General features: G+C 72.0%; 47 protein-coding genes. 26 read left to right on the plus strand and 21 right to left on the minus strand.

Annotation, left to right across the window (positions count from 1 at the left end; translation table 11 throughout):
• On the plus strand, positions 1 to 302 hold a 302-nt coding region (locus tag AB0H87_RS03815), incomplete at its 5' end, for a sigma-70 family RNA polymerase sigma factor (RefSeq protein ID WP_360139091.1).
• Here the strand turns inward: AB0H87_RS03815 and AB0H87_RS03820 are convergent.
• Positions 295 to 933, minus strand: a complete 639-nt coding sequence (locus AB0H87_RS03820; protein ID WP_360139094.1) for an alpha-ketoglutarate-dependent dioxygenase AlkB — start codon at positions 931 to 933, stop codon at positions 295 to 297. The genes AB0H87_RS03815 and AB0H87_RS03820 overlap by 8 nt on opposite strands.
• A 67-nt stretch (positions 934 to 1,000) precedes the next feature.
• Between AB0H87_RS03820 and AB0H87_RS03825 the strand changes: the two genes are divergently transcribed.
• On the plus strand, positions 1,001 to 1,978 hold the full coding sequence (locus AB0H87_RS03825; protein ID WP_360139097.1) for a hypothetical protein: 978 nt from the start codon (positions 1,001 to 1,003) through the stop codon (positions 1,976 to 1,978).
• On the opposite strand, the gene AB0H87_RS03830 is transcribed toward AB0H87_RS03825, so the two are convergent.
• Positions 1,961 to 2,653 carry a hypothetical protein gene (locus AB0H87_RS03830; RefSeq protein ID WP_360139100.1) on the minus strand — a complete coding sequence of 231 codons (693 nt, stop codon included), beginning with the start codon at positions 2,651 to 2,653 and terminating at the stop codon, positions 1,961 to 1,963. The two genes, AB0H87_RS03825 and AB0H87_RS03830, sit on opposite strands and share 18 nt — an antisense overlap.
• Positions 2,654 to 2,726: 73 nt before the next feature.
• Here AB0H87_RS03830 and AB0H87_RS03835 point away from each other — a divergent pair, with 73 nt between their 5' ends.
• Both AB0H87_RS03835 and AB0H87_RS03840 read left to right on the plus strand, forming a co-directional pair.
• Positions 2,727 to 2,903 (plus strand): hypothetical protein, encoded by a 177-nt coding sequence (locus AB0H87_RS03835; protein ID WP_360139103.1) that lies wholly within the window; start codon positions 2,727 to 2,729, stop codon positions 2,901 to 2,903.
• Between the two features lie 3 nt (positions 2,904 to 2,906).
• Complete coding sequence (locus AB0H87_RS03840) at positions 2,907 to 4,427, plus strand: hypothetical protein (protein WP_360139106.1); 1,521 nt, start codon at positions 2,907 to 2,909, stop codon at positions 4,425 to 4,427.
• Positions 4,428 to 4,439: 12 nt separating this feature from the next.
• Here AB0H87_RS03840 and AB0H87_RS03845 read toward each other — a convergent pair whose 3' ends face one another.
• Together AB0H87_RS03845 and AB0H87_RS03850 are read right to left on the minus strand one after the other, a co-directional pair.
• On the minus strand, positions 4,440 to 5,846 hold the full coding sequence (locus AB0H87_RS03845) for a DEAD/DEAH box helicase (protein ID WP_360139109.1): 1,407 nt from the start codon (positions 5,844 to 5,846) through the stop codon (positions 4,440 to 4,442).
• A gap of 158 nt (positions 5,847 to 6,004) precedes the next feature.
• A complete protein-coding gene (locus AB0H87_RS03850) occupies positions 6,005 to 6,748 on the minus strand; it encodes an SDR family oxidoreductase (RefSeq protein ID WP_360139112.1) in 744 nt (247 codons plus the stop codon).
• Positions 6,749 to 6,928: 180 nt separating this feature from the next.
• Between AB0H87_RS03850 and AB0H87_RS03855 the strand changes: the two genes are divergently transcribed.
• A complete protein-coding gene (locus AB0H87_RS03855; RefSeq protein WP_360139115.1) occupies positions 6,929 to 9,085 on the plus strand; it encodes an acyltransferase family protein in 2,157 nt (718 codons plus the stop codon).
• On the opposite strand, the gene AB0H87_RS03860 is transcribed toward AB0H87_RS03855, so the two are convergent.
• Genes AB0H87_RS03860 through AB0H87_RS03870 form a run of 3 tightly spaced genes read right to left on the minus strand, consistent with a single transcriptional unit; the run spans position 9,076 to position 12,587 of the window.
• Positions 9,076 to 10,398: a DJ-1/PfpI family protein gene (locus tag AB0H87_RS03860; protein ID WP_360139118.1), complete on the minus strand. Its 1,323-nt coding sequence runs from the start codon at positions 10,396 to 10,398 to the stop codon at positions 9,076 to 9,078. The genes AB0H87_RS03855 and AB0H87_RS03860 overlap by 10 nt on opposite strands.
• Before the next feature lie 5 nt (positions 10,399 to 10,403).
• Entirely contained in the window at positions 10,404 to 11,120 is a 717-nt protein-coding gene (locus tag AB0H87_RS03865) for a DJ-1/PfpI family protein (RefSeq protein ID WP_360139121.1), read from the minus strand.
• Positions 11,121 to 11,141: 21 nt separating this feature from the next.
• Positions 11,142 to 12,587 carry a multicopper oxidase family protein gene (locus AB0H87_RS03870; RefSeq protein WP_360139124.1) on the minus strand — a complete coding sequence of 482 codons (1,446 nt, stop codon included), beginning with the start codon at positions 12,585 to 12,587 and terminating at the stop codon, positions 11,142 to 11,144.
• A gap of 321 nt (positions 12,588 to 12,908) precedes the next feature.
• On the opposite strand from AB0H87_RS03870, the gene AB0H87_RS03875 reads away from it, so the two are divergent.
• The gene (locus tag AB0H87_RS03875; RefSeq protein ID WP_360139127.1) at positions 12,909 to 15,692 is read left to right on the plus strand and encodes a BTAD domain-containing putative transcriptional regulator; all 2,784 of its coding nucleotides are present in this window, start codon (positions 12,909 to 12,911) and stop codon (positions 15,690 to 15,692) included.
• On the opposite strand, the gene AB0H87_RS03880 is transcribed toward AB0H87_RS03875, so the two are convergent.
• The 3 genes from AB0H87_RS03880 to AB0H87_RS03890 form a co-directional block, all read right to left on the minus strand.
• On the minus strand, positions 15,676 to 17,091 hold the full coding sequence (locus tag AB0H87_RS03880) for an aminotransferase class V-fold PLP-dependent enzyme (RefSeq protein ID WP_360139130.1): 1,416 nt from the start codon (positions 17,089 to 17,091) through the stop codon (positions 15,676 to 15,678). The two genes, AB0H87_RS03875 and AB0H87_RS03880, sit on opposite strands and share 17 nt — an antisense overlap.
• Before the next feature lie 109 nt (positions 17,092 to 17,200).
• A complete protein-coding gene (locus tag AB0H87_RS03885; RefSeq protein ID WP_360139133.1) occupies positions 17,201 to 18,112 on the minus strand; it encodes a ketopantoate reductase family protein in 912 nt (303 codons plus the stop codon).
• A 417-nt stretch (positions 18,113 to 18,529) separates the two neighbouring features.
• On the minus strand, positions 18,530 to 18,898 hold the full coding sequence (locus AB0H87_RS03890) for a hypothetical protein (RefSeq protein WP_360139136.1): 369 nt from the start codon (positions 18,896 to 18,898) through the stop codon (positions 18,530 to 18,532).
• 411 nt (positions 18,899 to 19,309) lie between these two features.
• Between AB0H87_RS03890 and AB0H87_RS03895 the strand changes: the two genes are divergently transcribed.
• Genes AB0H87_RS03895 through AB0H87_RS03905 form a run of 3 tightly spaced genes read left to right on the plus strand, consistent with a single transcriptional unit; the run spans position 19,310 to position 20,789 of the window.
• Entirely contained in the window at positions 19,310 to 19,543 is a 234-nt protein-coding gene (locus AB0H87_RS03895; protein ID WP_089252336.1) for a winged helix-turn-helix domain-containing protein, read from the plus strand.
• Positions 19,540 to 20,490: a threonine/serine dehydratase gene (locus AB0H87_RS03900; RefSeq protein WP_360139140.1), complete on the plus strand. Its 951-nt coding sequence runs from the start codon at positions 19,540 to 19,542 to the stop codon at positions 20,488 to 20,490. Before AB0H87_RS03895 ends, AB0H87_RS03900 begins: the two co-directional genes overlap by 4 nt.
• Positions 20,491 to 20,549: 59 nt before the next feature.
• A complete protein-coding gene (locus AB0H87_RS03905; protein ID WP_360139143.1) occupies positions 20,550 to 20,789 on the plus strand; it encodes a hypothetical protein in 240 nt (79 codons plus the stop codon).
• Positions 20,790 to 20,836: 47 nt separating this feature from the next.
• Here the strand turns inward: AB0H87_RS03905 and AB0H87_RS03910 are convergent, their stop codons facing one another.
• On the minus strand, positions 20,837 to 22,939 hold the full coding sequence (locus AB0H87_RS03910; protein ID WP_360139146.1) for a S9 family peptidase: 2,103 nt from the start codon (positions 22,937 to 22,939) through the stop codon (positions 20,837 to 20,839).
• Between the two features lie 69 nt (positions 22,940 to 23,008).
• Here AB0H87_RS03910 and AB0H87_RS03915 point away from each other — a divergent pair, with 69 nt between their 5' ends.
• Entirely contained in the window at positions 23,009 to 24,298 is a 1,290-nt protein-coding gene (locus tag AB0H87_RS03915) for an FAD-binding oxidoreductase (protein ID WP_360139149.1), read from the plus strand.
• Between the two features lie 26 nt (positions 24,299 to 24,324).
• On the opposite strand, the gene AB0H87_RS03920 is transcribed toward AB0H87_RS03915, so the two are convergent.
• The 4 genes from AB0H87_RS03920 to AB0H87_RS03935 all read right to left on the minus strand — a co-directional run bounded on the left by AB0H87_RS03920 (position 24,325) and on the right by AB0H87_RS03935 (position 29,619).
• Positions 24,325 to 24,963 (minus strand): ATP-dependent Clp protease proteolytic subunit, encoded by a 639-nt coding sequence (locus AB0H87_RS03920; RefSeq protein ID WP_360139152.1) that lies wholly within the window; start codon positions 24,961 to 24,963, stop codon positions 24,325 to 24,327.
• 416 nt (positions 24,964 to 25,379) lie between these two features.
• Positions 25,380 to 27,011: an MFS transporter gene (locus AB0H87_RS03925; protein ID WP_360139155.1), complete on the minus strand. Its 1,632-nt coding sequence runs from the start codon at positions 27,009 to 27,011 to the stop codon at positions 25,380 to 25,382.
• A gap of 9 nt (positions 27,012 to 27,020) precedes the next feature.
• The gene (locus AB0H87_RS03930) at positions 27,021 to 27,521 is read right to left on the minus strand and encodes a class I SAM-dependent methyltransferase (protein ID WP_360139158.1); all 501 of its coding nucleotides are present in this window, start codon (positions 27,519 to 27,521) and stop codon (positions 27,021 to 27,023) included.
• Positions 27,522 to 27,528: 7 nt separating this feature from the next.
• Positions 27,529 to 29,619: a SpoIIE family protein phosphatase gene (locus AB0H87_RS03935; RefSeq protein ID WP_360139161.1), complete on the minus strand. Its 2,091-nt coding sequence runs from the start codon at positions 29,617 to 29,619 to the stop codon at positions 27,529 to 27,531.
• 643 nt (positions 29,620 to 30,262) lie between these two features.
• Here AB0H87_RS03935 and AB0H87_RS03940 point away from each other — a divergent pair.
• Both AB0H87_RS03940 and AB0H87_RS03945 read left to right on the plus strand, forming a co-directional pair.
• Positions 30,263 to 34,669 (plus strand): HAMP domain-containing protein, encoded by a 4,407-nt coding sequence (locus tag AB0H87_RS03940; RefSeq protein ID WP_360139164.1) that lies wholly within the window; start codon positions 30,263 to 30,265, stop codon positions 34,667 to 34,669.
• Between the two features lie 9 nt (positions 34,670 to 34,678).
• Positions 34,679 to 35,224, plus strand: coding sequence for a response regulator (locus AB0H87_RS03945; protein WP_360139167.1), 546 nt, complete (start codon positions 34,679 to 34,681; stop codon positions 35,222 to 35,224).
• A gap of 9 nt (positions 35,225 to 35,233) precedes the next feature.
• Here AB0H87_RS03945 and AB0H87_RS03950 read toward each other — a convergent pair whose 3' ends face one another.
• Positions 35,234 to 35,569, minus strand: a complete 336-nt coding sequence (locus AB0H87_RS03950) for an STAS domain-containing protein (RefSeq protein WP_360139170.1) — start codon at positions 35,567 to 35,569, stop codon at positions 35,234 to 35,236.
• 99 nt (positions 35,570 to 35,668) lie between these two features.
• Here AB0H87_RS03950 and hemL point away from each other — a divergent pair, with 99 nt between their 5' ends.
• The 11 genes from hemL (at position 35,669) to mqnP (ending at position 46,047) form a co-directional block, all read left to right on the plus strand.
• Positions 35,669 to 37,006 carry a glutamate-1-semialdehyde 2,1-aminomutase gene (gene hemL, locus AB0H87_RS03955; RefSeq protein WP_360139173.1) on the plus strand — a complete coding sequence of 446 codons (1,338 nt, stop codon included), beginning with the start codon at positions 35,669 to 35,671 and terminating at the stop codon, positions 37,004 to 37,006.
• A complete protein-coding gene (locus AB0H87_RS03960; RefSeq protein WP_360139176.1) occupies positions 37,003 to 37,650 on the plus strand; it encodes a histidine phosphatase family protein in 648 nt (215 codons plus the stop codon). Before hemL ends, AB0H87_RS03960 begins: the two co-directional genes overlap by 4 nt.
• A 61-nt stretch (positions 37,651 to 37,711) precedes the next feature.
• Entirely contained in the window at positions 37,712 to 38,224 is a 513-nt protein-coding gene (locus tag AB0H87_RS03965; protein ID WP_360139224.1) for a TlpA disulfide reductase family protein, read from the plus strand.
• Complete coding sequence (locus tag AB0H87_RS03970) at positions 38,224 to 38,976, plus strand: cytochrome c biogenesis protein CcdA (protein WP_360139179.1); 753 nt, start codon at positions 38,224 to 38,226, stop codon at positions 38,974 to 38,976. The genes AB0H87_RS03965 and AB0H87_RS03970 overlap by 1 nt, the downstream gene beginning before the upstream one ends.
• The gene (locus AB0H87_RS03975; RefSeq protein WP_360139182.1) at positions 38,976 to 40,550 is read left to right on the plus strand and encodes a cytochrome c biogenesis protein ResB; all 1,575 of its coding nucleotides are present in this window, start codon (positions 38,976 to 38,978) and stop codon (positions 40,548 to 40,550) included. Before AB0H87_RS03970 ends, AB0H87_RS03975 begins: the two co-directional genes overlap by 1 nt.
• On the plus strand, positions 40,550 to 41,506 hold the full coding sequence (gene ccsB, locus AB0H87_RS03980; RefSeq protein ID WP_360139185.1) for a c-type cytochrome biogenesis protein CcsB: 957 nt from the start codon (positions 40,550 to 40,552) through the stop codon (positions 41,504 to 41,506). The genes AB0H87_RS03975 and ccsB overlap by 1 nt, the downstream gene beginning before the upstream one ends.
• Before the next feature lie 22 nt (positions 41,507 to 41,528).
• Positions 41,529 to 41,954, plus strand: coding sequence for a PH domain-containing protein (locus AB0H87_RS03985; protein WP_360139188.1), 426 nt, complete (start codon positions 41,529 to 41,531; stop codon positions 41,952 to 41,954).
• Positions 41,955 to 42,003: 49 nt separating this feature from the next.
• Positions 42,004 to 42,528, plus strand: coding sequence for a SigE family RNA polymerase sigma factor (locus tag AB0H87_RS03990; protein WP_360139191.1), 525 nt, complete (start codon positions 42,004 to 42,006; stop codon positions 42,526 to 42,528).
• A complete protein-coding gene (locus AB0H87_RS03995; protein ID WP_360139194.1) occupies positions 42,525 to 43,643 on the plus strand; it encodes a hypothetical protein in 1,119 nt (372 codons plus the stop codon). Before AB0H87_RS03990 ends, AB0H87_RS03995 begins: the two co-directional genes overlap by 4 nt.
• A gap of 50 nt (positions 43,644 to 43,693) precedes the next feature.
• Positions 43,694 to 45,148 (plus strand): menaquinone biosynthesis decarboxylase, encoded by a 1,455-nt coding sequence (locus AB0H87_RS04000; RefSeq protein WP_360139197.1) that lies wholly within the window; start codon positions 43,694 to 43,696, stop codon positions 45,146 to 45,148.
• Positions 45,148 to 46,047: a menaquinone biosynthesis prenyltransferase MqnP gene (gene mqnP, locus AB0H87_RS04005; RefSeq protein ID WP_360139200.1), complete on the plus strand. Its 900-nt coding sequence runs from the start codon at positions 45,148 to 45,150 to the stop codon at positions 46,045 to 46,047. The genes AB0H87_RS04000 and mqnP overlap by 1 nt, the downstream gene beginning before the upstream one ends.
• Here the strand turns inward: mqnP and AB0H87_RS04010 are convergent.
• Positions 46,022 to 47,005 carry a terpene synthase gene (locus tag AB0H87_RS04010; protein WP_360139203.1) on the minus strand — a complete coding sequence of 328 codons (984 nt, stop codon included), beginning with the start codon at positions 47,003 to 47,005 and terminating at the stop codon, positions 46,022 to 46,024. The two genes, mqnP and AB0H87_RS04010, sit on opposite strands and share 26 nt — an antisense overlap.
• A 61-nt stretch (positions 47,006 to 47,066) precedes the next feature.
• Here AB0H87_RS04010 and AB0H87_RS04015 point away from each other — a divergent pair, with 61 nt between their 5' ends.
• The gene (locus tag AB0H87_RS04015; RefSeq protein WP_360139206.1) at positions 47,067 to 47,711 is read left to right on the plus strand and encodes a UbiX family flavin prenyltransferase; all 645 of its coding nucleotides are present in this window, start codon (positions 47,067 to 47,069) and stop codon (positions 47,709 to 47,711) included.
• Here the strand turns inward: AB0H87_RS04015 and AB0H87_RS04020 are convergent.
• On the minus strand, positions 47,708 to 47,980 hold the full coding sequence (locus AB0H87_RS04020; RefSeq protein WP_360139209.1) for a BldC family transcriptional regulator: 273 nt from the start codon (positions 47,978 to 47,980) through the stop codon (positions 47,708 to 47,710). The two genes, AB0H87_RS04015 and AB0H87_RS04020, sit on opposite strands and share 4 nt — an antisense overlap.
• A 245-nt stretch (positions 47,981 to 48,225) precedes the next feature.
• Here AB0H87_RS04020 and AB0H87_RS04025 point away from each other — a divergent pair, with 245 nt between their 5' ends.
• Positions 48,226 to 48,684 carry an Lrp/AsnC family transcriptional regulator gene (locus AB0H87_RS04025; protein WP_360139212.1) on the plus strand — a complete coding sequence of 153 codons (459 nt, stop codon included), beginning with the start codon at positions 48,226 to 48,228 and terminating at the stop codon, positions 48,682 to 48,684.
• A gap of 9 nt (positions 48,685 to 48,693) precedes the next feature.
• A complete protein-coding gene (locus tag AB0H87_RS04030; protein ID WP_360139215.1) occupies positions 48,694 to 49,785 on the plus strand; it encodes a PLP-dependent cysteine synthase family protein in 1,092 nt (363 codons plus the stop codon).
• Here the strand turns inward: AB0H87_RS04030 and AB0H87_RS04035 are convergent.
• The 3 genes from AB0H87_RS04035 to AB0H87_RS04045 all read right to left on the minus strand — a co-directional run bounded on the left by AB0H87_RS04035 (position 49,782) and on the right by AB0H87_RS04045 (position 53,543).
• Entirely contained in the window at positions 49,782 to 50,402 is a 621-nt protein-coding gene (locus AB0H87_RS04035) for a putative glycolipid-binding domain-containing protein (RefSeq protein WP_360139218.1), read from the minus strand. The genes AB0H87_RS04030 and AB0H87_RS04035 overlap by 4 nt on opposite strands.
• 28 nt (positions 50,403 to 50,430) lie before the next feature.
• Entirely contained in the window at positions 50,431 to 51,714 is a 1,284-nt protein-coding gene (locus AB0H87_RS04040; RefSeq protein ID WP_360139227.1) for a DEAD/DEAH box helicase, read from the minus strand.
• 311 nt (positions 51,715 to 52,025) lie between these two features.
• Complete coding sequence (locus tag AB0H87_RS04045; RefSeq protein WP_360139221.1) at positions 52,026 to 53,543, minus strand: hypothetical protein; 1,518 nt, start codon at positions 53,541 to 53,543, stop codon at positions 52,026 to 52,028.
• Positions 53,544 to 53,676: the final 133 nt, after the last annotated feature.

Genomic DNA, 53,676 nt, shown 5'->3' on the forward strand with positions numbered 1-53,676 from the left:
CGTACAACGCCGTGTCGCTGTCCACCCCGACCGGTGACGGTGAGCGCGGCACCGAGCTCGGTGACCTGCTCGGCTCCGAGGACACCTCGTTCGAGTTGGCCGAGCTGCGGGTCGCGCTGGGCCCCGCACTGGCCACGCTGGACGAGCGCGAGCAGAAGATCCTCACCCTGCGCTTCTACGGCAACCTGACCCAGTCGCAGATCGCCGACCAGGTCGGCGTCTCGCAGATGCACGTCTCGCGGCTGCTGGCCCGGGCGCTGACCAAGCTGCGTGGTCAGCTGACGGAGAGCAGCTTCAGCTGACGCCGACCGGCCTGAACTGCACGCTGACCCGGGGGCCGACCTTCTTGGCGGTCTTCGGGATCGCGTGTTCCCAGGTGCGCTGGCACGAGCCGCCCATCACGACCAGGTCGCCGTGGCCGAGCGGGAACCTGAGGCTGTCGCCACCGCCGCCCCGGGGTCGCAGCATCAGCGGCCGCGGCGAGCCGAACGAGACGATCGCGACCAACGTGTCCTGGCTCGACGAGCGGCCGGTGGTGTCGCCGTGCCAGGCGACGCTGTCGCGCCCGTCCCGGTAGAGGCACATGCCGGTCGTGACGAACGGCTCGCCCAGCTCGTCGGCGTAGTAGGCGGTGAGTCGCTCCCGGGCCGCGGTGAGCAGCGGGTGCGGCAGCTCCTCGTCGGCGTCGTACCACCGGAGCAGGCGGGGGACGTCGACCTCGCGCTCGTACATCTCGCGCCGCTCGGCCCGCCAGCCGATGCCATCTTCGAGGAGCCGCTCGAGGATCACCTCGGAGCCGTCGATCCAGCCGGGCAGGTGGTCCACCCAGGCGCCCCGGGTGAGCTGGGTGCGCTGGACGTGGCCTTCGAGGGTGCCGAGGGTCGGCTCCTCGACCAGGTCGAACATCGAGGGCTGGTGTGCGATGCCGTGCATAACCGCAGCGTAGCCCGGGTTAGCACAAGAGTGCTAACGCCCGGCTTGATCCACTATCTTGAACGTCGTGAGCACAGAGACGCGGGTCGACGCGGAGACCGGGGAGTGGCGGCTGAGCGCGCCGCGGCGGGCCCAGCGACCGGGGCCGGCGTCGCCCGGCTGTCCGTTCTGCCCGGGTCACGAGTCGCAGACTCCACCGGAGCGGTTGCGGGTGCCGGCCGACGGTGGGCCCTGGCGGGTCCGGGCGTTCGCCAACAAGTACCCGATCGTGAGCCCGGGCGGCGCCGGCGGCAGCACCGCGACGGGGCTGTTCCCGCGGTTTCCGGCGACCGGCGAACACGAGGTGCTGGTGGAGTCGGCGGCGCACGACTGGGACCTGCGGCAGGCGTCGGCGGAGCAGGCGCTGGAGATCTTGACGGCGTTGCGGGCGCGGTGTCAGGCGTTGGGCGCGCGGCGGCCCGCCGGCGTGGTGGTGTTCCGCAACTACGGCGTCGCGGCGGGTGCGTCGTTGCGGCATCCGCACAGCCAGCTCGTGGCGCTCGACCAGGCGCCGCCCGGGCTGATGGCGCGCTGGCGGCTCGCCCGGGGTCACTACACCGACACCGGACGGCGGCTCATCGACGATCTCGCCGCCGCCGAGCGGGCCGCCGGGGAGCGGGTCGTCTTCGACGACGGGGTGCTGGTCTATCAGCCGTACGCGGCCGCCGTGCCGCAGCAGACCGTGCTCGTGCCGTTCGACGGGCGCGGGACGCTCGCCTCGGCGACCGACGAGGGTCTGGCGTCCGTGGCGCGGGCCCTGCCGCCGTTGCTGCGGGGGCTGGCGGAGGCGTTGGAGGATCCGGCCTACAACCTGATCGTGCACGCCGGACCGACCGATGTGGAGGATCGCGAGGTGGCGCGGTGGTGGCAGTGGCACGTCGAGATCCACCCGCGCACGACGACGTTCGCCGGCCTGGAGTTGGCGACGGGGCTGCTGGTCAACCCGAGCCGGCCCGAGGAGACCGCGCCCGCGTTGGCGAAGGCGATGTCAGCCGCCGGTCGGTAGGCGTTGGGCGCGGTAGCCGGTGCGGAAGAAGCCGCGCACTGGTCGGCCCCCGATGCCGAGGTTGTGTGTGAACGTGGCGTTGGCGCCGGCGTTGGTGAACGTGATCCCGATGTCGTCGCGGCGGCCGCGGTTGGGGTCGTAGACGCGTACCGTGACGGCGTTGCCGTTGGTCGTGTAGCCGTAGGCGAGCACCTGGTGGTTGACCGCGAGATCCTTGGGTTGCCGCGACGACACGGTGATCACGCCGATGGGCACCGGTGAGCCGCGGTCGAGTTCGGCGCGGATGCCGGGCCACTCGCCGTTGACGGTGCGGTAGGCGATGCCGCGCCGGGTCAGCAGCGGCCGGCCGAAGAGCTGGAAGCCCGGCGCGTCGGCGTCGGGCAGGCCCATCCACTCGTAGTACTTGGCGACGCCGCCGGGCAGCCGCCACGACTCGAGCAGGCGGCGGACGATGAACGCGTAGAGGGGCGTCCCGAGCGGCGGCCGACTGCCCGGTGGTTGCCGACCGGCGTGCCAGTAGTCGAGGGCCGCGAACACCATGCCGCCGCAGAGGCCGCCGTTCGCCTTGCCGAACGGCACGTCGCCGAACGGCGTGGGCACCACGACGGCGGGCTGCGCGGGCCACTGGTTGTCGAAGGTGAACCCGTGGCGCGACGGAAGGAAGCTTTCCGACACGATCCCTCCTGTCCACAGGGGTCGCCCGACGGCGGCGCTTTCTCTAGATTGAGCCGGGACGATTGGAGATGCAATGGCGCGGGCGCGACTCGATCAGGAGTGGACAGACGGCGACGGCATCACCCATCCGGCCGGCACGGTCATCGAGGTCGACGACGAGACTCTCGTCCGGTTGGTCCGCGCCGGCGTTGCTCTCGAAGAGCCCGGCTCCGGCGAGCAGCCTGGCGACCGCTGGGTCGGCCCGACCTAGGCCATGACCATCTTCGGGTTCAGCATCGACGACATCGGCGCGCTGGCCGACACGATCAGCAAGGCGACGCTGGCGGCGGCCGCGGTCGTCGCCGTCGTGGTGATCCTCGTCGGCCTGTCCCGCGCGATCCGTGACCGGTTGCGGCAACAGCTGGTCATCAACGACACGGCACCGTTGCCGGCCGCGATCGCCGGCAGCGAGGGCGAGGCGCTGACCTTGTCACCGTGGTTGCGGCAACGCGTCCAGGCGGCCCTGGCCGACGAGGCGGCCGCGGCCCGCGGCATCGTCGACGACGTGTTCCAGCGCGACGTCCGCCTGCACCGGCTGCCGACCGCGATCGCGATCACCGACGACACGGAGCCGATCACCTCGGCGGCCAAGGACTCGATGGCCACGGTCGCCAACGGCTTGCGCGCGGTGGCCCCAGGGCAGGCCGACGGCATCCTGGGCGCGCTGAGCTCGGCACTGCCCAGCCCGCGAGGTTGCCTGGTCCAGACGGCGCCCCTGCTGCGCGGTGAGGCGGGCAACCAGCGCCTGGGGCTGGCGATCGAGCTGCACGAGCTGGACGGCTCACCGATCGCGGCGACGACCCTGTGGGAGCCGCCGGGCACCGACCCTTCTGGACAGTCGTGGCAGGAGCGACTGGTCACGCTGATCGAGCCGGCGGCGCACTGGGTCGCGCTGCGCCTGGTGGCCCGGCGCCTGCGGGCGCGCACGGCGGGTGGGTTGCGGGTGCCGTGGCTGAGCCGGCGGCGCTCGACCGCCACGCGGCTCGAGCTGCAGCGGATGCTGGCCGCGGCCCTGACGCTCGACTCGATGAAGGCCTATGCCGAGCACTCGTTGGCGTTCGGTGCGGAGGCGTTGGACGACCTGGACCAGGTGGGCGCGGCGCTGAGCGCCTACCACCGCCCCTCCGCGATCCGCGGGGCCGTCCAGGAACGCCTCGGCTTCGCCTACCGCGCTGAGGCGGTGGAGCCCAAGGCCCGCCGCGCGTTCCTCGACGCCAGCGAGAGCTGGGGCGAAGCGGAGCAGCGCCTGGTCACGAACCCGGGCGAGAACGCCGGCTCGCTGACGGAAACGGCGCTGGCCGACGAACGCGAGCGGCACCGCGTCCGCCGCCTGAAATGCGCCCTCCTGTCCGGCGACATGGTCGCTGGGGCGATGGCGGCGGAGGAGCTCCGCGACCAGCCGCCGTCCGCCGCGGCCGACGCCCGCACGCTGTATGCGATCGCCTGCCTCTACTCCTGTGCGGCGGAGCGCGTGGAGGCCGCCAAGTACCTGCCGCTGGCCTGGAACTACCTCGGCCGCTCCCTGCTGGCGGCGACCGAGGACCTGATCTGGGACCAGGCCCGCGCCGACCCGGAGCTGGCCTACCTGGTGGACCGCCAGCGCTTCGTCGACGACCTGAACCACACGTGGGCCGTCCGCCGCCGCAAGAAGTCGCCGCCCCTGCTCGCCACGGAGGCGGAGGCCTTGGTCCTGGCGGCGGTCAACCGCCTAACCGCGGCGCGCCCGCCGGCCTGACGGGCAGGGATCTCAGCGGCGGCCGACGCGGGCGCGACTGGAGAAACTCGCCGCGCTCGACGGGGCGGCGGTCGCGGCCTGGGAGCTCCGCTGGCGGGCGCCGACGGCCGCGCTCGACGGCGCCGCAGCCGCTGCCCGGGTGCTCCGCTGGCGGGCGGATGCGCGGCGCTGGCGGGGCACGGCCCGCGGTCCGGGTTCGGGCTCCGGCGGCGGGGTGACGAACGTCCGCTCGCCCGGCGCCAACTCGGCCAGCAGCGGATCCCCGGGGCTCAGCCGCGTCGTGGTCGGCCTGATGCCGGCCTCGCGCGTGAGGTTGCGGACGTCGTTGACCTGGTTGTCACACATCAGCGTGACCACCGTGCCCGCGGCGCCGGCGCGGGCCGTGCGGCCGGACCGGTGCAGGTAGGCCTTGTGCTCCACCGGCGGGTCGGCGTGGATGACGAGCGTGACGTCGTCGACGTGGATGCCGCGGGCCGCGATGTCGGTGGCCACCAGCGTCCGCGCGCTGCCCTCCGCGAACGCCGCGAGGTTGCGGGTCCGCGCGTTCTGCCCGAGATCGCCGTGGAGCTCGACGGCCGGCACGCCACCCGCCACGAGCCGGCGGGTCAACGTCTTGGCACCACGCTTCGTGCGGGTGAAGACCAGCGTCCGGCCGGGCGCGGCGGTGAGGTCGGTGAGCACGGCCAGCCGGTCCTGCGACCGGACGTGGAGCACGTGGTGGGTCATCTTGCGCACCGGCGAGAGCGGCGAGTCGACGCTGTGCGTCACCGGGTCGGTCAGGTAGCGACGGACCAGCGCGTCGACGGCGGCGTCGAGGGTGGCCGAGAACAACAGGCGCTGCCCGGCCCGCGGCGTCTGGTCCAGCAGCCGCTTCACCACCGGGAGGAACCCGAGGTCGGCCATGTGGTCGGCCTCGTCCAGCACGGTGATCTCGACCGCGTCGAGCCGGGCGTGCCCGCCGCGGACGTGGTCGTCGAGCCGGCCGGGGCAGGCCACCACGATGTCGACGCCCTTGCGCAGGGCGGCGATCTGCGGGCCGGCCCCGACGCCACCGAAGACGGTCATCACGCGCAGCGAGAGCGCGCTGGCCAGCGGCGCGATGCTCGCCTCGATCTGGGTGACCAGCTCACGGGTCGGCGCCAGGATCAAGGCGCGGGGACGGCCCGGCTGGCGCCGCCTGGGCGCGTCGGCCAGGCGGTGCAGCAGCGGCAGGACGAACGCGTAGGTCTTGCCGGAACCGGTGCGGCCGCGGCCGAGCACGTCACGGCCGGCGAGGGCGTCGGGCATCGTCGCGACCTGGATGGGAAACGGTGCCACGACGCCGGCACCGGCCAGCGGCGTGATGAGCGCGGGCGAAAGCCCCAGCTCGGCGAAGGTGGCCACGGAAGTGGACGGGTGGTGCGGGCGGCGTGCCGCCATGAAGATCTCCGAACGTCAAGGGGGCGTGCGGTCGGGCGCGGGTCGAAGCCAGCACGCCGCTTACCGACGCAGGTCATGGGCCCGCAGCGCGTGAGCGGCCGGCGGGTCGTAACCAAACTACCTGATCATTCGTGATCCGGCTCGTGGTCAGGTCGCGCTCACCACGGCACCGCGGCGTCCGCGCTGAAGAAACCCGCGGTCGGGCCGTCCGGGCCGAGCGTCGCCAGGCGGACCACGGCCGCTGCGCCCTGGGCCGTGGTCAGGAAGCCCGTGTGGTTGTTGATGTCCGTCGCGACGAAGCCCGGGTCCGCCGCGTTGACCAGGATGCCGTCTTTGCGCAGTTCATGGGCGTACTGCACCGTCAGCGCGTTCACGGCCGTCTTCGACGGCGAGTAGGCGGCCGAGGCCAGCAGCGCGGACAGCGGGCCCTGCGGGTCGCTGCCCATGGTCAACGAGCCGGCGGCGCTGCTGACGTTGACGATGCGTGGGGCCGGCGAGCGGCGCAGCAGGGGCAGCATCGCGTTGGTCACCGCGATCACGCCGAAGACGTTCGTCTCGAAAACCGATCGCACCATGTCCAGGTCCACGGAGCTCGGCACCTGATCATGCGCGTCGGCCGGCGAGATCTGGCCCGAGCCCGTGATGCCGGCGTTGTTGACCAGGACGTCGAGGTGGCCGAATCGAGACTCGATCCACCCCGCCGCCGCCGCGATCGACGCGCCGTCCGTGACGTCCAGAGTTACGGCGTGCGCGTCGCCGCCACCGGCCCGGATCGCCGCGACGGCTGCCGAGCCCCGGCCTGCGTCGCGGGCGCCGAGGAGGACCGTCATGCCGAGGCCGGCCAACTGCTCGGCGACCGCGCGGCCGATTCCCTTGTTGGCACCGGTGATCAGGGCGTTCATAGCAAGCTCCCGTCGAAGAGGAAATGTCGTCCCCGAGACGAGAGAGGGCCGGCCCACTGTGACATGGGCGCCGCCGAATTGCGGTAAAGATTCGCTAAAACCGGATTGATGGCGATTCCCTCGCTCCGGGGTTGACCAGATAAGGTTCCTGGCCGGGAACCCCTACGACCGAGGATCTGGATGAGCCAACAGACGACGAGCGTCGCGGTCCCGTCTGCTGGTCGGGCCGCGGTGCCGACGCAGCCCACGCCCGCGGGTGCCAACGGCGGACGGCCCGGTGGCGAGCATGGCAGCCGCTTCCGTGCCGACGTGGCGGGCCTGCGTGCCGTCGCGGTCGGGCTGGTGCTCATCTACCACGCGGGCGTCGGATTTCTGCCGGGCGGCTTCGTCGGCGTCGACGTCTTCTTCGTCATCTCCGGCTTCCTGATCACCCGCCAGCTCGTCGACGAGATCGGGCGCACCGGGCGGGTCTCGCTCGCCGGCTTCTACGCGCGCCGGGCCAAGCGCATCCTGCCCGCCGCGACCGTCGTGCTCATCGCGACCGCCGTGGCCACCTGGCTGTTCGTCGCCCGTGAGCGCTGGCACGACATCGGCGGCGACCTGCTCGCGTCCGCGCTCTACGTCGTCAACTGGCGGTTCGCCGACCGGGCGGTCGACTACCTGTCGATCGAGGTCGACCCGTCGCCGGTGCAGCACTTCTGGTCACTGGCCGTCGAGGAGCAGTTCTACCTCGTCTGGCCGCTGCTGATCATCGGCACCATCCTGATCGCCCGGCGGCTGCGGCGGGCCGACCCGCGGCCCGTGCTCTGGATCGGGCTGCTCGTCATCGCGGTGCCGTCGTTCGCCTGGTCGATCATGCAGACCGCCTCCTCGCCGGAGCGGGCCTTCTTCATCTCCACCACCCGCATGTGGGAGCTCGCGGTCGGCGCGGCCGTCGCCCTCGTCGCGGCGCGGCTCGGCAGCATCCCGCGCGCCGTCGCCATCGCGCTCGGCTGGCTCGGCCTCGGCGCGATCGTCGCCGCCGGCCTCCTCATCACGGCGGACAGCGCCTGGCCCGGCTACCTCGCCGCCGTGCCCGTGCTCGGCTCGGCCGCCGTCATCGCCGCCGGTGTCTCGGCCGGCAGGGGCGGTCCGGTCGCGATCCTCGGCACGCGGCCGTTCCAGTGGGTCGGCGACCTCTCGTACTCCCTGTATCTGTGGCACTGGCCCATGATCGTGATCGCCGGCGCCCGCTTCGGCGACCTGTCGGTCAAGCAGGGGCTCGTGGTGGCCGCCGCGTCGGTCGTGCCGGCGTGGATCACCTTCAAAATCATCGAGAACCCGCTGCGGTACGCCCGTGCGATCTCGAAATCGCCCCGCCTCGCGCTCAGCCTCGGCGGCAACTTCACGCTGGTCGGTGTCTGCGCCGGCCTCGTGCTGGTCATGTTCGCGACGAACAACGTCACCGCCACGGCGGAGGCCGCCCGGTACGCACCCGGCGCCGCCGTGCTCGTCGGGCAGACCGGCCGTGGCGGGGTGGCGCCCGAGTCGTACGACTTCATCACGCCCGATCCGCTGAAGGCCGCTGACGACATTCCGCCGACCGACGCCGACAAGTGCTTCCAGCAGATGGTCGAGCCGGACCTGCTCTACTGCACCTACGGCCGGCCCAACGGCAAGACGACCGTCGCGCTCGTCGGCGACTCCAAGATGGACCAGTGGCTGCCGGCCTTCCAGTTGCTGGCCGAGCAGAACGACTGGAAGCTCGTCGTCGCGTTCAAGGGCGCCTGTGCGTTCAGCACGGCGACCCACCTCACCGGTGGCGACCCGAAGAAGCCGTACCAGGACTGCACCGACTGGAACAAGGCACTGCTCGCCCGGCTGCTCGCCGACAAACCGGCGTACGTGTTCAACTCGCAAGGTGCCGCCAAGGCGCTGGACCGCAACGGCGGCGCGACCGTCGACGCGATGGTCGACGGCATGACCGACGCGTGGCAGCAGTTGGAGGACAACGGCTCCAAGGTGGTGGTCATCGCCAACAACCCGGGCCCCACCACGCAGGCGATGCCGTGCGTCGACCGCAACCGCACGAACCTGTCGAAGTGCTCCTACGACCCGGTGGCACACGACCGGGACGCCGGGTTCAACGCACAGAAGGCCGCGGTGGCCGCGCACCCGAGCGCGAAGATGATCGACCTGTGGGACACGATCTGCCCGACCGACCGGTGCCCGACGGTGATCGGCAACGTGATGGTCTACCGGCGTGGCTCGCACATCACCGCGACCTACGTCAAGACCATGACACCCCAGCTCGCACAGGCGATGAAAGCGGCCGGTGTGCAGGTGCGCTACTCCTGACCGCGACGCATGCGCAGGACGCGGCGCAGCGTGCCGGCGAGCGCCAGCACCAGCAGCGCGTAGAGGAACGGCGTCAGCGTCGCCGGCCACGGCCAGCCCGGACCGGTGACGCCGGTGAGGTCCGACGCGGGGAGCTCCAGCGTCCTGGCCCGCCACCGCGCCGTCGGCACGTCGATCGTGCGGGCCATGTCGCGCAGCGCCGCGTCGAACGGGAAGCCCGGCTGGGCCTGCGGATACTCGGCGTCGAGCCCCGGCAGGCGGTGTGCGGCCGCGTCGGCGCCGGGGACCACGAGACGATCGACCTTCGCGACGAACGCATCACCGCGGGGTACGAAGGTGAGACCGTGCCGGGTCCGCACCGGCGCGGTGGAGCCCGCGCCGAGGGCGACCGTGCGGGCGGCGTACGCGGCCTCGGTGTAGGTGGCGAAGAACGAGGCGAGCTCGATCTCGCCGATGCCCTCGGTCAGCACCACGCCGATGGTCGGGCGCGGGCGGAAGGTCAGGTTGACGCCGGCGACCGTGTCCTGCAGGCCGAATGACGTGCGCGGGAGCGGCGCCGGCGCGCCGGGCGAGTAGTGCTGCCAGCCGACCGCCTTCGCCGCGTCCGCGGCGGCCGTGGTGCCGAGCCGCCGCTCGATGACCCGCAGCGCGCCGTCGATCCCCGACAGCACGGCGCCGGTGGTGATCACGTCACCGTCGTCCACGTAGCGCGTCGCGCGCTGCCAGTGGACCTCGGGATAGGCGTCCTCGAGCTTGCCGAGCCGGAACCAGTGCGACGTGGCGGCGCGGCCGGCCAGCAGACCGGCGGAGGCGACCACCTCGACGCCGACGCAGATGCCGAGCACCAGCGCGCCGCTGCCCGCCTGCCGCACCAGCCACGTTTTCAGCGCGTCACGGGCGGCCGGCTCGGCGTCCGGCAACTGGGGCACGGCCACGACGTAGGGTGCCGCACCGCCGAGGCGCCGCTCGAGCTCCGCGAAGGTGAAGTCGGGCACCAGGTCGAGCCCGCCGGTCAACGGAACCAGCTTCCGCTCCGGCGCGACCGTGTAGACGTTGAACGCGCCGGTCGCCGCGAACGTCTCGTAGGGATCCAGCACGTCACCCACGTGGGCGCCCTCGTTGCCGACCAGCACGACGGCGGTCGGCTTGGCGGGGTCGTACGCCGGCGTCGGCACGGGCGCGTCGGTGTTCGACGCCGGCGCGTACAGACTGTCCAGATAGGACCTTGCGCGGGTGACGCCGACGACGGTCGGCGGGACCGCGACCGCGACGGCGACCACGCCGGCCCACAACAGTGTCCGTTTCCACGACACGGCGGTCACCGGCGCCGGCTGCGCACGCGGTCGATCGTGCGGCGCCAGGCGACCTTCGGGATCGCACGCAGCTCGGCGGGGTTCATCGCGAGGCTCCGGCTCAGCGCGTTCGCCCGGGCGAGCACCGCCTTGTCCGCCTTGCTCGGATGGCCGGAGTCGAACGGCGGGCGCGGGTCGTACTCGATGTAGAGCTGGATCATCTCCGCGTGCTCGCGGCCCGCGACCTCGGCCGCGAGCCACAGGGCCAGGTCGATGCCCGCCGACACCCCGGCGGCGGTCACGATCTTGCCGGACCGCACGCTGCGCTCACCGGGCCGTGGCGTCGCACCCATCGCCCGCAGCGCCGGGTGCACCGCCCAGTGGGTCGTGGCGGGCAGCCCGTCGAGGATGCCGGCGGCGGCGAGGACCAGCGCGCCCGTGCAGACCGACGTGGTCCACGTGGTCGTCTCGTGCACCTGCCGCACCCAGGCGACCAGCTCCCGATCGGCCGCCGCGGTCGCGGTGCGCGCCCCCGACCCCGGCACGAGGACGATGTCGGGTGCCGGGGTCTCGGCATACGTGTGCGTCGCCCCGAGCACGAGCACGCCGCTGTCGGTGACGACCGGGTCGGCGGTGGCACTGACGAACCGGATCTCCGCGTCCGGGAGAAAGCGCAGCACCTCGTACGGCCCGATGGCGTCGAGGGCGGTGAGTCCCGGATAGAGCACGATCGCGATCTGCATGAGGATCCCTTCGGGGTGCGGCTAGCCCTCGACCGTGAAGCCGAACATCATGCCGCTGTGCATGTGCTCGGGGATGTGGCAGTGCGCCATCCACAGCCCGGGATTGGTCAGGTCGAGCAGGATGTCGACGGTCTGGCCGGTGCGCAGGAGGACAGTGTCCTTCCAGACGAGGTTGGCTTCGGGGACACCGTCGCGCGCGAGCACCAGGAACCGGCCGGCGCCGTGCACGTGGAAGGGATGGTGCATCGGATGGTCCGAGTGCGTCTCGTTGACGTGCCTGATCTTGACCCGGTCGCCGACCCGGAACCGCCACCCGGCCACCGGCTGGTCGGTGCCGTCCGTCCGGTCGACGAACAACCAGCGCACGGCGTCCGAGCCGACCGCGGGCATCTCGTCCTCCCACTCGATCCCGTCGGCGGTGCTGGCGTGGTGATGGTGGTGGTGCTCGCCGCCGCCGGACATCCGGGCGACCAGCGCCAGCACCTTGTCGGGCGCGGCGTCGATCCAGGCCGGCAGCCCGCTGCGCTCGGCCGCGAATTCCGGCGCGCGGCGCAACAGCTCGAAGCGTCCCACCAGGTCGCGCCCGGGCGGGGCACCGCCGACGTCGAACCGGGCGAGCGGCACGGTCCGCTCCGGCGTGCGGTGCTCGAGGGTCAGCGAACCCGGCCGCTCGAAGAGCACGTCGACGACGGCCCGCTCGGACGGGCCGAGCAGGACCCCCGACACGATCTCCTCCTGCTCGACCCGTCCGCTGTCCCCGCCCACCAGCTTCATCCGGGCACCCGGGAGGGTCAGGTTGAACACCCGCGCGTTGGCGGTGTTGACCAGCCAGAGCCGCAGCACCTCGTCCGCCCGGGCCGGCAGTCGCGGCTCCGGCTCGCCGTTGGTCAGGAAGACGGTGCCGAAGCGGCCCATCGCGGCGTGGCTGGTCCGCTCGTGGTGGAACGGCGGGACTTCGCCGTCGGTCAGCAGCAGGTCGTCCACGGTCAGCACGACGTCGCTGTCCGCCGGTGGCCAGTAGTCCGGCTCGGCCGGAGCGACCACGATCGTGCCGTAGAGGCCCAGCTCCTGGGCGTAGTCCTCACGCACGTGCGGGTGGTACCAGTACAGGCCCGGGTCGGGGAACCGCAAGACGTAGCTGAAGGCGCCGCCGACGGGGATGGGCTCCTGCGTCTCGTGCGGCACGCCGTCGAACCTGTTCGCGAGTCGCAGACCGTGCCAGTGCACGGTGGTCTCCAGATCGCCGTGGTTGGTGACGTCGACGGTCAGCTCGGCGCCTTGGCGCACCGACAGCGTTGGGCCGGGAACGGACCCGTTGTAGGCGAGCATCCGCACGGTGGTGCCGGCGAGCGACTTCGCGACCGGCGTGACCGTGAGGTCCAGCGTCGCGCCGTCGGAAAGATCCAGTCGGGCCGGTCGTCGCGCCTCCGGCAGGCCGGCCGGGTCGGACGGGAGCAGGTCCACCATCACCCCTCAGAGCGTTGTCGACATGCGTCGAAGGCGAACTGAAACCGGCCCGTGCTCTGATATGCCCTCGGCCGGCCGCGCGTGCCGGCCCGGACGATGATCGCGAGGTGTCCTCAGATGCATGACCGTGGACGGTAGCGACCAGCGCCTTCACGGCGGTTTCACCTGCCTGGGCCCCGACCGGGACCCAGGATTCCCGACGGCGGTCCCACAGATCCGGACCTCCGCACCGGCCGACCTTGTGACCAACGCAGCGCGCCCGGCACGGTCGATGCAGCTCAAGTCGAGCTGATCCTCCTGGTGTGGTTGCGGATTGCTGCGATGACCAACGACGTCTATTTCGGACTCCTCGGGCCGTTCGAGCTCCGGGTCGGTGGCCGGCCGGTGCTGCTCCGGTCGGCGCGGACGCGCATCCTCCTCGCGGCGCTGCTGCTGCAGCCAGGCCGCCTGGTCTCCTCGGCGGAGCTGATCGAGGCCGTCTGGGGTGTCAGCCAGCCCGACAACCCCCGCCGCGCGTTGCACGTGTGCCTGGTCCGGGCGCGGGCGAGCCTCGCGGATGCCGGCGCCGAAGGCCTGATCGTCTCGGGCGCGGACGGTTACCGGATCGACGTGCCCCCGAACGCCGTCGACGTCGCGCTCTTCCGGCACTGGATCGAGCAGGCGGACGCGGCCGTGGACCGCGACGACGTGGCAGGCGAGCGGAAAGCACTGGTCGAGGCGCTGAGCCTCTGGCGCGGTGACCCGCTCGCGGACGTGCCGTCCGACTTCCTCCACCGGGCGTACGGGGTCCAGCTCGCCGAGCAGCGCCTCCACGCGATCGAACGCCGGGTCGACCGGAGCCTCGAAGCGGGACTGCACGCCGAGGTCATCGGCGACCTCGCGGAGCTGACCGCGAAGTATCCGCTGCGCGAGCGGCTGTGGGCGCGGTTCATGACCGCCCTCCACCAGGCCGGCCGGCGGTCGGACGCGATCAACGCATATCACGCCGTACGCGGCCGCCTGGTCGAGGAACTCGGCGTCGAGCCCGGCGAGGAACTGCGGCGGCGGCACGCGACGATCCTGGCCGGCGACGCCACCGGCGGCGTGCCCCTGCACATCGCGCCGCGGCAGCTCCCCGCCGAGGTCTCCGGGTTCGCGGGCCGGGCCGGTGAGCTCGACCTCCTGCACCAGGTGCTGGAGGCGCACGAGAGCGGCATGGTGAGTGGGTCGACGATCCTCGTCGTCAGCGGGATGGCCGGGATCGGCAAGACGGCGCTGGCCACCTACTGGGCGCGCCGGGTCGCGGACCGGTTCCCGGACGGCCAGCTGTGGCTGGATCTGCGGGGGTACGACGGCCGCGCGCCGGCCACGCCGCAACAGTCGATCGCGTCGATCCTCGGCGCGCTCGGCGTGCCGGCGGCGGATCTGCCGTGTGGCCTGGACGAGCAGGTCGGGCTCTACCGGTCGGTGCTGGACGGTCGTCGGGTGCTGCTCGTGCTGGACAACGCCAACGACGTCGACCAGGTGCTGCCGCTGCTGCCGGGCGAAGCGCGCGCGTTCGTGCTGATCACGAGCCGCAGCGACCTCGCCCCGCTCGTCGCGCTCGAGGGCGCGCACGCGATCCAGCTCGGGCCGCTCGCACGCGAGGACGCCCGCCGGATGCTCGAGCCGCGGCTCGGCCGGGACCGCATGCGCGCCGAGCCGGGCGCGGTCGACCGGATCATCGAGAACTGCTACGGGCTGCCGCTGGCGTTGGCGATCGTCGCGGCGCGGGCGGTGGGCCGGCCGCACTTCCCACTGGCGGCGATCGACCGCCAGCTGGCCAGCGTCGAGAACCCGCTGGACCGGTTCGTCGATCCCAACGCGGCACTCGACGTGCGCGCCGTCCTCTCGTGGTCCTACCGGTCGTTGACCCCGCCGACGGCGCATCTGTTCCGGTATCTCGCCCTGCACCCGACCGCCGACGTGTCCGTGCCGGCCGCGTCGAGCCTCGTCGGCGCGCCCGGCCCGCGGACGCGGGTGCTGCTCGGCGAGCTCGCCGCCGCGCACCTGATCAGCGAGGCCGTGCCGGACCGGTACGTCACCCACGACCTGCTCCGCGCGTACGCCGATGAGCTCGTCGCCCGTGACCCGGCGGAGGAGCGGTCGACGGCCGTGCGACGGATGCTCGAGTGGTTCGCCCGCACCAGCCTCAACGCGCGACCGCTCCTGCAGCCGAGCAACGCCCGGGTCGATCTCGCCGAGCGCGCCGACGCCGCGCCGTCGCTGGCCTTCCACGACGAGCGGGCGGCCCGGGAGTGGTACGAGAGCGAGCGGAACAACCTGTTCGCGGCCGTGGATCTCGCGTACGCGCAGGGCTTCGACGACCTGTGCTGGCGGATCGCGTACGCCACCTGGGTGTTTCATCACCTGATCGGGGCGTGGGACGATCTGCTCCGCACGCACGAGACCGGGCTGCGGGCGGCCCGCCGGCTCGGCGACCGTTCGGCGCAGGCTCAGCTGCTGGCGGGCATGGGGATCGCCTATCGCGCGACCGGCGACCCGGGCCGCTCGATCGAGACGCATCGGCAGGCGCTCGAGCTGTTCAGCGCGGCCGGCGACGAGGTGGGCACCGCCAGCGCGTTGAGCAACCTGTGCGCGGCCTACCGCGACGCCGGTGACCTCCGCCAGTCACTCGAATGTGGACGGGCGGCCTACGAGCTGGACGTCGCCACCGGCGAGCGCGGCAACATGGCGATCACGCTTGTCCAGATCGGAGCGACACTGACCGCGGCGGACCGGCCCGGTGAGGCCCTGCTGCACCTCTCGGGAGCCCTGCGGCTGTTCCGGGAGCTCGGGCATCGGCGTGGTGAGGCGCGGGGGCTGCAGCTCGCCGCGACGGCGCGGATGGCGCTGGGGCACGAGCAGGAGGCGATCGCGAACTACCGGACGGCGATCATCATCTACCGGGAGCTGGGCGATCGCTGGTACCAGGCGCAGCTGCTGACGGCGATGGGCGACGCGCTGTCGGCGGGCGGGCGGGGCGACCAGGCGCGGGTCGCGTGGGCCGATGCCCTCGCCATCTACGACGCCCTTGGCGCGCCGCCGGCGGGGGCGCTGCGCGCCAAGCTCAGCCAGCGTTCGTGATCAAGTCGATGGCCTCGTCCACCTGGGACGCGTGGCTGCGGTGGGCGACGACCGTCAGGCGGAGCGTCTGGCGGCCGTCGATGACGGTGCTGGACAGGTAGACCCGGTTGCTGGCGTTGACGCGGGCCAGCAACGCGCGGGTGTTCGCGTCGCCGTCGGCCGGATCCGTCGCCCGTACCCGGAAGGCGACCGTGGTCAGGTCGGGCTGCCACGGCACGTCGAGGTCGGGCGCCCGGCGGAGGGCCGCGAACGCCCGCTCGGTGAGGTCGAGCTTCTCGTCGAGGGCGGCACGGAAGGCGGCCACGCCGTGCAGGTGCAGCGGCAACCAGACGCGCAGGCCCCGGACCTCGTGGCTGAGCTCCGGGCCGAGGTGGGCGTAGTCCGGCAGCTCCAGCTCGCCAAGGTCCTGCAGGTAGCCGCCGGTGCCGCCGTGGGCCGCGGCGAGCCGGGCGGGTTCGCGGACCACCAGCGCCCCGGTGCCGAACGGCAGGAACAGGGTCTTGTGCGGGTCGAGGGTGACGGAGTCGGCCAGCTCCATGCCGGCCAGCCTTTGGCGGCCCCGCTCGGTCAGGCGGAAGAAGCCGCCGTACGCGGCGTCGACATGGAACCAGAGCTTCTCGGCGTCGGCCAGGCGCGCGACGTCCGGAAGGGGGTCGATCGTTCCGGTGTCGGTGGTGCCGGCGGACGCGACGATCAGGAAGGGTCGCAGCCCGGCCGCGCGGTCGGCGGCGATCATCTCGCCCGCTGCGGCGACGTCCATCCGCAGGTCAGGTGTGCTGGGTACGACGCGAATCCGCTGGGCGGCGATGCCGACGATCCGGGCGGCCTTTGCGACGGAGTGGTGGGCGTACGCGGTGACGTACATGGTGCCGTCGGCGATCTGCTCGCCGAGCTTGTCGTGCCGGGCGGCCACGATGGCGGAGAGGTTGGCCATGGAGCCGCCCGTGGTCAGCAGCCCGCCGCTGCCCGCCGGGAGCCCACACACCTCGCGCGCGATCCAGTGCAGCACGCTCTCCTCGAGCGCGGTGAGTGCCGGCGCGGTCGCGGCGACGCTGCCGTAGCGGTTGACGACCTGGGTGTAGAAGGACGCGAGGGCGGAGCTGTAGAGGCCACCGCCGGGGATGTACGCGAAGTAGCCCGGGCCCGCGGTCTCCAGCGCGGCGTCCACGGCACGATCCATCCGGGCGAGCAGCTCAACAAGATCATGGCCGTGTTCCGGCGGCGGTGCGGACAGCTCGTCGACCAGGTCCCGCAGCGCCGGCTTGCCCAGTCTCCCCGTCAGGTCGTTGGCGGGGCGTTGCGGCAGTTGGTCGACGAAGTCGACGAGCCGGTCGAGCACCAGCCGCCCCTGCGCCAGCATCTCGGCGCGGTCCGGCTCGAGCGGGTGTTCGCGTTCCATACTCCGAAGGCTGGCACTTCCCACCGGAGACCGGCACGCGCAAGGAACGGGCGGTAACCAAGGTCACCGCCCGCATGCGTCCCGGCGTGCTCAGGCCCACCGATAGGCGTCAGGGGGCGCGGTAGACGGCCAGGTTGACGTCGGTCGCGGCGAGCAGGGGAGTCGGCACCTCGAGCGCCCGGGCGCGGCGCACGAGGTCGCTGATGACGGCCTCGTTCTCGAGCCGGCGGCCTTGGCGCAGGTCGCGGTAGACCGACGAGGTGGTCGGCGCGCCCGGTGCCGTCAGGGTCGCGAAGAGTCGCTTGGCCGCTTCGGGGCGGGGCGGGAAGCCGGCCGCGGTCGCGACCGCTGTCGCCTCGTCGCCGATCGCCGTCGCCAAGTCCGTGCCGCCGGGGACCGCGGTGACGTCACCGACCGTGCCGCGCATCAGACAGGTGACCGCGGTGACGGAGGCGAGGTAGACCCACTTCTCCCACATGTCCGCCTCGATGGTGGTGGAGAGGTCGGACTGGAAGCCCGCTCCGGAGAGGGCTTCGTGGATCTGCCCGGCCCGTGCGTCGCCAGGGGCCAGAGGGCCGTAGCGCATCTCCGCTTTGCCGCCGAGGTGGACGACGTCGCCGTCGTCGGCCAGCTCGGTGACGAGGTAGAGGACGCCACCGTACACATTGGTCGGGCCGAACGCCGCCGTCAGTTTGTCGATGTGTTTCATCCCGTTCAGGAACGGGATGACGGCGGTGTGCGGGCCGACGGCGGGGGAGAAGTCGGTGATCGCGGTGGGCAGGGCGTATGCCTTCACCGCCACGAGGACGATGTCGAAGTTGTCCGTCAGGCGGTCGTGCGTGACCGTGCGGATGTCTACCCGGTCGACGTGGCCGTCGGTGTCCCGGACGCGGAGGCCGCGCTCGGCGAGCTGGTCGGCGCGTGGCGGGCGCACCAGGAAGGTCACGTCCCGGCCGGCTTGGGTCAGCCGCGCCCCGAAGTAGCCACCGGTAGCGCCGGCCCCGATCACCAGAACGCGCATATCGCCTCCAACCCCCGCAGAAGGACACTTCTAGCCTAGTGATCACGCGGGCATCGCCCCTGCTGGAGCCAATCGCCGAGACGGCGCGGGTCGACGGGGACGTGATCAGCCGCGGGTGTCACGCCCGTCGGCACCTCGGCTCGGGATGCTGGCCTTACGGCCGGCGTGTGTCGGAGGCCTCGCCGGGAGCGCAGCGGCTTGAGATTGCGCGGGTCGGCAGGCACGCCGCAGCTGCAGGCTCGCTGGCACTTCGGCTCGGATTCGGGTTTTACGGCCGGCTTGTTTCGGCCCCGAATCCGCCGCGGCTTGAGGCGGCGCGCGATGGACGGCCCCGCCTGCAGGATGGGGCGTCGCGCGGCAGTGGCTGCGCCGGCCCGGCGTGCTGCCAACATCATGATTGATGCGCGACGGTGAGTTTCAAGAAGCCGCGGCGACGGGCAGCGCGGCTACCCCGGTGGGATGCCGTCCATTCCGGATGGTGCTCGGTCTTGACGTTCTGATTGGCTTTCGGGGCAATGTGGCCTGCGTGCTGCTCCACGGGATGACGCGGCACGAAGCTGGGTCCTGGACCTCGACCTCCCCGGATAGCTTCGGGGCGGTCGGGACGCCGATGCCGGCCAGGATCAGCAGTTCCGCCGCGTCGAGGCGTAGCGCGCACGGGAAGCGGCCGTGGCAGTCGGGCATCGCGCATTCGGTGCGGGTCTGTGGGTCTCGGCGGTGGGACAGATAGGTCTGGTTCCACGCGTCGATCTGTGCCTCGTCGGGGCGTTCGCCGAAGAACGTCATCGCCGGCTCCTTCCGGTCCGTGGGCCGTGGTCCGTGGTCCGTGGCAGACAGCGGTCCGGAGACGTGATCACGGACCGCTGCCGCCGCAGGCCCATGACCGTTTCCCGGTGCGGGCAGCGGGGCCCGCCATGACGCTGGGGCGTACCCGGGAAACGGGCATGGCCTTATGGGTCGCCGGGGCGGGTCCTGACGGGTCCGGGCCCGCCCCGGCTCGGAACGGGCGGGTGCCCGAACCGGGGGTTGAAGGAGCCCGTTTTCAAGGGCCAACTCGGAAGCGAGCGCCTTCGTCACACATGCTGCCAGGGCAACTCTGGCACGTCTACATTGCCTCGCAACTTTGGTTAGTCGTCTTGTGGTTGCAAGATTGCAACAGGGGTGATCTACTGGACTGGCCAACCCGGAAGTGAGCCCATGTCCCCCTACAAGCCGGACTACCGACGCGTCGCCGACGACCTCCGCGAGCAGATCAAGGACGGTCGACTGGCGCCGGGCGCCAAGCTGCCGACCAAGCGCGAGATGTGCGCCCAATACGGCGTCAGCAGCCAGACGATCGAGTCCGCCATGCTGGTCCTCAAGACCGAAGGCCTGCTCGACGGGCGTCAAGGCAAGGGCGTCTACGTCGCCCGTCCGGAGAGCGAAGGGTGACCGTCGACCTGATCACGGTCGACGACGTCGAGGCGGCTGCCCGGGCGATCGAGGGCTCGGTGGTGCGCACCACCGTCCTGCCGGCCGCCTGGGCGCCCGGCCTGCACCTCAAGCCCGAGAGCCTGCAGCCCGTCGGCTCGTTCAAGCTCCGCGGTGCCACCAACGCGATCTCGAGACTCACCCCTGAGCAGCGGGCCCGCGGCGTCGTCACCCACTCGTCCGGCAACCACGGCCTGGCGCTCGCCTACGCGGCCCGCGCCGTCGCCGCACCGTGCGTCGTCGTCATCCCGGAGACGGCTCCGGAGATCAAGATTGCCGCGGTACGCGACATCGGCGCCGAGATCGTCATGGTCGCGCCGAGCCAGCGGGCCGCCCGGGCGCAACGGCTGGCCGACGAGCGGGGTCTCACGCTGATCCCGCCGTACGACCATCGCGACATCATCGCCGGCCAGGGCACGGTCGGCCTGGAGATCCTCGCCGACTGCCCGGACGTCGAGGTCGTGCTGGTGCCGGTCGGCGGTGGTGGGCTCGCGTCGGGTGTGGCCACCGCGATCAAGGGCCGCAAGCCGGACGTGAAGGTCTTCGGCGTCGAGCCGGACCTGGCCGCCGATGCCCACGAGTCGCTCGTCCGCGGCACGATGATCACCTGGGACGTGGCCGACCTGATCCGTACGAGCGCCGACGGCCTGCGGGTGCCGCTGAGCGAGCTGACCTTCTCCCACCTGCACGCCAGGCTCGACGGGATCATCACAGTCACCGAAGCGCAGATCACGGCGGCGACCGCGCGGCTGGTGCAGCGGTCCCGACTGGTGGTCGAGCCGAGCGGCGCGGTCGCGACCGCGGCCTTCCTGTTCCGGCGCGACCAGATGCCGCAGGGTCGCACCGTCGCGGTCATCACCGGCGGCAACGTCGACCCGGCCGTGCTGGCGGCCGCCGCGGCCGCCTGAATAACCCACGTCCGGTTTGGGTACTCCACCCGCCGTCCCCCAAATCGAGGAGTGACGGCATGTCCTACCCGACCAGCCCCGCCCGGCCGCGTAGCTCGGCCGCCCGCGTCTGCACCATCGTCGCGTTCGTGTTCGCCGTGCTCGCGGTGCTCATCTGGCCGGCGGTCTTCGGCCTGCTCGGCCTGATCCTGGGCATCGCCGGCGCGATGCTCGGCGACAAGCCGCTCGGCTGGTACGCCGCCGGCGCCAGCGTGGTCGGCTTCCTGCTCGGCCTCGTCCTGACGGCCGCGCTGACCTGAGGTTTGCGAGGGGCCCGTCCAACATGGACGGGCCCCTCGTCACCTCGTCAGTCGGCGAGGCCGACGCGGTCCAGAACCCACGCGGCGATGAACGCCTCGTCCTTCCAGGCGTCGTAGCGGCCGCTCGGCCCGCCGTGGCCCGCGCCCATCTCCGTCTTGAGCAGGTAGTGCCCGCCCGGCGCGGTCGCGCGCAGCCGAGCGACCCACTTGGTCGGCTCGTGATAGAGCACCCGGGTGTCGTTGAGGCTGCTCGCCGCGAGGATCGCCGGGTAGTCCACAGCGGACACGTTCTCGTAGGGCGAATAGGACTTCATGTAGGCGTAGACCTCGGCGTCGGCGAGCGGGTTGCCCCACTCCTCCCACTCCATCACCGTCAGCGGCAGCGACGGGTCCAGGATGGACGTCAGCGGGTCCACAAAGGGCACTTCGGCGACGATCGCGGTGAACGCGTGCGGTGCCAGGTTGGCCACGGCACCCATCAGCAGGCCGCCGGCCGACCCGCCGCGGGCGACCAGCCGGTCCGGCGAGGTCCAGCCGGCCTTGGCGAGGTGCTGGGCGCAGGCGACGAAGTCGCTGAACGTGTTCTTCTTGGCCAGCAGCTTGCCGTCCTCGTACCAGTGCCGGCCCAGCTCGCCACCGCCGCGCACGTGCGCGACCGCGAACACCATGCCACGGTCCAGAAGCGACAGTCGGGGCACCGAGAACCACGGGTCCATCGACGCCTCGTACGAGCCGTAGCCGTAGAGCACGCAGGGCGCCGAGCCGTCGCGCGGTGTGCCCTTGCGCCGGATCAACGAGATCGGGACGCGGGTGCCGTCGTCGGCGAGCGCCCACTCGCGGTGCTGCTCGTACTCGGCCGGGTCGAACTCGCGGCCGTCCGGGCCCGGCTTGACGGGCTTGCGCTTGCGCAGGATCAGCTCGCCGGTGGCCAGGTCGTAGTCGTAGACCGACTCCGGCGTGGTCAGTGACGTGTAGCGCAGGCGTACGAGGCCGGTCTGGTATTCGGGGTTGGCGTCGATGTTGACGCTGTAGATGGGCTCCGGGAAGCGCATGTCGTAGCCGTCGGTCTCGCCCAGCGGCAGGATCCGCAGCCCGGACAGGCCGTCGCGGCGCAGCGAGATGACCAGGTGCTCGGCGAACGCGTCGACCGACTCGAGCCGGGTGCCGGGCTGGTGCGGCACCATCGTGGCCCAACCCGTCGGATTGTCCACAGAGGTGTACGCCAGCTCGAAGTCCTCGGCGCCGTCGTTGTGCAGGATCAGGAACCGGTGGCCGTGATGCTCCACCGAGTACTCGATGCCCTGCCGGCGCGGCGCGATCAGGGCCGGCTCCGAGGTGGGGTCGTCCGACGGGATCACCCGCACCTCGCTGGTGATCTTGCTGCCCGCCTCGATCAGGATGTAGCGCTGCGAGCGCGTCAGGTCGACGCCGACCCAGAAGCGCTCGTCGAGCTCCTCGTACACGATGACGTCTTCGCTCGTCGGCGTGCCGACCGTGTGCCGCCAGACGCGATAGGGGCGCCAGGCGTCGTCGACCGTGAGATAGAAGAGCGTGCCGCCGTCGTACGACCAGGCCGTGCCGTAGAAGGTGTCCGGCACCTCGTCGGCGAGCACCTCGCCGGACCGCAGGTCCTTGATCTTCAGCGTGAAGCGCTCGTCGCCGGTGAAGTCGGTCGAGTAGGCGAGCCGGTCGCCGTCGGGGCTCACGTCGAACGCGCCGAGCGCGAAGAACTCGTGGCCGTCGGCGAGCGCGTTGCCGTCGAGCAGGATCTCCTCGCCGGGCAGCGGGGCGCCGTCGCCGGTCGCGGGCGGCGTCGTCTGCGCGGGGTCGGCGAGCGGGATCCGGCAGTAGATCGGGTACTGCTGGCCCTCGACGGTGCGGGTGTAGTACCAGAAACGGCCCATCCGGTACGGCACGGAAAGGTCGGTTTCCTGGGTGCGCATGCGGATCTCGCCGAACAGCTTCTCGCGCAGGCTGGCGAGATGCGCGGTCTTCGCCTCCGTGTACGCGTTCTCGGCCTTGAGGTAGCCGAGCGTGTCGGGATCGTCTTTTTCCGCGAGCCAGGCGTACTCGTCGACGACGGTGTCGCCATGGTGCGTGCGCTCGTGGGGTACGCGCTTCGCGACAGGGGCAGTTGGCTCGTCGGTCACGCGCTCACGCTACCCGGCCGGCCCTGCAAGGGCGTTGCGGGTCGTTCGAACATGTGTACGATTGAGCGCATGGCGACGCCGGGCAGCTTCGACGTGGGGCAGCGCCTGGCAGCCATTTGCGGGCCTGGGTTCGCGCGGGAGGCCGGGCCCGCCGACGAGGTCGCGGGCGTGCCGGCGCGGTGGGTGGCCGCGCCCGGCACGGTCGAGGCGGCTGCCGCGGTGCTGGCGCTCGCCGCCGCCCACGACCTGGCGGTGGTCCCACGCGGAGCGGCGACCAAGGTCGACTGGGGCGGGGCGCCCGACCGGCTCGACGTGGTCGTCGACACGGGCCGCCTGGCCGGGATCTGGCACCGGGATCCAGGCGAGCTGAGCGTGGAGGTCGGTGCGGGCACGCCGGTGCGCGCGGTGCAGGCCGCGCTCGGGCAGCGCGGCCTGCGGCTGGCCTGCGACCCGCGCTCGATCGGCGCGACCCTCGGCGGCGTCCTGGCGGCGGACGAGTCGGGTCCGCTGCGGCACCGCTACGGAAGCCCGTGCGAGCAGGTCATCGGGGTCTCCTATGTCGACGCCGAGGGCCGCCTGCAACATGCCGACGGGTGGTCCATGCGCGGTGCTGACGGGCCGGGCCTCAACCAGGTGCTGTGCGGCTCGCACGGCGCGCTGGCCCTGCTGGTCTCGGCGACACTGCGCACGCAGGCCGCGCCGGCGGCCCGCGTGTGGGTGACGCGGTCGGTGTGGACCCCGCTGGAGGTCCACGACCTGGTCCGCCAGGCGTTGGCGGCATCCGTGGCCCCGTCGGCGATCGAGGTCGACCTGCCGGCGCACCGCGCGAACCTGATCCCACGGCAGCGCAGCCGCCAGGGCCCGGGCACGGTGGCTCTGCTGCTGGAAGGTCCGCGGGTCGACGTCCTCGACCGCGCGGAGCAACTGATCGGTGTGCTCGGCGGCGACGCCCGCGCGGTGGAGACGCCGCCGCGATGGTGGCACCGCTACCCGTTCGAGCCGGGCGAGGTCGCGCTGCGGTTGACGGTCCCGATCAGCGACCTGCACGCGGCGATCTACGCCTTACGCGACGCGGTCGGCGGCCCGGTCCCGGTCCGCGGCGCCGCCGGCATCGGTGTCGTGCACGCCGCCCTACCGGCAAGCCTGGGCGCCGAGCGGGTGTCGGCCATCCTGACGGCGGTGCGTGGGGTGCTGCTGTTCAGGGGCGGCACGTGCGTGGTGACGTCGGCGCCGCCGCTGGTCCGGCAGCAGATCGACATGTGGGGGCCGCTGGCCGCCCTACCGACGCTGAGGGAGGTGAAGGACCGCTTCGACCCACACCGCCGCCTGGCCCCCGGCCGCTACATCGGCGGCCTCTGACACCGCCGCCGACGCCGACGCCGAGGTCAGGTCCGGTCGCCCTTCTTGCCCGGGGCGACGATCTCGTTGACCAGGCCGTATTCGCGCGCCTCTTCGGCCGTCAGCTGCCGCCCGCGGGACAGGTCGTCCTCCACGCGGTTCCGTGGCTGGCCGGTGGCCTCGGCGATGCGGACGATCAGGTCGTCGAGGGCGCGGAGGTGCTGGCCGGCGGCGTTGGCCACGTCCTCCGCGTTGCCGGAGATGCCGGCCGTGCGGGGTTCGCGTAGGCGGAAGCGGGTGTGCGGGAACGCCTTGCGGTGCGGGGCGACCGCGTAGAGGCCGATCGCGGCGCCGCCGATCTCGGCGGTGGCCAGGGCGTGTACCGGCGCGTGCATGATGTCGAGGGCGTCGATGATCGCGAAGACCGCGTCCAGGTCGCCGTCGGGGCTGCGGAGGTGCAGTTCCACCGGGTCCGGGCCCTGGGCGTCGAGGGTCAGCAGCGCCGCCGCGGTGCGGGTGGCCGCCGCGCCGTTCACGGTGCCTTGCAGGATCACGATGCGCCGGTCGAAGAGCTTCTCCTCCAGCCACGGCGCCAGCGGCGGGCTGCCCTCCGCGGGCTGCTGCTCTTGCCACTGTGGCTGCCCGGGCGGTAGGTGCCAGCGTCGCGGTTGGTCGTCGAGCGGCATCGTTGATCCCCTCCGTCGCACGCCGGCGCGGTTCAGCGCGGAACGGCCGCCTAGGCGCCGTCACCGGTCCGGCCGCGAAGCCACTCGACAAAGACAGCAGTCGGCGGCCCTACCGCCGACGCTATACCGGTCGAGCCGCCGCGGCGCGTCCGTTCGCAGCCGGCGAACATCCACAACGGTCAGCATCGCGGGCGGCCGCGCTGGTCCAAAGAGCGTCAAGGTCCCAGACCCGCACGACCGTGCGCCGCCGACCGACCCAGGTTGGTGCGACGGCATTGGTCCAGGCCGTGGCCGCGTTCTGGGCCGGGCTTGTCCCGATAGCGTGTGGCCTGGCGCCGGATCCGCGCGACCGTGTGCCACCGGCCATGGCGTGAAGGCATCGGTGAGGGGCCCGGGCCGTGATCCAAGCCAAAGCGTCACGCCGGGGCGACCGGTGGGTTCAGCGGACCATCGTCCGGGCCGCTCGACGACGTGCGGGTCGGTGCGGCACCGCCCGGTCGGGCGTCGTCGCTCAACTTTTCCGCTGTGACCTTGCCGCCCGGATGGAACAGCGCGAAACACAACGCCACGAACAAGGCGACCGCCATTCCGTAGAAGACCACCCGGCTGGCTTCCGCGTAGTCGCGTTGGATGGCCGCGAACGTCGCCTCCCGGATCGACGGCGGTAACGCATCCGCGGACGTGCCCGCGCCCGTCGACGACATCAGCGAGTTCGCCGCCGCGGTCGCGTCCGCGCCCGGGACGCCCAGGCCCGTCAGCGACGTGGTTATCTTGTCCCGCCCCACCTGCAACAGCACCGTGCCGAGAATTGCCAGGCTCAGGCTCGACCCGTAGTTGCGCAGCGTCTGGGTGATGCCCGTGACCTCCCCGTACGACGCGTTGATCGCGCGGTTGACCGCGTCCGTGCTTGCCGGGCCCAGGAAGAAGCCGATGCCCGCTCCGGACAGCACGATCCAGTACCACTGGCTGCTTTCGTCCAATGTGGTCAGCGACCGCGCCCAGAAGGCGAAGCCGATCGTGCCCAGCACGCAGCCCAGGATGACCGGGCGCCGCGCGCCGCCGGTGTCCAGCATGCGGCCGCCGATCTGCGCCGCCACCACGAAGCCGCCGAAGAAGATCAGCAAATACAGGCCCGCGCCGCTGGCGGACTGGCCGAGGGAGATCTGCGAGTAGACGCTCGCGAAGAAGAACAGCGGCACGAACGCCATCAGGCCGAAGAAGAGCACCGCGTTGTCGATCGTGAACGCGCGGTCCTGGAAGATCCGCACCTTGATCAGCGGGACCGGCGTCCGCAACTCGACCAGCACGAACACCACCAGGATCGCGAACCCGGCGACGATGCACAGCCACGTCCGCCAGCTGTCCCAACCCCACGAGCTGGCCTGCTGCAGGCCCAGCACGCTCAGCGCCATGCCCGCGACGATCAAGCCGGCGCCGCGCCAGTCGAGCTTCTCGCGCCGGTGCGCCGGGTTCACCCGGGCCAGCCAGGTGAGCACAATCGCGATGATCGCCACGGGTACGTTCACCCAGAAGATCGCCCGCCAGGTGTACTGCGTGAGCCAGCCGCCCAGGATCGGGCCGATCGCCGTCAGGCCGCCGCTGATGCCGAAGAAGATCGCCAAGGCCCGGCCCCGCTGCCGCAGCGGGAACGCGGCCACCACGATCGCGAGCGCGGCCGGGAACAGCAGCGCGGCGCCGAAGCCCTGGATGACCCGGAAGATGATCAGCCACGCCTCGGCCGCGTCGCCCGCCGGGGTCGCGCCGCAGAGGGCCGAGGCGACCGCGAAGATCGTGACGCCGATGAGCACCATCCGCCGGTGGCCGAGGATGTCGGCGAGCCGCCCGCCGAACGCGAAGAACGCGGACAGCGACAGCAGGTAGCCGTTGATCACCCACTGGATCGCGGCCGCGGAGACACCGAGCTCGCCGGAGATGTCGGGCACGGCGATCGACACGATCGTCTGGTCGATGAACGTCATCGCGACCGCGAACACCATCGCCGCGAGCGCGGTGTACTTGTTCGAACCGGGTTCGACGGCGCTGGTCACCAAGTCACGCTAAACGGACAAAGCCCTCACACACTGGAGACCGGCCGAGGAGATCACCGAGGTCTCGAAGCCGGCGTCGGAGAAGCGGGCGGCGGTACGCGCGGCGATCTCGTCGGACCGCCCCGGCGTCGGACCCCGCCCCCAGCAGGCGAACATCGCACCGCCCGGCACCAGGAGCCGCCGCAGCAGCGCCAGTTCCTCCCGGGCCGGCGAGGTCCAGAACAGGTTCACGTTGATCGAGAAGATCTTGTCGAACCCGCCCAGCTCACCGACGCCGTCGAAAGTGAACGGCGCCTGGAGCACGGTCAGCCGGCCCGACTCGACGCACGAACCGTTCCGGGCGAGCGTGCGCCGCACCGCCGTCAGCGACCGGTCGATCGCCGTCAGCGAACCGGTCACGAGCCGACCGCAGACCAGCGCGGCCGCCGTACCCCCGCCGCAGCCGATCTCCATGATCCGTTCATCGGAACCCGGATCAACCTGGTCCACCGACCACCGGATCCGCTCCATCGCAGACCTACCCGGGCACGAAGTCGTTCCGCAGGACCAGGATCGCGATGTCGTCCCGGGGCGTGTCGGCGGAGAACCCGATCACGGCGGTCTTGAGCCGCGCGGCCACCACATCCGCCGAGTAGCCGGCGAGCGGCGCCGCGGCGTCCCGCAGTCGCTCGGGGCCGAACAGGTCGCGGCCGCGCCGCCGCTCGGTCACGCCGTCGGTGTAGAAGACCAGCGCGTCGCCCGGGCGCAGGGTCAGCTCGGCCACCGGCGTCGCGACGTCGTCGAGGAGGCCGAGCGCCGTGCCGCCCGTACCCACGAAGCTGGCTCGTCCGTCCGCGCGCACCGCGACGGGCCGGTCGTGGCCCGCCAGGTGCAGCGAGACGGCCAGGGCGCCGTCGCCGGAGGCGGCCGGGCCGACCGCGGCGAGCGCCAGCGTGCAGTAACGGCCGCCGCCGCGCTCGACGAGCGTCTCGTTGAGCCGGTGCAGGGCCTCGGGCAGCGGCCGCGCGTCGTGCACCAGCACCCGGATCACGTCGCGGACGAGCCCGGTGACCGCCGCCGCGGGGACGCCCTTGCCGGACACGTCGCCGACGACGACGAGCCAGCGATCATCGGTGAGCGGCACCACGTCGTAGAAGTCGCCGCCGACCTCGGCCGCGTCGCCGGTCGGCACGTACTCGGCGGCGAAGCCGATGCCCTTGACCACCGGCAGCACGGGCGGCAGCAGCGACTGTTGCAGCGTGTGCGCGACCTTGCGGCGCTCTTCGTGGATCCGCGCGTTCTCGATCGCGAGCCCGGCGCGCCGCGCCACGTCCTCGATCACGGCGATCTCGTCCGGGTCGTGCCGATGGCGCTGGTGCCGGCCGACCGCGAGAGTGCCGAGCCGCTGCCCGCGCGCCACGAGCGGCACCGCGAAACCTTCCATCGGCGCGCCGAGCGGCACCTGCGACTCGGTCCGCGACGCCTCGCGCAGCCGCGCCAACATCGACTCGGGCCCGGTCTCCGCGAGCACCGCGTGCAGCCGCGCCAACATCGACTCGTCGGCGTGGCTGGCCGCCGCGAGGTGCAACCGCCCCCACTCGTCGGTGGTGTGCACGGCGCACCACTGCCCGAGCCGCGGCACGACCAACTGCGGGATCAGCGCCATTGTCAGGTGTACGTCCAGCGACTGCGCCAGCAACTCGCTCGCCTCGGCGAGGAACGTGAGCCAGCTCTGCCGGCGCAGGTCGGCCCGGCGGAGGCGGTCGTTCTCGACGTAGAGCGACAGCCGCTCGGTGACGAGCGCGGCCAGCGGCTGCGCGTAGGTCGACGGCGCGGCGTCAAGCTCAAGCTCGCCGCTGTAGGGCCGGTTGACGGCGAGCGGCATTCGCACCAGATCGTCGTCGGGCCGGGGCGTGCGGCCGTAGCGGGCCAGCACCCGGGAACCGGCGCCGTCGCCACGGTCGAGCCGGACGATGCCACCGGCGGCACCGACCATCTCGGCGACCCGGGCGAGCAGGTCGCTGGCGAAGTCGGGGAGCGGGTCATCGGAGTAGGCGTCCGGCGAGGTCTGGCTGAGGGCGGCCATCTCAGTGGCGGTGGGCGTCGGCCCGGGCGCCACCGCGGTCACCACGGGCGGGCTGCCGAGCGCGGCGCCGGTGGCGAGCTGCCTGGGCACGACCGCGTGCGGCGCCTCGGCGGCCTCCGCCCGGTCGAGCCGAAACCAGACACCCTTGCGCGCGCCCTCGTGGATGGTGCCCCAGCGCGACGCGAAGTGATCGACCAGAAGGAGCCCACGCCCGCGTTCCGAAATCTCCGACAAATCAGAAACATCCGGCCGGGGTCGAACCAACACGGTCTCGATCGGCCCACCGGCGAAGTCGGTGACGGTGACGGTCAGCCCGATTGAGTCGGCGGCGACCTCGATGTCGAGCTCGGTCCCGGCGTGCACGACCGCGTTGGTGGACAGCTCGGTGGTCAGCAGCAGGGCTTCGTTGCTGAGGTCGTCGAGCCCGGCTTCGGCCAGCACAGCCCGCACCAGGGCCCGCGCGGCAGCCGGTGTGCGCCGGTCGGCCGGCAGCCGCACATGACGGACGTGCTCGACCCGGCCCGCGACGACCTCCCCTGACACGCTTAGCATCCTGCCCCGAAGCGACGGAATGTTCCAAGCCGCCCGGTCTGGTCCGTACCCGTGGCCACACGCCCCCCATGCGCCGAAAGCCACAACAGGATGACCCCGATCAGCCCTCCGCGCTGACCCGTTCCCCAACCAACCGCCCCCACACGCAGGCGCGGCCCGCAACCTCTGGCGCCGGGCGAGGGCCGCCCAACGGGCGCTCCGACGGACCGGCGACCGCCGACCCGCGGACACCGCGGCCCAGCGGTCTCCAGGCCGCCGCGGCCCGTTGGGTTCCGGCGCGGACCGGGCCGCCGCAGACCGGGAGTAGCGGTCGCCAAGGCCGCTGCGGAGCGTTGGGCCGCAGCCGCCAAAGCCGCAGACCGGTGGGTCCGGCGCGGGCGCGGGGGTGGCGTGGTGTCGGCAATCATGTCAGGTGTCTGATATGCGGCAATCGGCGGTTCGGGCGCGTCTGGCGGTCGGTTCGGGGCGGCTGGCAGGGTGGTCGAGGTGGCTAAATGTTCCTGGGCGTCCCGTCTGGTCGCCCTAATCCCGACCCACGGCCTCGCGCCCGCCATGCGGCAAAGGCCATGATGGGAAGGCTGCCGGCGGCCTCCCCCCGTCGACAACCTCCCGAGCAGACCGAGCGAGGAACCCCATGACCACGGCGAAATCAACCACCGCCGCGGAGCAGTCCGCCGCCGACGACAAGCAGAGCCAGGCCGAGAACCGGCGTCAGCTCGAAGAGTTGGCCGAAGCACTGCGTCGGGTCGCGCGTGGCGATCTCAAGGTGCGCCTGGCCCGGCGGGCCGGGCTGGCCGGCGAGGTGGCCGACGCCTTCAACGACGTCGTCGCCATGCAGGAGCGGCAGCACCTCGACGTGCGCCGGATCAGCCGGATCGTCGGTCGCGACGGTCGGCTCACCGAGCGGCTCGACGAGGAGGGCTACGACGGGTCGTGGGCGGAGAGCCAGCGTGCGATCAACTCGCTGATCGACGACCTGGGCCGGCCGACCACCGAGATCGCCCGCGTCATCGTGGCCGTCGCCGACGGCGACCTCAGCCAGCACATGGCGCTGGAGATGGACGGCCGCCCGCTGCGCGGTGAGTTCCTGCGCATCGGCCGCACGGTCAACACGATGGTCGACCAGCTCTCCAGCTTCTCCAACGAGGTCACCCGGGTGGCCCGCGAGGTGGGCACCGAGGGTGAGCTGGGCGGCCAGGCCGACGTCCGTGGCGTCGCCGGCACCTGGAAGGACCTCACAGACTCGGTCAACACGATGGCGAGCAACCTGACCCACCAGGTCCGCTCGATCTCCGCGGTGGCGACCGCCGTGGCCCGCGGCGACCTGAGCCAGAAAATCACCGTGAGCGCCCGCGGCGAGGTCGCCGCGCTGGCCGACACCATGAACTCGCTCACCGACACGCTGCGGCTGTTCGCCGAGCAGGTCACCCGCGTGGCCCGCGAGGTGGGCACCGAGGGCAAGCTCGGCGGCCAGGCGGCCGTACCCAACGTGGCCGGCACGTGGAAGGATCTCACCGACTCCGTCAACTCGATGGCGTCGAACCTGACGGCCCAGGTCCGCAACATCGCCCAGGTGAGCACGGCGGTCGCGAACGGCGACCTCTCCCAGAAGATCACGGTGGCCGCGCAGGGCGAGATCCTGGAGCTGAAGGACACCGTCAACACGATGGTGGACCAGCTGTCGAGTTTCGCCGACGAGGTCACCCGGGTGGCCCGCGAGGTGGGCACCGAGGGCAAGCTCGGCGGTCAGGCCCAGGTCCGCGGCGTCTCCGGCACCTGGCGCGACCTCACGGAGAACGTGAACCAGCTCGCCGGCAACCTGACCAGCCAGGTCCGCAACATCTCCCAGGTGTCCACCGCGGTCGCGAAGGGCGACCTGAGCCAGAAGATCACCGTCGACGCCCGCGGCGAGATGCTGGAGCTGAAGAACACCGTCAACACGATGGTGGACCAGCTGAGCAGCTTCGCCGACGAGGTCACCCGCGTCGCCCGCGAGGTCGGCACCGAGGGCAAGCTCGGCGGCCAGGCCCAGGTGAAGGGCGTCTCCGGCACCTGGCGCGACCTCACCGACAACGTCAACTCGATGGCGTCCAACCTGACCAGCCAGGTCCGCAACATCGCGTCCGTCACCACGGCGGTCGCGAAGGGTGACCTCGGCCAGAAGATCACGGTGGACGCCCGCGGCGAGATCCTCGAGCTCAAGTCGACGGTCAACACGATGGTCGACCAGCTGTCCAGCTTCGCCGACGAGGTCACCCGCGTGGCCCGCGAGGTCGGCACCGAAGGCAAGCTCGGCGGTCAGGCCCAGGTCCGCGGCGTCGCGGGCACCTGGCGCGACCTGACCGACAACGTGAACTTCATGGCGTCCAACCTGACGAGCCAGGTCCGCAACATCGCCCAGGTCTCCACGGCGGTGGCCCGCGGCGACCTGAGCCAGAAGATCACGGTGGACGCGCAGGGCGAGATCCTGGAGCTGAAGAACACGGTCAACACGATGGTCGACCAGCTGTCGAGCTTCGCCGACGAGGTCACGCGCGTGGCCCGCGAGGTCGGCATCGAGGGTCAGCTCGGCGGTCAGGCCCAGGTCCGCGGCGTCGCGGGCACCTGGCGCGACCTGACCGACAACGTGAACTCGATGGCGTCCAACCTGACCAGCCAGGTCCGCAACATCGCGTCCGTCACCACGGCGGTCGCGAAGGGCGACCTCGGCCAGAAGATCACGGTCGACGCGCAGGGCGAGATCCTGGAGCTGAAGAACACGGTCAACACGATGGTCGACCAGCTCTCCAGCTTCGCCGACGAGGTCACCCGGGTCGCCCGCGAGGTCGGCATCGAGGGCAAGCTCGGCGGCCAGGCCCAGGTGAAGGGCGTGTCCGGCACCTGGCGCGACCTGACCGACAACGTCAACCAGCTCGCCTCGACGCTGACCACGCAGCTCCGCGCGATCGCCGGCGTGTCGACGTCCGTCACCAGGGGCGACCTGACCCAGCGCATCACCGTCGAGGCGCAGGGCGAGGTCGCCGACCTCAAGGACAACATCAACCAGATGATCGTCACCCTGCGCGAGACCACGAAGAAGAACGCCGAGCAGGGCTGGCTCGACTCCAACGTGGCCCGGATCGGCGGCCTGCTGCAGGGCCAGCGCGACCTCGGCGAGGTCTGCCGCATGATCATGACCGAGGTCACCCCGCTGGTCGACGCCCAGCTCGGCGCGTTCTTCCTCGCCGACACCGACGAGGGTGTGGTCCGGCTGCGGCTGACCGCCTCGTACGGCTACGTCGCCCGCGACCACCACGTCGTCTTCGGCCCGGGCGAGGGGCTGGTCGGCCAGGCGGCGCTGTCCCGCCGCCCGATCCGGGTCGGCGCCGAGCCCACCGGCACGCTCACGCTGCGCTCCGGGATGCTCGACGCCCGCCCACGCGACCTGGTCGTGCTGCCGGTGCTGTTCGAGGGCGAGGTGCTCGGCGTCATCGAGTTCGCCTGCATCGACGCGTTCTCGGACCTGCACCTCACGTTCCTGGAGCGGCTCGTCGCCACCATCGGCGTGGCCCTCAACACGATCCAGGCCAACCGGCGCACGGAGGAGCTGCTGGCCCAGTCGCAGCGGCTCGCGCACGAGCTGCAGGAGCAGTCGGCCGAGCTGCAGCGCACCAACAACGAGCTGGAGGAGAAGGCGAAGCTCCTCTCCGACCAGAACATCAACATCGAGACGAAGAACCAGGAGATCGAGCTGGCCCGGATCGGCCTGGAGGAGAAGGCGCGGCAGCTCTCCGCCGCAAGTGCGTACAAGACCGAGTTCCTCGCCAACATGAGCCACGAGCTGCGTACGCCGCTCAACTCGCTCCTACTACTAGCCCGGCTGCTGGCCGACAACCCGGACGAGAACCTGACCGCCAAGCAGATCGAGTTCGCCCGCACCATCCACAGTGCGGGGTCGGACCTGCTCTCGCTGATCGACGACATCCTGGACCTGTCGAAGATCGAGGTCGGCCGGATGGACGTCGAGCCGACGGAGCTGCGGTTCGACGAGATCCGGGGGTACGTCGAGCAGGCGTTCGCGCCACAGGCCGAGGACAAGGGCCTGCGCTTCGTGGTCGAGACCGGGCCGGACCTGCCGGAGATGCTGATCACGGACGCCCAGCGGCTCCAGCAGATCCTGCGCAACCTGCTCTCGAACGCGGTCAAGTTCACCGACACGGGTGAGGTGGCGCTGCGCATCCAGACCGCCGAGCCGAGCCCGGACCTCGACGTCCCGGCGCTGCAGGCGGCCCGCACCGTGTTCGCCTTCTCGGTCACCGACACCGGCATCGGGGTGCCCGACGACAAGCTGAGCCTGATCTTCGAGGCGTTCCAACAGGCCGACGGCACCACCAGCCGGCGGTACGGCGGCACCGGGCTGGGCCTGTCGATCAGCCGCGACCTGGCCCGGCTCATCGGCGGCACGATCACGGTGGTCTCCGAGCCCGGTGTGGGTTCGACGTTCACGCTGCTCGTGCCCGATGTGCTCGCGCCCGACGCGGTCGTCGCGCCGATGCCGGCGCCCGCGCCGCCGCGCAGCACCGTGCCGCCGCTGCTGCGTCCCACGACCGAGACCGTGCGGCAGCCGAGCGCGGCCAGCCGGGCCCTGGACGGCGCCACCGTGCTGATCATCGACGACGACGTCCGCAACGTCTTCGCCCTGACCAGCGCGCTGGAGCTGCACGGCATGTCGGTGCTCTACGCCGACAACGGCGGCGACGGCGTGCGCGCGCTGGCCGAGCACCCGGAGGTCGACATCGTGCTGATGGACGCGATGATGCCCGACCAGGACGGATACGAGACCACCCGGGTGATCCGGCGCAACCACCACAACGCGGGCCTGCCGGTGGTGTTCCTGACCGCCAAGGCGATGCCCGGCGACCGCGAGTCCGCGATCGCGGCCGGCGCGACCGACTACATCACCAAACCGGTCGACCTCGACGAGCTGATCGACCTGATGGCGAGCTGGGTGCACGGCACCGCCGACCGCACGAGCCAGGAAGGCGGGCAGCTTGACCGTTAGGGTGGGACGGTGAGTGGCACCGCGAAAGCACTGCTGGTCGACGACCGCAAGGAAAACCTCCTCGCGTTGGAGGCGATCCTGCAAGGGCTGCCGGTGAAGTCAGTGGCGGTCGAAAGTGGCGAGGCGGCGCTGAAACAGCTGCTGGTCGACGACTTCGCCGTGATCCTGCTGGACGCCCAGATGCCGGACATGGACGGTTTCGAGACGGCCAACCACATCAAGCGCCGCGAGCGGACCCGGCACGTGCCGATCATCTTCCTCACCGCGGCCGACCGGGACGCGCAACTCGCGCTGCGTGGTTACGCGGCGGGTGCGGTCGACTACTTGACGAAGCCGTTCGATCCCTGGGTGCTCCGTGCCAAGGTCTCGGTCTTCGTCGACCTGTGGACGAAGAGTCGCCAACTCGCCGCGCACAGTGAGGACGTGCGCGAGCGCGAGGCGCGCTGGAAGAGCCTGGCCGAGGCGGTCGACGCGGCCACCGCGCTGCTGCGCAGCGGCGAGGAGGGCTCGCGCGACCGGGCGATCGCGATGCTGGAGCAGGCCCGCTGGGGCTAGGCGCCAGCCTCAGCTGGAAGGCTCGTTGTTCTTGACCATGAGCGCGGAGCGTACGCCGGTGATGTCGAGCACCCGCATCAGAAAGTCACCGACGTTGGTCAGGATCAACACGCTCTGTGCGTCCCGCGCCTTGCGGCTGAGCACGACGAGCGTGCCGAGGCCGGTGGAGTCGCAGAACGTGACGCCGGCGAGATCGAGGGTGATCCGTGGCGTCGGCTCGGTCAGAACCTCGGTGATCGCGTTCACCAACCGGTTGCCGGTGAGCATGTCAATCTCGCCGGCGAGACTCAGCACGACCTCTTCGGGCGTGCGTCGCACGGCGATGGACAGCTCCGGTCGATCCACGCTAGGAGCCTATCGCGATCTCCCGGGACCGGCCTGTCGAGCGTCAGCCGTAGGGGCGCCTGGCTGCCATCTCCTACACGCTGTCAGAATGGCAGCACCGTGACCGAAACATATTCGGCCGGCCCCGGTCGGTACTCGCCCGACGCGCCGGCATCCGAGGCCCTGTTCCGCCGCGCCCGAGAGCTGACCCCGGGCGGGGTGAACTCCCCTGTGCGCGCGTTCCGCGCGGTCGGCGGCACCCCCCGCTTCATGGTCCGCGGCGAGGGTCCCTGGCTGTTCGACGCCGACGACCGCCGCTATCTCGACCTCGTCTGCTCGTGGGGTCCGCTGATCCACGGGCACGCCCACCCGGCTGTGGTCGACGCCGTCCAGGCGGCCGCCGCCCGCGGCACGAGCTTCGGCACGCCCACCCCGGGCGAGGTCGAACTGGCCGCCGAGATGGTCGCCCGCACCCCGATCGACCAGGTGCGCCTGGTGAACTCCGGCACCGAGGCGACGATGTCGGCGATCCGGCTGGCCCGCGGCTTCACCGGCCGGCCGAAGATCGTCAAGTTCGCCGGCTGCTACCACGGCCACGTCGACGCGCTGCTGGCCTCCGCCGGCTCCGGCGTCGCCACGTTCGCGCTGCCCGACTCGCCGGGCGTCACCGGCGCCGCGGCGGCCGACACGATCGTGCTCCCGTACAACGACCTCGCCGCGGTCGAGGCGATCTTCGCCAAGGACGGCGCCGAGATCGCGGCCGTGATCACCGAGGCCGCGCCCGGCAACATGGGCGTGATCGCGCCGCGGGACGGGTTCAACGCGGGCGTCGCCCGGATCGCGCACGCCAACGGCGCGCTGTTCGTCGTCGACGAGGTGATGACCGGCTTCCGCGTCTCGAGGTCCGGCTGGGCCGGCATCGAGGAGACCGGCGCCGACCTGTTCACCTACGGCAAGGTGATGGGCGGCGGGCTGCCGGCCGCGGCGTTCGGCGGCCGGGCCGAGATCATGGAGAAGCTGGCCCCGGCCGGGCCGGTGTACCAGGCCGGCACGCTGTCCGGGAACCCGCTCGCCTGCGCCGCCGGCCTCGCCTCGCTGCGGCTCGCCGACGACGCCGTCTACCGTCGCCTCGACGAGACCGCGGGCACCGTGGGCAAGCTCGCCGCCGAGGCGCTCGCCGGCGCCGGCGTGCCGCACCGGCTCTCGTACGCCGGCAACATGTTCTCGATCTTCTTCACCGACGCCGACGTGGTCGACTTCGACGGCGCCCGCGCCCAGAACGTGCCCGCCTTCAAGGCGTTCTTCCACGCGATGCTCGACGCCGGCGTCTACCTCCCGCCGAGCGCGTTCGAGTCGTGGTTCGTGTCAGCGGCGATCGACGACGCCGCTCTCGAGGTGTTGGCCGCGGCCCTGCCGGGCGCGGCGCGGGCGGCGGCGGACGCGGGGGGCGCGAGTTGACGACGACGGTGGTGCACGTGCTGCGGCACGGCGAGGTGCACAACCCAGACAAGATCCTGTACGGGCGCCTGCCCGGCTTCAAGCTCAGCGAGCTGGGCGCGCAGATGGCCAAAGCCGCCGCGCAGGCCCTCGCCGACCGCGACGTCACGCACGTCGTGGCCAGCCCGCTGGAGCGCGCCCAGGAGACCGCCGAGCCGATCGCGGCCCAGTTCGGCCTCCCGGTCGCGGTCGACGAGCGGCTGATCGAGAGCGGCAACTGGTTCGAGGGCAAGCGGGTCTCGCCCGGCGACGGCTCGTTCCGTGACCCGCGCAACTGGTGGGTGCTGCGCGACCCGCTGACCCCGTCCTGGGGCGAGGCCTACCGGGCGATCGCGGAGCGGATGTTCGCCGCCGTGCACGCCGCCCGGGTCGCCGCCGAGGGGCACGAGGCCGTCTGCATCTCGCACCAACTGCCGATCTGGACCCTGCGGCGGTACGTCGAGCGCAAGCGGCTCTGGCACGACCCGCGCAAGCGCCAATGTGGACTGTGCAGCCTGACCTCGTTCCACTTCGACGGCGCCAAGGTGGTCGGCATCGGCTACTCGGAGCCGGCCGCGCATCTGGTCGCGCTCTCGCCCAACGCGCGCCACGCCAAGGGCGCCTGACGTGCGCCGTCGCGGGCTCCTCGTCGGGATAGCGGTCGCCGTGTTCGCGGTGGCCGCCGTCGTGTACGTGGTCGCCGGCCGCGGCGGTGACAGCTGGAAGGACCTCTGCTCGACCTCCAGCGAGGGCTTCATCGAGTGCGCCGCCGGCAAGCGCCCGTCCGCCCCGGCGGTCGAAGGCGAACTGCTCGAAGGCGGCTCCTACGACTCGGCGGCCAGCGCCGGCAAGGTCGTCGTCGTCAACTTCTGGGGCTCCTGGTGCGCGCCCTGCCGGGCCGAGATCGACGACCTGGAGAACGTGTACGAGGCGACCAAGGCGAAGGGTGTCGACTTCCTCGGCATCAACATCCGCGACAACCGGGACGCCGCGCTCGCGTTCCACAACCAGCGCGTCGCGTACCCGAGCGTGTTCGACCCGTCGAGCAAGCTCGCGCTCGGCTTCGAGATCCCGCCGAACTCCATCCCCGCCACGATCATCCTCGACCGGTCCGGCGACATCGCGTACGTGATCCGCCGCGCCGTCACCCAGCAGCAGTTGGAGCCGATCGTCGAGCGGGTCGCCGCCGAGGCGTCCTGATGGGCGAGACGTTCGAGAATCTGGCCACCGGCGGCCCGCTGCTCTTCGCGATCGGCGGCGCCGCACTGGCCGGGCTGGTCAGCTTCCTCTCGCCGTGCGTGCTCCCGCTCGTGCCCGGCTACCTGTCGTACGTCACCGGCCTGGCCGGCTCGGAGCTCGAGCGCAAGGTGCGCGAGCGGAGCCGGGTGCTGGCCGGGACCATGCTGTTCATCGTCGGCTTCACCACCGTGTTCGTGCTGGTCGCGGTGCTGGTCAGCCGGGTCGGCTGGGTGATGGTCGAGCACCGCCGGGTGCTGGAGATCGTGGTCGGCTCGCTGATCATCGTGCTGGCGCTGGCGTTCCTCGGTGTGATCCCTGGCCTGCAGCGCGAGCTGCGGATCCAGGCGCTGCCCAAGGCGGGCCTGCTCGCGGCGCCGGTCTTCGGCGCGGTCTTCGCGCTGTCCTGGGTGCCGTGCGTCGGCCCGACCATGGGCGCGGTGCTGCTGCTGGCCAGCACCTCGGGGCAGGCCGACCGGGCCGTCGTGCTCGCGGTCGCGTACTGCCTCGGGCTGGGCATCCCGTTCGTGGTCTTCGGGCTGTTCTTCACCCGGCTGCTCGGGCTGTTCAAGCTGATCCGACGCAACAGCAGGTGGGTGACCCGGGTCGGCGGCGCGCTGCTGATCCTAATCGGGCTGGCGCTGGTCACGGGCGGCTGGAACAGTTTCCTGATCTGGCTGCAGACCAGCGTCGGCGTCGGGAAGATCGGCATCTGATGACCGCGACCGAGACGCGACCCGCCCCGCCGGAGGCACCCCGCCCGTCCGGCTGGGGCGGCTTCCTGTTCGGCGTCGCCCGCGGTCTCTGGCGGCAGCTCACCAGCATGCGGACGGCGCTCGTGCTGCTCTTCCTGCTGGCCGTCGCGTCGATCCCGGGCTCGGTGCTGCCGCAGAGCAACGTCGCGATCGAGCAGGTGCAGCAGTACTACCGCGAGCACCCGACGCTCGCGCCGTGGATCGAGAAGGTCGACGGCTTCAACGTCTTCGGCTCCGCCTGGTTCGCGGCGATCTACCTGCTGCTGTTCACGTCGTTGATCGGCTGCGTGATCCCGCGCCTGCGCGACCACTACCGCGCGATCCGCTCCGTACCCCCGAACGTGCCTGCCCGGCTCGACCGGTTGCCGCAACACGACACGGTCGACGACTACGCCGGCGACATCGACGGGGTGGCCGCCGCGCTGCGCAAGCAGCGCTGGCGCGTCGCGGTCCGCGGCGACACGGTCTCGGCCGAGAAGGGCTACCTCAAGGAGACCGGCAACCTGATCTTCCACTTCTCGCTGATGGCGGTGCTGGTCGCCGTCGCGCTCGGCTCCTGGTACGGCTGGCACGGCAACCGCATCCTGGTCGCCGGCAAGGACACGAGCTTCTGCAACAGCCTGCAGCAGTACGACGAGTCGAAGCTCGGCCCACGCGTCGACGAGGGGAAGCTGCCGCCGTTCTGCCTGACGCTCGAGGACTTCACGGCGACGTACCAGCCGAGCGGGCAGCCCAAGGAGTTCCGCGCGTCGGCGACCGTCGAGGGCGACGGGCCGACCCGCAAGACGAGCTTCTCGGTCAACGACCCGCTGCGGCTCGACGGCGCCTCGGTCTACCTGCTCGGCCACGGCTACGCGCCGATCCTGAGCTACACCGACCGGTTCGGTAAGACGCAGACCAAGGAAGGCCCGTTCCTCTCGACCGACGAGATGCAGACCAGCACCGGCGCGATCTCGTTCCCGGACGCCAACGTCGACCCGGCGACCGGCAAGCGCGACCCGTCGCTGCAGATGGGCTTCGACGGGATCTACCTGCCGACCGCGCCGGACCAGCCGCCGTTCGTGACGTCGCGGTTCCCGGCGGAGAACAACCCCGCCCTGATGCTCACCGCCTATCGCGGCAACCTGGGCCTCGACGCGGGCATCCCGAGTTCGGTGTACCGGCTCGACCAGGGGCAGATCGACGCGGGCCGGCTCAAGCCCGTCGGCGAGCCCAAGTTGCTGCGGCCCGGCGACACCTGGACGCTCGACGACGGTTCGACGGTGCGGTTCGTCGGCACGAAGGAGTACGCGACGCTGTCCGTGCGGCACGACCCCGGCCAGGGCATCGCGCTGGTCGCGGCGGTGCTCGCGCTCGGCGGGCTGATGGGCTCGCTGTTCGGAAAGCGCCGGCGCGTCTTCTTCCGACTGACTTCCCCGTCTCCGACGTCCAGTAGTAGATTGCTCGAAGCCGGTGGGCTGCCGCGCACCGACTACCCCGGCTTCGCCGAGGAGTTCGCTTCGACCGTCGCCGCCGTGAGAGAGAAGAAGACCTGATGGCCGCCTTGTCGGACGCGCTGCTTGTGGTGGCCATGCTCGGCTACCTCGTCGCGATGATCTGCTACGCCGCCGTGTACGCGTTCGGCGACCGCGGTGTCGTCGCTCGCGTGGCGACGCGAGAGCTGGTGGGCGCCGGCGGCCCGCCGGTGGTCGAGGTGATCGAAGAGGTCAAGAAGCAGGCTCCGCCGCCGGGCCGCGGGCTCTGGGCGGGCCGGATCGCCGCCGCGGTGCTGGTGCTCGCGGGCGCCGCGCAGTTCGGCTCGCTGGTCTTCCGCGGCGTCGCGGGCGATCGGCTCCCCTGGGGCAACATGTACGAGTACGTCCTCGCGGCCACCTCGGTCGCCGCGGTGGCGTGGATCGTCGTGATGGTCCAGCGTCCGGCGCTGCGCCACCTGGGCCTCTACGTCGCGCTGACCCAGGTGGTCCTGCTGGGCGTCGCCGCCCTGTTCCTCTACGTGCCGGTCGGCCCGCTGGTGCCGGCGCTGGACTCGTACTGGCTGGCGATCCACGTGACCGCCGTGGCCATCTCGTCGGGCGTGTTCCTGATCGGCTTCGTGCCGGCGGGCCTGTTCCTGATCCGCTCCGGCTGGGACAAGGGTCGCGCCGGGTTCCCGTTCAGCCTGGGCGAGCGCCTCCCCTCGGCGGCGGTCCTGGAGCGCCTCTCGTTCCGCCTGCACGCGTTCGCGTTCCCGATCTGGACCTTCGGCGCGCTGATCGCGGGCCCGATCTGGGCGGAGTCGGCGTGGGGCCGCTACTGGGGCTGGGACCCGAAGGAGGTCTGGGCGTTCATCTCCTGGATCGTCTACGCGGGCTACCTGCACGCCCGGGCGACACCGAGCGTCAAGAAGACCACGGCGACCTGGATCGCGGTGCTCGGCTTCCTGACGATGCTGATGAACCTGTTCGGCGTCAACATCTTCTTCACGGGCCTCCACTCCTACGGCGGCCTCTGATCGCCATCACTATCCTGTGCCGATGCGGCAGACGTGGCGGGTATCGCTGGCCGGTCGGATATTCGGGATCGTGTTCATCGCCTTCGGGCTGTGGGTGATCGTCCGCGCCGGGATCGCTGTCGCGCGTGACGGGTTGGATCTCGCGCTTTCCTATGCGCTCGTGTTCGGCCTCGCTGCCGTGCTGCTGCCGGCGCTGTTGGCATTGCGGCCGGCCGTGACGCTGACCGAGACGGACGTCGAGGTGCGCAACCCCTTGCGGACCCAGCGGCTGCCGCTGGCCGACGTCGCCGACGCGAAGACCGGTTACGGCGGGCTGCGGATCGAGACCCGCGACGGCCGGGCGGTCACCGCCTGGGCCGTGCAGAAGTCCAACCTGGCCAACTGGACCGGCCGGCGCACGCGGGCCGACGACGTCGCCGACGCGATCGCCGGTGCGCGCGTTTCCTGAAGCAGCAGCCGGCCGACCGCCGGCGTTGTCAGGGGTATGAGGGACGAGCATGGACGCTGATCTCGAGGCGGAGTTCAGCGACTTCGTCGCGGCGCGCTCGCACGCGCTGTTCCGCACGGCGCTCGCGCTGACCGGGCATCGCCAGCAGGCCGAGGATCTGCTGCAGACGGTGCTCATCAAGGGCGCCCGGCACTGGCCGCGGATCCGCTCCGGCGCGCCGGAGGCCTATCTGCGCACCGCGCTCTACCGCCAGCGGACCAGCTGGTGGCGCAGCCTGCGCCGGCGGCCCGAGGTGGCGACCGACACCGTGCCGGAGACGGCCGTGACCGGCGACGCGACGGCCGACGTCGACCTGCACCTGGCGTTGCGCCAGGCGCTGGCGCGGCTCGCGCCGAAGCATCGCGCCGTGCTGGTGCTGCGCTACTTCGAGGACCGCCCCGACGCGGAGATCGCGGAGATCCTCGGCTGCGCGGAGTCGACCGTCCGCAGCCAGGCCGTGCGGGCGCTCGCCCGCCTGCGCCAGCTCGCCCCGGAGCTCACCTTGGACGCCACGAAGGAGGACGCGTCGCGATGACGGATCGACTGCTGCGGGAGACGTTCGAGCAGCTGGCCGACGACGGGCCGCCGCCGCCCGGGCTGGCCCGGGCCGCGCTGGCCGGTGCCCGGCGCCGGCGGCGGGCCGGCTTCGCGGCCGGTGTCGGCGTCGCGGTCTGCGCGGCCCTGGGCGCGGGTGTCGCCGTCAACGGGGGCGGCGGCAACCAGGTCGCGAGCGGGCCCGGTGGGTCGGTCGTCGCCGCGTACAGCGGCATCCGCGATCCGGCCGTCGAGGACCCCAGCCCGGCCTTCGATTACTCGCTGCTGCTCGACCGGGAGACCGGCGAGTACGAGCGCGTCCCGTACCGGTCGGTGATGCCGTCGCCCGACGGCGATCAGGTGCTGGTCGGCGAGGGCGACAACAGCGTGGTCCACCCGACCCGCGTCGGCATCATGGACCGCGACTCGAAGACGGTCCGCTGGATGCCAACGGGAGAGCGGGACGGGTTCCCCGGCAACGCGGGTGACGGCGTGTGGTCGCCGGACGGCAAGCGGATCGCGTTCCGGCTCGTTCCCAAGACGGGAGCGGTCACCGTGGTCGTGGTCGACGTCGCGACGTTGCGCACCGACGTCCTGCCGGTGCCGGACTTCCGCCAGGGTGACATCCGGCTCGCGTGGACGCCGGACAGCGCCGGGTTCGCGATCACCACCGCGACTCTGGCCGACGAGAGCGCCCCCTACGAGGCGGGCGAGGTCCAGTTCTACGACCTCGCGGGCAGGCTGTGGCGCTCCTTCGACGTTTCGGACCCGAAGCTGTGTGCGGCACCAGCCTTCTCCGCCGACGGCCGGCTCGCCCTGAGCGGGCCGCTCGGGCAGCCGGGTGACCTGTCGATCGCGGTCGCCGATCCCGCGACCGGTGCGGTGCGCGACCGGTTCGACGTGACCGGACCGGCCGAGCTCGTCGGCTGGATCGGCGAGGACCGCCTGCTCGTCCGCACGTTCGAAGGCCGCCCGGGCGGGGTGGTGATCGAGACCGTCGACCTGGCGGGCCGGGTGATCAAGTCGCTGACCCCGCCGGACGGTGTGTTCGCGCAACAGATCTACGTCGGCTCCGCCGCGGGCCTGCCGGACTCCGCGGCCGACCTGACCTTCTGAACCCGGGGGCCGGGAAGGTGCGACGGCCGCCATAGGCGAGACTGCTATGCATGGCCCGCTTCCCGTACCCGGACCTCAAGGACTTCATCGCCGCGCTGGAGAGTGCCGGTGAGCTGCGTCGGGTCGGCGTGCCGGTCGACCCGACGCTGGAGATCAGCGAGGTCGTGACCCGCACCGTCCGGGCCGGTGGGCCGGCGCTGCTGTTCGAGCGGCCGACCCGGGGCGAGATGCCCGTCGCGATCAACTTGTTCGGCACCGAGCGCCGCACCGCGCTGGCGCTCGGTGTCGAGTCGCTCGACGAGATCGGCGACCGGATCGGCGCGCTGGTCAAGCCCGATCTGCCGGTGGGCTGGTCGGGGATCCGGGACGGGCTGGGCAAGGTGATGCAGCTCAAGTCCGTACCCCCGAAGAAGGTCAAGACCGCGCCCTGCCAGCAGGTCGTCTACAAGGGCAACGACGTCGACCTGAACCGGCTGCCGGGGCTCCAGGTCTGGCCCGGTGACGGCGGGATCTTCCACAATTTCGGGCTTACCCACACCAAGCACCCCGAGACCGGCAAGCGCAACCTCGGCCTCTACCGGCTCCAGCAGCACTCGCACAACACGCTCGGCATGCACTGGCAGATCCACAAGGACTCGACCGCGCACCACGCGGTGGCCGAGCGGCGCGGCGAGCGGCTGCCCGTGGCGATCGCGATCGGCGCGGACCCGGTGGTCAGCTACGCCGCGAGCGCGCCGCTGCCGGGCGACATCGACGAATACCTGTTCGCCGGCTTCCTGCGCGGCGAGCGCGTGGAGATGGTCGACTGCCTGACCGTGCCGCTGCAGGTGCCGGCGCAGGCGCAGATCGTGCTGGAGGGCTACATCGAGCCCGGCGAGCGGCTGCCCGAGGGCCCGTTCGGCGACCACACCGGCTTCTACACGCCGGTCGAGCCGTTCCCGGTGCTGCACGTCGAGTGCATCACGACGCAGCGCGACCCGGTCTACCACTCGATCATCACGTCGAAGCCGCCGCAGGAGGACCACGGGCTCGGCAAGGCCACCGAGCGGATCTTCCTGCCGCTGCTCCGGCTGCTGATCCCGGACATCGTCGACTACGACCTGCCGTCCGCCGGCGTGTTCCACAACTGCGTGATCGTGTCGATCCGGAAGCGCTACCCGAAGCACGCGCAGAAGGTGATGAACGCGATCTGGGGCGCCCACCTGCTCTCGCTGTCCAAGCTGATCGTGGTCGTCGACGACGACTGCGACGTCCACGACTACGCCGAGGTCGCGTTCCGCGCGTTCGGCAACGTCGACTACACGCACGACCTGCTGCTCACGCAGGGTCCGGTCGATCACCTGGACCACGCGTCGTACCAGCAGTTCTGGGGTGGCAAGGCCGGCGTCGACGCCACCCGGAAGCTGCCGACCGAGGGCTACACCCGCGGCTGGCCGGACGAGATGACCATGTCGCCGGAGATCACGGCGTTGGTCGACAAGCGGTGGAAGGAGTACGGCATCTGATGGTGGCCGTGGCGGCACCGGCCCCGAACCGGGTACGGGCCTTCATGCGGCTGGTCGTGATCGAGCACTCGATCTTCGCCCTGCCGTTCGCGTACGTCGCCGCGCTGGCCGCCATGCGGCTCGACGGCGGCCGCGTGCAGTGGGAGACCCTGGCGCTGATCACCGTGGCGATGGTCGCGGCGCGGACGGTCGCGATGGCCGCCAACCGGATCATCGACCGGCGGATCGACGCGCAGAACCCGCGCACCGCCAACCGCGAGCTGATCACGGGCGCGGTGTCCCTGCGTACCGCGTGGGTCGGCTTGTTGATCTCGTTGGCCGTCTTCGAGGCCACCGCGGCCGCCCTCAACCCGCTCTGCCTGGTCCTGTCGCCGGTCGCGCTGTTCCTGCTGGTCATCTACTCGTACGCGAAGCGCTTCACCAACTACCCGCAGCTGTTCCTGGCCGCGGCGCAGGCGGTGGCCCCGGTCGGCGCCTGGATCGGCGTGACCGGCGAGTGGTCATGGCCGGCGTTCGTCCTCGGCGTCGCGGTCGGCACCTGGATCGGCGGCTTCGACTGCATCTACGCGGTGCAGGACCTGGAAGCCGACCGCCGGATCGGCATCGGCTCGGTGCCGGTCAAGCACGGCGTCCGCGGCGCCCTGGTCATCTCGGCGCTGACGCACGTGGTCACGGTCGCGTTCTACGTCTGGTTCGGCCTGCTCGCCGACCTCGGCTGGCTCTGGGGAGCCGGCGTCGCGATCACCGCGGCCGTGCTGGTCTACGAGCACGCCATCGTGAAGCCCACGGACCTGTCCCGGGTCAACCGCGCCTTCTTCACCGCCAACGGCGTGATCGGCATCGTGCTGTTCGCCTTCGCCCTGCTCGACCTGATCACCCTGCAGGGTCTGCGCGGCTGATCCACGCCTCCACGGCCGGCGGCAGCGGGTAGCGCGGCGACTCCAGCGACCAGTCGATCGTGCCGCGGACCGAGTCGGCGACGCCCTCGACGTAGCGCCGGACCGCCGCGTCGATGCGGGCGCCGAAGGCCGGCACGGCCGCGCGCAGCTCGACGAACCGGGTCATCCGGTCCTGCCAGCGGCCGATCACCTCGCGGGTCGCGGCGTCCCGGCTCAGGCCGCGCTCGCGGGCCGTGGCCAGCACCAGGTTGTGCCCGGCCGAGGTGTGCTCGTCGCGCTCCAGCGAGACCAGGTCGTTGAACCAGGAGAGCAGGTCGTTGCCGGCCGCGCTGATCTCGCGCAGGACCGGATGGTGGTAGACGGCCTCCGGGACGCGCATCCGGACGGCGCCGGCGAACTCGATCAGCGCGTACGACACGTACGCGGCCGAGGTGGCCCGCCGGAGCTGGATGTATTCGACGATGCCCGGGCGCCGGCCGACCCATTTGTTGCTCGCCTCGACCAGGATGCCGTCGAGGTGGTGGCGCAGGGCGTCGCCGATCCGGTCGACCGAGACCTCCGACAGCCCTTCGGTGATCGGCCGCCACGAGTCGAGCAGCATCGCCCGCATCGACTCGGTCAGGCCCGGTGCCGGGTGCCGGCCGTCGCTGTCGATCGTGGCGAAGACGCCCTCGACGGTCGCCCGGACCCGCTCCAACGGCGGGGCGGCGTGCCCGTCGACCGTGTCGTCGAGCAGGAAGAACCAGGTGAACAGCGCGGTGACCAGGCGCAGGTCGGGCACGCTGGCGTCGGGGTAGAGGCGGCCGGCGTACCGGGCGAAGCCACTGCCGTGCAGCCGCCGCGCGGTCTCGTCCGGGACGCCGCGGGCGATCAGCCAGCCGGTCAGCCAGTCCTGGACGTCATCGGCATGCGGGGAGATCCGCGGCGGGATGGGACAGAACAGACCGGGCGTCACCATGGGCAGCGGCCTCCCGTATGCGGGCCGGGTGGGGCTGGGCCCGGCTCATAGGCTTGACCGTATGCGAACGCCGTGGGTGGTAGGGGTCTCGGGAGCGTCTGGTACGCCATATGCGGCTTCGGTGCTGCGGGGCTTGCTCGACGCGGGCGAGCCTGTCGATCTCGTCGTGTCCCGGGCCGCGCGGCTGACGATCCTCGACGAGACCGGTGCGCCGCTGCGGGACGGGCACTGGAAGGACGACCTGGCCCGCTGGCTCGGCCGCGACCTGACCAGCGCCGACCTGCAGTTCTGGCCGGCCGGTGACCTGGCGGCCGGGCCCAGCAGCGGCTCGTACCCGGCCCGCGGGATGGTGGTGGTGCCGGCGAGCACGGCGGCGTGCGCCGGGATCGCGCTCGGCCTGTCCAAGGACCTGCTCCAGCGGGCGGCCGAGGTGAGCCTCAAGGAACGGCGCCCGACCGTGCTCGTGCCACGGGAGACCCCCGTGACCCGCAGTCACCTGCTGCACCTGCTGGAGCTCGACGCGGCCGGTGGGATCGTGTTGCCGGCGAGCCCGGGTTTCTACGGTGCCGGCGCGGCCGCGACCGCGGCGCAGTTGGTCGACTTCGTGGCCGGCAAGATCCTCGATGCGATCGGCGTGGCCCATGATCTTTCGCCACGCTGGACCGGCGTCATCGGTGGGGCCGCGGGCGCCCCTGAGCGCCTCTAGTGCAGCCCGGCGTTGGTCGGCCCGTGGCTGCCGCCCTGCGACGGCCCGGAGTTGCGAGGACGGCCGTTGGCGCCGTCGTCGAGGTCGTCGAGCACACCTTCGCCTTCGAGCAGGGCACGGACCTCAGATTCGCGGAAGCGGCGGTGCCCACCGGGTGTCCGGATGCTCCCGATCCGGCCCGCTGCGGCCCATCGCGTCACGGTCTTGGGGTCGACCCGGAAGAGCGCAGCCACCTCGCCCGGCGTCAGCAGACGATCTCCAGTGTCCACGGTCCCCTCCTCGCGTCAGCGAAAGCCTCTCGAACTGGTCAGATGTGCGCCCCGGCAGTGCGCGAGAGGCTTTCATAGGGACGTACGGCCATTAGAGCACCGTGAGAGTGCACTGTCCTGGAATCGGGGAAAACGCACTGTGTGGGAAGATCCCCGGTAAGATTGCGAGCCGTACTCTCCTTTGACCATGTTTCACGCGGACCGGCGAATCGTCCACTCCCGGCCCCGGTTAGGGTCTACAGGCCGTGGATGCCATCGACCTGCAGCTCGTGGAGTTGTTGCGTACCAACGCCCGGCTGTCCTTCGCCGAGCTCGCCCGACAGGTCGGATTGTCCGCACCGGCGGTGCACGAGCGGGTCGGAAAGCTCGAGTCGTCCGGTGTGATCCGCGGCTACCGCGCCGACGTCGACCCCGAGGCCGTCGGGCTCGGCGTGACCGCGCTGATCGGCGTCGTCGAGGAGTCGACCACCGACGCCGACGACCTGCAGGCGCTGCTCAAGGAGCTGCCCGAGATCGAGTCGCTGTACTTCATGGCCGGCGTCGAGTCGTTCCTGCTGACCGTGCGGGTGGGCACGATCGCCGAGCTGGAGCGGCTGATCGTGCGGCTGAACCGGACACCGGGGGTGGCTTCGACGCGCACCGCGATCGCGCTGTCGGCCAAGTGGGAGAACCGGCCCCGGCCGTTGCGGCCCCCGGCGGCATAGCCTGCATCCATGGAACAGCTCGACCGTTGCAGCGACACCGAACGGGCGTGGGTGACCGAAGCGGTCGCCGCGGTCGAAGCGGACGCGAACCGCTCCGCCGACACCCATCTGCTGCCTTTCCCGCTGCCCCGGGAATGGGGCGTCGACCTCTATCTCAAGGACGAGTCGGTGCACCCGACCGGCTCGCTCAAGCACCGGCTGGCCCGGTCACTGTTCCTCTACGGCCTCTGCAACGGCTGGATCGGGCCGCACACGACGGTCGTCGAGGCCTCGTCCGGGTCGACCGCGGTCTCCGAGGCCTATTTCGCCCGGATGCTCGGCCTGCCGTTCATCGCGGTGATGCCGGCGTCGACGTCGGCCGAGAAGATCGCGTTGATCGAGTTCCAGGGCGGCAAGTGCCACCTCGTCGACGACCCGTCCGCGGTGGTCGACACCGCCCGCGCGCTCGCCGCCGACCTCGGCGGGCACTTCATGGACCAGTTCACCTACGCCGAGCGGGCCACCGACTGGCGCGGCAACAACAACATCGCCGAGTCGATCTTCAACCAGATGGCCCGCGAACGGCATCCGGTGCCGGCCTGGGTCGTGATCGGTGCGGGCACCGGCGGCACCAGCGCGACGATCGGGCGCTATGTCCGCTACCTGCGGCACCCGACCAAGATCTGCGTGGTCGACCCGGAGAACTCGGCCTTCTATCCCGCGTACGTCGCCGGCGACTGGTCGGTCGCCACCGGCCTGGGTTCGCGGATCGAGGGGATCGGCCGCCCGGTGGTCGAGGCGTCGTTCCAGCCGCAGGTCGTCGACCGGATGTTCGCGGTGCCGGACGCCGCGTCGCTCGCCGCGATGCGCGCGGCCTCCGCGGTGCTCGGCCGCCGCGTCGGAGGCTCCACGGGCACGAACCTCTGGGGCGCGTTCGCGCTGATCGCGGAGATGCGCGCGGCGGGCGTACGCGGCTCGGTGGTGACCCTGCTCTGTGACGGCGGGGAACGCTATGCCGACACCTATTACGCCGACGACTGGGTGGCCGCGGCCGGCCTGGACCTGACGCCGCACCTCGCGGTGCTGGACGGGTTCCTGGCGACCGGGGAGTGGCCCGCCTAGCCGCGCTCGGCCAGGCCCGGGTAGTCGATCACGAAGCCGGCGTCGTCGACCGTCATGTCGGCGCGGAAGCTGTCGCTCTCGTAGCGGATCCGGTTGCCGCCGAGCGGCGTGTAGGTGTGCTCGCCCGCGATGATCTCCAGGCTGGGCAGCAGCACCCAGGCGGTCAGCACGTTGTACGGCCGGTCGGGCGTCGCGTTGAGCAGCCCCAGCCGGCGGATCACCAGCGTGTTGGTCAGCGGCGAGCCGCCGAGGTCGACGTCGAGCGCGCGCTCGAGCCGGGAGGCGTCCTCGATGCCGGGGAAACCGACCCGGCGCTTGCCGGCCGCGACCAGGGCGGCGTCAAGGTCGCCCTGCTCGCCGGTGGTGGCCCGCCAGCGCCCGGTGGCCCGCTGCATCCTTATGGTCCGCATCCAGCCGGCACCCTCGCAGCTCACGTCGAGCCGGGCGGTCTGCCAGTTCTCGTCGGCGATCAGCTCGTAACGGGCCTGGTAGGGGATCGGGTCGACCGCGAGCTGGGTGCCCCGGGCGACCAGCCCGCGGCGGTCGTCCAGGACCACCGTCTCGGCGCCGGGCAGGTCGGTGCGGGTCCACAGCAGAACCTTCGGCAACGTCGCCATGCGATCAACGTTACCGAAGGCTCCGTGTTCAGTGGGTACGGCGCGGTCCGCTGCGCGGGCCGCGGGGCCCGTGCCGGTGGTCGCGATCGCGGTGCTCGCGGTGCTCGCCGCCGTGGCGGCGGTCGCCGGCCGGGCGGTGCGGGCGGCGCGGCTCGTCCGGCGGCACCGGAACGCCGCTGGGCTCGCGCGCGCCGGTCAGCTCGGTCAGGGCGGCGTCGCCGGCCCGGACCCGCGTCTCTTCGGGTTCGACGCCGGCCTTGCCGAGCATCTGCAGCGTGCTGCGCCGCTGCTTGGGCAGCACCAGCGTGGCCACCGAGCCCGACTCGCCGGCGCGGGCCGTGCGCCCGGCGCGGTGCAGGTAGTCCTTCGCGTCCCGCGGCGGGTCGATGTGGACGACCAGGGACACACCGTCGACGTGGATGCCGCGGGCGGCGACGTCGGTGGCCACGAGGACGGTGGTCCGGCCTTCCTTGAACTCCGCGAGGGTACGCGTGCGCGCCCGCTGGGTCTTGCCGCCGTGCAGGCCGCCGGCCCGGACGCCGACCGCGGCGAGCTGGTCGACGAGCCGGTCCACGCCCATCTGGGTCCGCGCGAACATCATCGTGCGGCCGTCCCGGGCGGCGATCGAGGCCGCGACGCGGAACTTGTCGTGCGGCGGGATCAGCAGCAGGTGGTGGTCCATCGTGGTGACGGTGGCGACGGCCGGTTCGGTCGAGTGCGTGACCGGGTCGGTCATGAACCGCTGCACCAGGGTGTCCACGTCGTTGTCGAGCGTCGCGGAGAAGAGCAGCCGCTGCGCGCCCGCGGGCGTCTTGGCCAGCAGCTCGGTGACCTCGGGCAGGAAGCCCATGTCGGCCATCTGGTCGGCCTCGTCGAGCACGGTCACCTCGACGTCGTCGAGCTTGCAGATGCCGCGCTCGATCAGGTCGCCGAGCCGGCCCGGCGTGGCGACGATGATCTCCACGCCGCGCTCGAGGGCGTCGATCTGCCGGTCGTACGGCACACCGCCGACCGCGGTCTTGAGGAACACGCCGAGCGCCTTGCCGAGCGGCAGCAGCGCGTCGTTGACCTGCATGGCCAGCTCGCGGGTCGGCACGAGGACGAGCGCCTTGGGGTGCCGCGGCCGGGCGCGGTCGCCGCGGGCCACGCGGGCGAGCACGGGCAGGCCGAAGGCGAGCGTCTTGCCGGAGCCGGTCTGGCCGCGGCCGAGCACGTCCTTGCCGGCCAGCGCGTCGGGGACGGTGGCCTTCTGGATCTCGAACGGGGTGACGATGCCCTCGCGGGCGAGCGCCCGGACGAGCTTGCGGGGCAGCCCGAGCGCGCCGAAGCCGTCGGTCTCGGTCGCGGTCTCGGTGTTCGTCTCGGTGTTGGTCTGGGTGCCGGGCTCGGCCTCGGCGGGAGTCTCGAAGATGGACGGAAACGTGCTGGGATCAGCGAACGCGGTCAAGTGGGGCCTTTCGTGGCGGGCCATCTCGCGCGTCTTCGATCAGGGTGCACGCTCAGCAAGATCGCCCATGGGGCGCGGTAACACGCGCCGGTCGATGAACCCGAGAAGTGTACGGTGCGTGGCCGCCCGACGCCGAATCGATAAGGCTCCTCGTGTGCGGCGTCACTCGCCCGTGGTCACCCCAGGAACCCGGTGATCGAGTTGCTGATGAACAGGACGACGAGGACGCCGATGCCGATCAGGAGACCGAGGCCGATCGCCAGGAACAGCCCCACCTTGGCGTAGCTGCGCTTGGCGGGCATGGAGTCGGTGTGCCCCTGGGCCAGGATGTGCCCGGTCAGCGAGCCCGAGTTCTCGAGGGTGGCGGCGGGATAACCGGTGGTCGGGGGCTCGTCGTGCTGGCCGTAGAGCCGCCCCGTCCGCTGCCCCTGCGCCCAACGGCTGTAGTCGGCCGCCGCGGGCGTGCTGCCGGGCGCGGTCGGATTGATCGACTCAGGCCAGCTCGGCAACGCGGCCGCGGGCGGCGGCCAGGCATGCTGCCCGAACCCCGCCTGCGGCCGGCTGGCCACGGCCGGCGGGGGCGGGAACGGCGGTGCCGGTGAGGGGCCGGGCGGCGGGCCAGGTGGCGGCACCGGCGGGCCGGGCGGCGCGGGCGGCTGCGGCTCCGGCAGCGGTGGCACCGGCGACGGCGGCGGCTGCGGCACGGGCGACGGCGGCACCGGTGGCGGGCCGGGCGGCACCGGTCCTGGGGCCGGCGGTTGCGGCACCGGGCTGGGCGCGGGGAACGGCGACGGCGCCGGGCCGGGCGTCGGCTCCGGGCCCGGGAACGGCGGCTGTGGCCGCAGCGGCGGTTCCGGCTCGGGCTCGGTCGGCGGCGGGGGCCGCCGGCCGGGCGTCGGCCGCCCCGGCGCCGGCTCGGGCTGGGGCTCATCAGGCCGCGGCTCGTCAGGCCGCGGCTCGCCCGGGCCGGGCTCGTCCGGCTCGGGCGGTGTCGGCGGTTCGTCGGGGCGCGGGCGATCCGGCTCAGGTTCGGGGTCCGGCTCGTCCGGCCCACCGGCCTCGGCGGGCACGCCGCCGCCCTGTCGGGCGCCGCGGCCGGCCAGCAGGTCGCCGGCACCCGCCCGGTAGACCCGGGCGCTGCCGCTGCTCACCGCCGGTACGCCGTGGGCGAGTTCGCCCGCCGAGGGCGTGCGGGTGCCGGGCACCGTGGCCCGCGCCTTGGCGATCCCGGCCTCGTCGCCCGCCGCACCCGGCAGGGCCTCGACCGACGCGGGTGTGCTGGCGGACCAACCGGACCGCTGCGCCGGGATGGCGGACGCCGCCGGCTCCGCGGGCGGCGGCTCGGCCTCGGGCGTGACCGGGTCGGTGCCGGGCAGCGAGTAGCCCGGCGCGGGCGCCGGACCGGCCGGACCGGCGTCCGACTCGGGCCGGACGTAAGGCGCAGAATCCGACTTCTCCGCCTTGTGGAACGGAACGGCGAAGCCCGACCAGGGCGACTCGTCGGCGACCGGCACCTTCGGCACCCGCCGCTCCAGCGGCGGCACGGGCCCCTTGGCCGGCACGGGCGTGATCGGCCCCTGCGCGGCGGGAGCCGGCGCGGGCTCCCCGGCCCGGTAGGTCCCTGGCACCGACGGCGCGGCGACATGCGGTGCATCCGGCGCCGCCGCGGTGCGGACCGACGCCCGCCCGACCACCGAGGTCGGGGTCGCGCCGGCGGGCGCCTGAGGCAGATGGGAGATCGGTCTTCGTGCTCGTCCCCGCGGCCTCGGCGACGTCCCGCAGGCGGGCCCGCTGCTGCTTCACGCCAGCACCCCCACCAGCTCGGTC

Origin of the sequence: Asanoa sp. NPDC050611 (assembly GCF_040654855.1) — a bacterium.
Classification (GTDB): Bacteria; Actinomycetota; Actinomycetes; order Mycobacteriales; family Micromonosporaceae; genus Asanoa.

What these genes read in the sequence shown, in the direction of transcription:
- AB0H87_RS03820 (WP_360139094.1), bottom strand. Translation starts at nt 933, where the DNA reads ATGCACGGCATCGCACACCAGCCCTCGATGTTCGACCTGGTCGAGGAG.
- AB0H87_RS03835 (WP_360139103.1), top strand. Translation starts at nt 2,727, where the DNA reads ATGGCGCGGGCGCGACTCGATCAGGAGTGGACAGACGGCGACGGCATC.
- AB0H87_RS03840 (WP_360139106.1), top strand. Translation starts at nt 2,907, where the DNA reads ATGACCATCTTCGGGTTCAGCATCGACGACATCGGCGCGCTGGCCGAC.
- AB0H87_RS03845 (WP_360139109.1), bottom strand. Translation starts at nt 5,846, where the DNA reads ATGGCGGCACGCCGCCCGCACCACCCGTCCACTTCCGTGGCCACCTTC.
- AB0H87_RS03850 (WP_360139112.1), bottom strand. Translation starts at nt 6,748, where the DNA reads ATGAACGCCCTGATCACCGGTGCCAACAAGGGAATCGGCCGCGCGGTC.
- AB0H87_RS03855 (WP_360139115.1), top strand. Translation starts at nt 6,929, where the DNA reads ATGAGCCAACAGACGACGAGCGTCGCGGTCCCGTCTGCTGGTCGGGCC.
- AB0H87_RS03865 (WP_360139121.1), bottom strand. Translation starts at nt 11,120, where the DNA reads ATGCAGATCGCGATCGTGCTCTATCCGGGACTCACCGCCCTCGACGCC.
- AB0H87_RS03870 (WP_360139124.1), bottom strand. Translation starts at nt 12,587, where the DNA reads ATGGTGGACCTGCTCCCGTCCGACCCGGCCGGCCTGCCGGAGGCGCGA.
- AB0H87_RS03875 (WP_360139127.1), top strand. Translation starts at nt 12,909, where the DNA reads ATGACCAACGACGTCTATTTCGGACTCCTCGGGCCGTTCGAGCTCCGG.
- AB0H87_RS03880 (WP_360139130.1), bottom strand. Translation starts at nt 17,091, where the DNA reads ATGGAACGCGAACACCCGCTCGAGCCGGACCGCGCCGAGATGCTGGCG.
- AB0H87_RS03885 (WP_360139133.1), bottom strand. Translation starts at nt 18,112, where the DNA reads ATGCGCGTTCTGGTGATCGGGGCCGGCGCTACCGGTGGCTACTTCGGG.
- AB0H87_RS03890 (WP_360139136.1), bottom strand. Translation starts at nt 18,898, where the DNA reads ATGACGTTCTTCGGCGAACGCCCCGACGAGGCACAGATCGACGCGTGG.
- AB0H87_RS03895 (WP_089252336.1), top strand. Translation starts at nt 19,310, where the DNA reads ATGTCCCCCTACAAGCCGGACTACCGACGCGTCGCCGACGACCTCCGC.
- AB0H87_RS03905 (WP_360139143.1), top strand. Translation starts at nt 20,550, where the DNA reads ATGTCCTACCCGACCAGCCCCGCCCGGCCGCGTAGCTCGGCCGCCCGC.
- AB0H87_RS03915 (WP_360139149.1), top strand. Translation starts at nt 23,009, where the DNA reads ATGGCGACGCCGGGCAGCTTCGACGTGGGGCAGCGCCTGGCAGCCATT.
- AB0H87_RS03920 (WP_360139152.1), bottom strand. Translation starts at nt 24,963, where the DNA reads ATGCCGCTCGACGACCAACCGCGACGCTGGCACCTACCGCCCGGGCAG.
- AB0H87_RS03930 (WP_360139158.1), bottom strand. Translation starts at nt 27,521, where the DNA reads ATGGAGCGGATCCGGTGGTCGGTGGACCAGGTTGATCCGGGTTCCGAT.
- AB0H87_RS03940 (WP_360139164.1), top strand. Translation starts at nt 30,263, where the DNA reads ATGACCACGGCGAAATCAACCACCGCCGCGGAGCAGTCCGCCGCCGAC.
- AB0H87_RS03970 (WP_360139179.1), top strand. Translation starts at nt 38,224, where the DNA reads ATGGGCGAGACGTTCGAGAATCTGGCCACCGGCGGCCCGCTGCTCTTC.
- AB0H87_RS03975 (WP_360139182.1), top strand. Translation starts at nt 38,976, where the DNA reads ATGACCGCGACCGAGACGCGACCCGCCCCGCCGGAGGCACCCCGCCCG.
- ccsB (WP_360139185.1), top strand. Translation starts at nt 40,550, where the DNA reads ATGGCCGCCTTGTCGGACGCGCTGCTTGTGGTGGCCATGCTCGGCTAC.
- AB0H87_RS03985 (WP_360139188.1), top strand. Translation starts at nt 41,529, where the DNA reads ATGCGGCAGACGTGGCGGGTATCGCTGGCCGGTCGGATATTCGGGATC.
- AB0H87_RS03990 (WP_360139191.1), top strand. Translation starts at nt 42,004, where the DNA reads ATGGACGCTGATCTCGAGGCGGAGTTCAGCGACTTCGTCGCGGCGCGC.
- AB0H87_RS03995 (WP_360139194.1), top strand. Translation starts at nt 42,525, where the DNA reads ATGACGGATCGACTGCTGCGGGAGACGTTCGAGCAGCTGGCCGACGAC.
- AB0H87_RS04000 (WP_360139197.1), top strand. Translation starts at nt 43,694, where the DNA reads ATGGCCCGCTTCCCGTACCCGGACCTCAAGGACTTCATCGCCGCGCTG.
- mqnP (WP_360139200.1), top strand. Translation starts at nt 45,148, where the DNA reads ATGGTGGCCGTGGCGGCACCGGCCCCGAACCGGGTACGGGCCTTCATG.
- AB0H87_RS04010 (WP_360139203.1), bottom strand. Translation starts at nt 47,005, where the DNA reads ATGGTGACGCCCGGTCTGTTCTGTCCCATCCCGCCGCGGATCTCCCCG.
- AB0H87_RS04015 (WP_360139206.1), top strand. Translation starts at nt 47,067, where the DNA reads ATGCGAACGCCGTGGGTGGTAGGGGTCTCGGGAGCGTCTGGTACGCCA.
- AB0H87_RS04030 (WP_360139215.1), top strand. Translation starts at nt 48,694, where the DNA reads ATGGAACAGCTCGACCGTTGCAGCGACACCGAACGGGCGTGGGTGACC.
- AB0H87_RS04035 (WP_360139218.1), bottom strand. Translation starts at nt 50,402, where the DNA reads ATGGCGACGTTGCCGAAGGTTCTGCTGTGGACCCGCACCGACCTGCCC.